The 57,671-nt window shown below is 42.1% G+C and carries 50 protein-coding genes (1 of these 50 running past the window's edge); 17 read left to right on the top strand and 33 right to left on the bottom strand.

Going from position 1 to position 57,671, the window contains the following annotated elements; all coding sequences use genetic code 11:
* The 3 genes from IEW05_RS22680 to IEW05_RS22670 all read right to left on the bottom strand — a co-directional run.
* Positions 1 to 1,501 carry the 5' portion of a beta-propeller domain-containing protein gene (locus IEW05_RS22680; RefSeq protein WP_188542150.1) on the bottom strand. 428 nt of this gene lie to the left of the window's left edge, so the window shows 1,501 of its 1,929 coding nt (coding positions 1–1,501); its start codon is at positions 1,499 to 1,501; the stop codon falls past the left edge of the window.
* Positions 1,498 to 2,007, bottom strand: coding sequence for an RNA polymerase sigma factor (locus tag IEW05_RS22675; RefSeq protein ID WP_188542149.1), 510 nt, complete (start codon positions 2,005 to 2,007; stop codon positions 1,498 to 1,500). Before IEW05_RS22675 ends, IEW05_RS22680 begins: the two co-directional genes overlap by 4 nt.
* A gap of 159 nt (positions 2,008 to 2,166) precedes the next feature.
* A complete protein-coding gene (locus tag IEW05_RS22670) occupies positions 2,167 to 3,144 on the bottom strand; it encodes a diaminopimelate dehydrogenase (protein ID WP_188542148.1) in 978 nt (325 codons plus the stop codon).
* A gap of 280 nt (positions 3,145 to 3,424) precedes the next feature.
* Between IEW05_RS22670 and IEW05_RS22665 the strand changes: the two genes are divergently transcribed.
* Positions 3,425 to 5,098, top strand: coding sequence for a copper resistance CopC/CopD family protein (locus IEW05_RS22665; RefSeq protein WP_194434157.1), 1,674 nt, complete (start codon positions 3,425 to 3,427; stop codon positions 5,096 to 5,098).
* 29 nt (positions 5,099 to 5,127) lie between these two features.
* Positions 5,128 to 5,811: a YcnI family copper-binding membrane protein gene (locus IEW05_RS22660; RefSeq protein WP_188542146.1), complete on the top strand. Its 684-nt coding sequence runs from the start codon at positions 5,128 to 5,130 to the stop codon at positions 5,809 to 5,811.
* An 89-nt stretch (positions 5,812 to 5,900) separates the two neighbouring features.
* Here the strand turns inward: IEW05_RS22660 and IEW05_RS22655 are convergent, their stop codons facing one another.
* The 3 genes from IEW05_RS22655 to IEW05_RS22645 form a co-directional block, all read right to left on the bottom strand.
* Positions 5,901 to 7,121, bottom strand: coding sequence for an SLC45 family MFS transporter (locus IEW05_RS22655; protein ID WP_188542145.1), 1,221 nt, complete (start codon positions 7,119 to 7,121; stop codon positions 5,901 to 5,903).
* A gap of 4 nt (positions 7,122 to 7,125) precedes the next feature.
* The gene (locus IEW05_RS22650) at positions 7,126 to 7,863 is read right to left on the bottom strand and encodes a glycerophosphodiester phosphodiesterase (protein WP_188542144.1); all 738 of its coding nucleotides are present in this window, start codon (positions 7,861 to 7,863) and stop codon (positions 7,126 to 7,128) included.
* 125 nt (positions 7,864 to 7,988) lie between these two features.
* Entirely contained in the window at positions 7,989 to 8,534 is a 546-nt protein-coding gene (locus IEW05_RS22645; RefSeq protein WP_188542143.1) for a flavodoxin family protein, read from the bottom strand.
* 260 nt (positions 8,535 to 8,794) lie between these two features.
* Between IEW05_RS22645 and IEW05_RS22640 the strand changes: the two genes are divergently transcribed.
* Both IEW05_RS22640 and IEW05_RS22635 read left to right on the top strand, forming a co-directional pair.
* On the top strand, positions 8,795 to 9,019 hold the full coding sequence (locus IEW05_RS22640; RefSeq protein ID WP_188542142.1) for a PspC domain-containing protein: 225 nt from the start codon (positions 8,795 to 8,797) through the stop codon (positions 9,017 to 9,019).
* A 44-nt stretch (positions 9,020 to 9,063) separates the two neighbouring features.
* Positions 9,064 to 9,732, top strand: a complete 669-nt coding sequence (locus IEW05_RS22635) for a PspA/IM30 family protein (RefSeq protein ID WP_188542141.1) — start codon at positions 9,064 to 9,066, stop codon at positions 9,730 to 9,732.
* A gap of 75 nt (positions 9,733 to 9,807) precedes the next feature.
* Here the strand turns inward: IEW05_RS22635 and IEW05_RS22630 are convergent, their stop codons facing one another.
* The 3 genes from IEW05_RS22630 to IEW05_RS22620 all read right to left on the bottom strand — a co-directional run bounded on the left by IEW05_RS22630 (position 9,808) and on the right by IEW05_RS22620 (position 12,742).
* Complete coding sequence (locus IEW05_RS22630) at positions 9,808 to 10,746, bottom strand: SPFH domain-containing protein (protein WP_188542140.1); 939 nt, start codon at positions 10,744 to 10,746, stop codon at positions 9,808 to 9,810.
* Positions 10,746 to 11,180: an NfeD family protein gene (locus IEW05_RS22625; protein ID WP_188542139.1), complete on the bottom strand. Its 435-nt coding sequence runs from the start codon at positions 11,178 to 11,180 to the stop codon at positions 10,746 to 10,748. The genes IEW05_RS22630 and IEW05_RS22625 overlap by 1 nt, the downstream gene beginning before the upstream one ends.
* A gap of 191 nt (positions 11,181 to 11,371) precedes the next feature.
* Entirely contained in the window at positions 11,372 to 12,742 is a 1,371-nt protein-coding gene (locus IEW05_RS22620; protein ID WP_188542138.1) for an MATE family efflux transporter, read from the bottom strand.
* Between the two features lie 208 nt (positions 12,743 to 12,950).
* Here IEW05_RS22620 and IEW05_RS22615 point away from each other — a divergent pair, with 208 nt between their 5' ends.
* Together IEW05_RS22615 and IEW05_RS22610 are read left to right on the top strand one after the other, a co-directional pair.
* Positions 12,951 to 13,922, top strand: coding sequence for a LacI family DNA-binding transcriptional regulator (locus IEW05_RS22615; RefSeq protein WP_188542137.1), 972 nt, complete (start codon positions 12,951 to 12,953; stop codon positions 13,920 to 13,922).
* 201 nt (positions 13,923 to 14,123) lie between these two features.
* Positions 14,124 to 15,851, top strand: a complete 1,728-nt coding sequence (locus IEW05_RS22610) for an alpha-amylase family glycosyl hydrolase (RefSeq protein WP_229753684.1) — start codon at positions 14,124 to 14,126, stop codon at positions 15,849 to 15,851.
* Between the two features lie 116 nt (positions 15,852 to 15,967).
* On the opposite strand, the gene IEW05_RS22605 is transcribed toward IEW05_RS22610, so the two are convergent.
* From IEW05_RS22605 to IEW05_RS22590, 4 genes are all read right to left on the bottom strand, one after another.
* The gene (locus tag IEW05_RS22605) at positions 15,968 to 18,082 is read right to left on the bottom strand and encodes a methyl-accepting chemotaxis protein (protein ID WP_229753682.1); all 2,115 of its coding nucleotides are present in this window, start codon (positions 18,080 to 18,082) and stop codon (positions 15,968 to 15,970) included.
* Between the two features lie 142 nt (positions 18,083 to 18,224).
* Positions 18,225 to 19,070 carry a sugar ABC transporter permease gene (locus tag IEW05_RS22600; RefSeq protein ID WP_188542136.1) on the bottom strand — a complete coding sequence of 282 codons (846 nt, stop codon included), beginning with the start codon at positions 19,068 to 19,070 and terminating at the stop codon, positions 18,225 to 18,227.
* Positions 19,067 to 20,368 carry a carbohydrate ABC transporter permease gene (locus IEW05_RS22595; protein WP_188542135.1) on the bottom strand — a complete coding sequence of 434 codons (1,302 nt, stop codon included), beginning with the start codon at positions 20,366 to 20,368 and terminating at the stop codon, positions 19,067 to 19,069. Before IEW05_RS22595 ends, IEW05_RS22600 begins: the two co-directional genes overlap by 4 nt.
* A 94-nt stretch (positions 20,369 to 20,462) precedes the next feature.
* Complete coding sequence (locus tag IEW05_RS22590) at positions 20,463 to 21,788, bottom strand: sugar ABC transporter substrate-binding protein (RefSeq protein WP_188542134.1); 1,326 nt, start codon at positions 21,786 to 21,788, stop codon at positions 20,463 to 20,465.
* A gap of 567 nt (positions 21,789 to 22,355) precedes the next feature.
* Here IEW05_RS22590 and IEW05_RS22585 point away from each other — a divergent pair.
* The gene (locus tag IEW05_RS22585; protein WP_188542133.1) at positions 22,356 to 24,107 is read left to right on the top strand and encodes an alpha-glycosidase; all 1,752 of its coding nucleotides are present in this window, start codon (positions 22,356 to 22,358) and stop codon (positions 24,105 to 24,107) included.
* Between the two features lie 92 nt (positions 24,108 to 24,199).
* Here the strand turns inward: IEW05_RS22585 and IEW05_RS22580 are convergent, their stop codons facing one another.
* Positions 24,200 to 24,436, bottom strand: a complete 237-nt coding sequence (locus IEW05_RS22580; protein WP_188542132.1) for a DUF6953 family protein — start codon at positions 24,434 to 24,436, stop codon at positions 24,200 to 24,202.
* 131 nt (positions 24,437 to 24,567) lie between these two features.
* The gene (locus IEW05_RS22575; protein ID WP_188542131.1) at positions 24,568 to 24,795 is read right to left on the bottom strand and encodes a DNA-binding protein; all 228 of its coding nucleotides are present in this window, start codon (positions 24,793 to 24,795) and stop codon (positions 24,568 to 24,570) included.
* A 379-nt stretch (positions 24,796 to 25,174) separates the two neighbouring features.
* Between IEW05_RS22575 and IEW05_RS22570 the strand changes: the two genes are divergently transcribed.
* The 3 genes from IEW05_RS22570 to IEW05_RS22560 all read left to right on the top strand — a co-directional run bounded on the left by IEW05_RS22570 (position 25,175) and on the right by IEW05_RS22560 (position 29,356).
* Positions 25,175 to 26,209, top strand: a complete 1,035-nt coding sequence (locus IEW05_RS22570; RefSeq protein WP_188542130.1) for a LacI family DNA-binding transcriptional regulator — start codon at positions 25,175 to 25,177, stop codon at positions 26,207 to 26,209.
* A gap of 87 nt (positions 26,210 to 26,296) precedes the next feature.
* A complete protein-coding gene (gene pgmB, locus IEW05_RS22565) occupies positions 26,297 to 26,962 on the top strand; it encodes a beta-phosphoglucomutase (RefSeq protein WP_188542129.1) in 666 nt (221 codons plus the stop codon).
* 75 nt (positions 26,963 to 27,037) lie between these two features.
* Positions 27,038 to 29,356: a glycoside hydrolase family 65 protein gene (locus IEW05_RS22560; RefSeq protein ID WP_188542128.1), complete on the top strand. Its 2,319-nt coding sequence runs from the start codon at positions 27,038 to 27,040 to the stop codon at positions 29,354 to 29,356.
* Between the two features lie 63 nt (positions 29,357 to 29,419).
* On the opposite strand, the gene IEW05_RS22555 is transcribed toward IEW05_RS22560, so the two are convergent.
* Complete coding sequence (locus IEW05_RS22555) at positions 29,420 to 29,998, bottom strand: LOG family protein (RefSeq protein WP_188542127.1); 579 nt, start codon at positions 29,996 to 29,998, stop codon at positions 29,420 to 29,422.
* Between the two features lie 160 nt (positions 29,999 to 30,158).
* On the bottom strand, positions 30,159 to 31,550 hold the full coding sequence (locus IEW05_RS22550) for an L-cystine transporter (protein WP_188542126.1): 1,392 nt from the start codon (positions 31,548 to 31,550) through the stop codon (positions 30,159 to 30,161).
* 302 nt (positions 31,551 to 31,852) lie between these two features.
* Between IEW05_RS22550 and IEW05_RS25970 the strand changes: the two genes are divergently transcribed.
* Positions 31,853 to 31,978, top strand: a complete 126-nt coding sequence (locus tag IEW05_RS25970) for a hypothetical protein (protein WP_268238764.1) — start codon at positions 31,853 to 31,855, stop codon at positions 31,976 to 31,978.
* Positions 31,979 to 32,061: 83 nt separating this feature from the next.
* Here the strand turns inward: IEW05_RS25970 and pulA are convergent, their stop codons facing one another.
* Together pulA and IEW05_RS22540 are read right to left on the bottom strand one after the other, a co-directional pair.
* A complete protein-coding gene (pulA, locus tag IEW05_RS22545) occupies positions 32,062 to 34,035 on the bottom strand; it encodes a type I pullulanase (protein WP_188542125.1) in 1,974 nt (657 codons plus the stop codon).
* A gap of 53 nt (positions 34,036 to 34,088) precedes the next feature.
* Complete coding sequence (locus IEW05_RS22540; protein WP_188542124.1) at positions 34,089 to 36,125, bottom strand: amylo-alpha-1,6-glucosidase; 2,037 nt, start codon at positions 36,123 to 36,125, stop codon at positions 34,089 to 34,091.
* 245 nt (positions 36,126 to 36,370) lie between these two features.
* On the opposite strand from IEW05_RS22540, the gene IEW05_RS22535 reads away from it, so the two are divergent.
* Positions 36,371 to 37,057 (top strand): DUF2628 domain-containing protein, encoded by a 687-nt coding sequence (locus IEW05_RS22535; RefSeq protein WP_188542123.1) that lies wholly within the window; start codon positions 36,371 to 36,373, stop codon positions 37,055 to 37,057.
* Positions 37,058 to 37,186: 129 nt separating this feature from the next.
* Positions 37,187 to 38,497 carry a hemolysin family protein gene (locus tag IEW05_RS22530; RefSeq protein WP_188542122.1) on the top strand — a complete coding sequence of 437 codons (1,311 nt, stop codon included), beginning with the start codon at positions 37,187 to 37,189 and terminating at the stop codon, positions 38,495 to 38,497.
* A gap of 57 nt (positions 38,498 to 38,554) precedes the next feature.
* Here IEW05_RS22530 and IEW05_RS22525 read toward each other — a convergent pair whose 3' ends face one another.
* On the bottom strand, positions 38,555 to 39,913 hold the full coding sequence (locus tag IEW05_RS22525; protein ID WP_188542121.1) for an FUSC family protein: 1,359 nt from the start codon (positions 39,911 to 39,913) through the stop codon (positions 38,555 to 38,557).
* A gap of 188 nt (positions 39,914 to 40,101) precedes the next feature.
* Positions 40,102 to 41,082: an NAD-dependent epimerase/dehydratase family protein gene (locus tag IEW05_RS22520; RefSeq protein ID WP_188542120.1), complete on the bottom strand. Its 981-nt coding sequence runs from the start codon at positions 41,080 to 41,082 to the stop codon at positions 40,102 to 40,104.
* 267 nt (positions 41,083 to 41,349) lie between these two features.
* Here IEW05_RS22520 and IEW05_RS22515 point away from each other — a divergent pair, with 267 nt between their 5' ends.
* Positions 41,350 to 42,585, top strand: coding sequence for a glycosyl hydrolase family 28-related protein (locus IEW05_RS22515; protein ID WP_194434156.1), 1,236 nt, complete (start codon positions 41,350 to 41,352; stop codon positions 42,583 to 42,585).
* Here the strand turns inward: IEW05_RS22515 and IEW05_RS22510 are convergent.
* The 8 genes from IEW05_RS22510 to IEW05_RS22475 form a co-directional block, all read right to left on the bottom strand.
* Complete coding sequence (locus IEW05_RS22510; RefSeq protein ID WP_188542118.1) at positions 42,521 to 43,963, bottom strand: sugar transferase; 1,443 nt, start codon at positions 43,961 to 43,963, stop codon at positions 42,521 to 42,523. The two genes, IEW05_RS22515 and IEW05_RS22510, sit on opposite strands and share 65 nt — an antisense overlap.
* 10 nt (positions 43,964 to 43,973) lie before the next feature.
* Positions 43,974 to 44,552 (bottom strand): acyltransferase, encoded by a 579-nt coding sequence (locus IEW05_RS22505; protein WP_188542117.1) that lies wholly within the window; start codon positions 44,550 to 44,552, stop codon positions 43,974 to 43,976.
* 198 nt (positions 44,553 to 44,750) lie between these two features.
* Entirely contained in the window at positions 44,751 to 46,025 is a 1,275-nt protein-coding gene (locus IEW05_RS22500; RefSeq protein ID WP_188542116.1) for a glycosyl hydrolase family 28-related protein, read from the bottom strand.
* A 205-nt stretch (positions 46,026 to 46,230) separates the two neighbouring features.
* A complete protein-coding gene (locus IEW05_RS22495; protein WP_188542115.1) occupies positions 46,231 to 47,322 on the bottom strand; it encodes a DUF58 domain-containing protein in 1,092 nt (363 codons plus the stop codon).
* 12 nt (positions 47,323 to 47,334) lie between these two features.
* Positions 47,335 to 48,303 (bottom strand): AAA family ATPase, encoded by a 969-nt coding sequence (locus tag IEW05_RS22490; RefSeq protein WP_188542114.1) that lies wholly within the window; start codon positions 48,301 to 48,303, stop codon positions 47,335 to 47,337.
* 153 nt (positions 48,304 to 48,456) lie between these two features.
* Positions 48,457 to 49,563, bottom strand: a complete 1,107-nt coding sequence (locus IEW05_RS22485) for a hypothetical protein (protein ID WP_188542113.1) — start codon at positions 49,561 to 49,563, stop codon at positions 48,457 to 48,459.
* A 157-nt stretch (positions 49,564 to 49,720) separates the two neighbouring features.
* Positions 49,721 to 50,050 carry a thioredoxin family protein gene (locus IEW05_RS22480; protein ID WP_229753680.1) on the bottom strand — a complete coding sequence of 110 codons (330 nt, stop codon included), beginning with the start codon at positions 50,048 to 50,050 and terminating at the stop codon, positions 49,721 to 49,723.
* Between the two features lie 7 nt (positions 50,051 to 50,057).
* Positions 50,058 to 50,918 (bottom strand): AraC family transcriptional regulator, encoded by an 861-nt coding sequence (locus IEW05_RS22475; RefSeq protein WP_188542112.1) that lies wholly within the window; start codon positions 50,916 to 50,918, stop codon positions 50,058 to 50,060.
* A gap of 129 nt (positions 50,919 to 51,047) precedes the next feature.
* Here IEW05_RS22475 and IEW05_RS22470 point away from each other — a divergent pair, with 129 nt between their 5' ends.
* From IEW05_RS22470 to IEW05_RS22460, 3 genes are read left to right on the top strand one after another with little or no spacing between them, the layout of a single operon-like run.
* Positions 51,048 to 52,106, top strand: a complete 1,059-nt coding sequence (locus IEW05_RS22470) for a Gfo/Idh/MocA family protein (protein ID WP_188542111.1) — start codon at positions 51,048 to 51,050, stop codon at positions 52,104 to 52,106.
* A gap of 32 nt (positions 52,107 to 52,138) precedes the next feature.
* A complete protein-coding gene (locus IEW05_RS22465) occupies positions 52,139 to 53,017 on the top strand; it encodes a sugar phosphate isomerase/epimerase family protein (RefSeq protein WP_188542110.1) in 879 nt (292 codons plus the stop codon).
* 26 nt (positions 53,018 to 53,043) lie between these two features.
* Entirely contained in the window at positions 53,044 to 53,904 is an 861-nt protein-coding gene (locus IEW05_RS22460; protein WP_188542109.1) for a sugar phosphate isomerase/epimerase family protein, read from the top strand.
* A 115-nt stretch (positions 53,905 to 54,019) separates the two neighbouring features.
* On the opposite strand, the gene IEW05_RS22455 is transcribed toward IEW05_RS22460, so the two are convergent.
* The 4 genes from IEW05_RS22455 to IEW05_RS22440 all read right to left on the bottom strand — a co-directional run.
* Positions 54,020 to 54,346 (bottom strand): DMT family transporter, encoded by a 327-nt coding sequence (locus IEW05_RS22455; RefSeq protein ID WP_188542108.1) that lies wholly within the window; start codon positions 54,344 to 54,346, stop codon positions 54,020 to 54,022.
* Between the two features lie 22 nt (positions 54,347 to 54,368).
* Positions 54,369 to 54,938, bottom strand: a complete 570-nt coding sequence (locus IEW05_RS22450; RefSeq protein ID WP_188542107.1) for a TetR/AcrR family transcriptional regulator — start codon at positions 54,936 to 54,938, stop codon at positions 54,369 to 54,371.
* Between the two features lie 256 nt (positions 54,939 to 55,194).
* Positions 55,195 to 57,099, bottom strand: coding sequence for a beta-N-acetylhexosaminidase (locus IEW05_RS22445; RefSeq protein ID WP_188542106.1), 1,905 nt, complete (start codon positions 57,097 to 57,099; stop codon positions 55,195 to 55,197).
* 101 nt (positions 57,100 to 57,200) lie between these two features.
* On the bottom strand, positions 57,201 to 57,671 hold a 471-nt coding region (locus IEW05_RS22440; protein WP_229753678.1), incomplete at its 5' end, for a glycosyl hydrolase-related protein.

The raw sequence follows: 57,671 nt of genomic DNA, 5'->3' as shown, positions 1-57,671 counted from the left end.
CTTTATGAGGTATATCCTTTAGTTCCATCAGAGGATCACCTTGTTTTTCTCCCTCCACTACTCTATATGCAGCATCTCCCCACACAGCGACTGTAATGTTATCTAACTGCAGCATATCACTGATTTTATATCCAGTAGGGGTATCCGTAACGACATAGCGAACTTTATCAATTTCATAATATGGATCAAGATAGGACAAATAAGTTTCGGCATCCACATAGGTTTTCCCATCCACTTCACCATTACCAAGAATTCGATAACCAATCTGCCTTGGACTCGTTCCTTTTAGATAACCAGGATCATAATTAAAAAACGTATGCGCAAACTCCTCGTCCCTATATATCAAAGCCTTGATGGAACCTGCAACGATATCTTCAGGCCCTGGTTTTGATGCAGCAATCTGAAACCTCACTAATTTCTTGAACACCGTATTTGTATGAAAAACCTTGTAAACAAATAACCGCTGATCATCATGGCTCCATGTTGGTTGTTCAAAGGTATATCGTGCCTGTTGTTTCCCTTCTACTAACTCGCCATTCTCCCATGCATCTGCAAGTTCGTTCTGGGTCATCTGCTTTTTGGTGTTAAAATTCGTATCCGCGATCCATACATCTTCTAACACCGGATCACCTTGCGATTTAATGTATGCCACATACGAGCCATCATTAGAGACAGCAGGATACCTTCCACTATCAAGCACCTTTTCTTCTCCACGCTTCAAATCCCTGTATATAATCTGATGATCTCTTTCGAAGAACAGTCCATTTTGTCCTGCCACATAAGAAGGATACTGTCCCTTCACGATTGAACGAACCGTTCCATTATCCAAACTTAGCTCATAAATTTGCCCTTGCGAGGACTCCGTTTCTCTATCTATCTCATTCTTAAGCTGTGTCCGACTCACAAACATAATATTTCGACCGTCCGGCGACCAAGCGGGTGTCTCCAACAGTCCATAATCACTTCCCCCCAGCAATAGCAGTCGACTGGATTCATCAGCGATATTATACAAATACAAACTTCCTTCCTGAACATATACCAGCTGCGTACCATCCGGTGACACTCGAACAAAATTAATATTTCCGTCGATTAATTTGTTGTACTCCGAACTACTTAAAACGTATAAACCGTCCTCATTTAATGGCAAGTAGATCGTACCTTCATACTCCGCCATCCCCGCACTATTCTCCCGCCCTAACTGTTGATCAAAGGAAAATTGATCAAACAAATGTAGCGATGCCGCCTCGACTTTATCCGTATCTCTTTGAGATAACCACAATGTTGAAAACAAACATAATCCTGCTATCGCAATTGCCAGTGCACCAAATTTCCAGCGTGAACGATGGCGCTTTACAGTATCAATTGATGACGAACCCCGTTTTCCCTTCATATTGTGTTCCTGTAGCAAAGATTCTCGAAGTTCCTGCTTCAACTCTTCATTCACAGGAAGACCCCTACGCAACCTCTCCACGGTCTCGTTCCACTGTTTCTCATCATTCATCGTTCTCCACCTCCAATACATCTATTAATAAATGTCGCCATCTTTCCCTTAATGCGGTGTGCCTTAACTTTTAACCACGACTCTTCCTTTCCAAGCATTTCACCGATTTCTACATATTTCAGTCCAACAACATACTTAAGGTTCATAATCTCTCTTTCCTCCGGAGTAAGTGCACGAAGCGATTGTTCCAAGCAATCATTTCGTGGATCACTCACAGTAAAAGACAATTGAACCTGTGAATATCCAAGGACTTCCGGATCGTGACCATATGGGTAGTCCTTTTTTCGACGATAGTAATCGATCACTGTATTACGACTGATTGTCATCAACCACGGTTTCCATTGATCAGGCTCTACTGCTCCAACAGTATCTAATCTTTGAAATACTTTACGAAAAATCTCACTTACTAAATCATCTGTAACCCATCGATCTCCGGTTTTAAATAAAACAAATCGGTATACATCATCAAAGTACTGATCATAGATACTCATAAAATTCTCATGCAACCTGTTGCACCCCCTCACAAGGATCAATCGAATCAACGTATCCAAAGGTATCAACTAAATAAAAATTCAAAAATTGTTATGTATAATGACGCAAAAAACCGCAAGACACTAGAGGCTCTTGCGGCTTTGGTTTATTAATAGCGAATAGCTTAATTAATTCTACAATAATTCTTTACGAAGTTGCTCTGGAGATTTCGGAGAGAGCAGACCATACGGGATGTCGAAAACGGTCTTCGCCCCAGCTTGTCCATCCTTCGAGAGCTTGTAAACTGCACGTGCATAAGCTACAAGAACACTTGCGGTAAATTCTGGATTGCTATCAAGCTTCAATCCAAATTCAATAATCTGTGTACTGTTCTCACCTGTGCGACCGCTTCTTAGCACCGTTCCACCGTGAGGCATCGCAGCGTGATTGCTCTTCAGTTCCTCTTCACTAATAAAGTTAACGGTTGTCACGTAATCCGAGAAATAGTTAGGCATTTCTTTAATCTCACGTTCGATCTTCGCTTTGTCCGCGCCTTCTTCTGCCACAACGTAGCACTCACGAAGATGCTTGTCTTTTGTAGCCAACACAGGGTTCTCACCCTTACGAACACTCTCTACTACGGATTCTACAGGAATCGTGTATTGGACACCGTTCTTAACTCCCTCAACACGACGAATCGCATCAGAATGGCCTTGGCTAACACCTTTGCCCCAGAATGTGTACTCTTTACCTTCTGGAAGAACAGCTTCCGCAAGTAAGCGATTCAATGAGAACAATCCAGGATCCCATCCAGTAGAAATAACACTAACATTTCCACCTTCTAGAGCCGCTACATTTACTTTATCGAAGTATTCAGGAATCTTCGCATGGGTATCAAAACTGTCGACAGTATTAAACAACGCCGCAAGTTCCGGTCCTTGCTCTGGAAGGTCGGTGGCCGAGCCTCCGCAAAGGATCATTACATCTATATCACCTTTGTACTTCTCAACCTCAGAAATATGAACGACACCATTACTTGCCGCCACATCGTCAGGGTTTCTTCTGGAAAAAATTGCGCGTAGTTCGAAATCGGGATTTTGTTTCAGCGCTTTTTCCACGCCACGGCCCAAATTTCCGTACCCTACGATACCTACTTTGATGTTCGATGCCACTAACATTTCCTCCTTCAAATAAAATCTAATATTCATTTTATCTTACTATCATCCATTTTTAAACATCTAACATTATAAGTAAATAACTTTTCCTACGGAGATAGTGGGGATGTACTTTTATTTCACATTATATACACATACAAATGATCTCTTAATGTGTGATATATGTCACACTATAGCTATGTTCTTTTAAAAAAAATAATTGTACAATGAGTTCTATTGTTAGATTTGTCACAGTTATTTTCAAAACTCCATGGAAAGTGAGTTGATATTACGTAAGATGTGGAAAAAATGGTCGGTCATCCTATGCCTATTTGGCTGTCTTTTTCTATCTTTGCCTGAAATGCTATCTGCTCATGCATATATCATATCTTCTTCTCCAACGGACAATGAAATTCTCACACAGTCCCCGGATTCTGTATACGTTATTTTCAATGAACCGATTGAGGCAGCGTTCCAATCTCTTACCGTCATAGGACCTTCTGGTGAACGTGTAGATCAGAATAACTCTTCGATTTCGTCGGACAACCCCGCTAAATTAAGCGTCGATCTACAGTCAGGCTTGCCAGAGGGTGTGTATAGTCTGAAATGGAAGGCTCTCTCAGGTGATGGCCATAACGTCTCTGGCACTATTGCATTCCAGATTGGCAATAAGCAGGTAGGCGAAGTCAATCAAGTTTCAAAGAACGATGGTCATAGTCTGCCTAGCTGGGATCTACTTCTCGTCCGCTGGCTTCAATACAGCGGGATGGCACTATTCATAGGGGGGCTTATATTCCACCTGTTTCTGTTACCTCATACAGAGAAGATCAAACTAAGGGGAGTTCTTCTACCGCGCAGCAAAGTCATGCTTCTTCTTGGCTTTGGATTAACCTCTGCAGGAATCCTACTGAACCTACCACAACAAGCCGCGAGTGACGCAGGTGTATCATGGAGCAAAGGATGGAATAACGAATTGATCAGTGAGACCCTTCGTGGTACTACCTTTGGAGAGATTTGGGGATATGAAGCATTACTGTTGCTAGTACTTTCCGGATTAATTTTTGGGATTATCGCTCGGGCCAAAGCCGATTCTACTCCTAGTATAGGGGACATGATCTTCACAGGATTAGCCTTCCTATGCAGTCTCGGTATTCTACTCTGCAAAGCATTCATCGGTCATGCATCCGTTGCTACATGGAAGAATGCCGCGGTGACAGCAAATTTTCTCCATCTAAGTGCCGCTTCCTTATGGATTGGAGGACTATTGTCACTTGCATTCCTGCTTCCCGGTATTGGTAGACACGGCTCAAAAGACCGAGATCTGAAACCTGTTTACTGGGAGACCATAGGGCGCTTCTCCTTACTGGCCTCGATCTGTGTTGTGATCCTTCTGGCAACAGGAATTTATGGTAGCTTAATATATGTTCCAACACCTTATGCCCTTTTCCATACGGACTACGGACAGATTCTTCTGGCTAAAGGGTTTCTAATGCTAGTCATGTTAGCTCTTGGTTTGTCTGGATTTCTGCGAGGGAGACGGAAACAAAGATCACTTGGTTCCGGCATTTGGATTGAGTTTGGTACCGGGATACTCGTGCTCTTCCTGGCCGCTATACTGGCCAACCTCCCTACTGCTGCATCGAGCCCTGGCCCCCCTATTCTTACAGGAACGGCACCAGGGGGATATAAAGTAACCGTCAATATTTCGCCTAATACCCTGGGAATGAATCATTTTAAATTAGATTTACAGGCACCAGATGGGAAGCCACTCCAGAACATTGAACAGATTACGCTCAAACTTACCTCTAAGGAAATGGATATGGGTGTTACCGAGATCACTTTCCCCGGCGATAAGCTGTATGAGGCAGATGAATTGATTACAATGGCTGGGCGCTGGAATGTCTCTGTTCATGTACTACTCAAGTCATTAGACGTTATTGATCTGAATTTACCACTAACCGTTGGCCACTAATAAAAATATGAAGAAGCAGGAGTGACATTATGAAAACCTTCAAAAACCGCCTTAGCATTCTTAGCTTAATTACACTAACCGGACTGTTATTATTCTCGGGTATAGCAAGTGCCCATGTTACGGTGAAACCTGGGGTTTCTTCTCCAGGCGCATGGGAAACTTACAGCATCAAAATTCCTGTCGAGAAAGATATCCCAACCGTTAAAATTTCGCTTAAAATACCAAGCGGTTTAGAGTTCAAACAGTACCGTCCCGTTCCCGATTGGAAAGTCGAGCTAGTCAAGGATGAGACCGGATTGGTAACAACAGTTACATGGGAAACTGAAGGCGAAGGCATCCAGCCTGAACAATTTCAGGAGTTTGAATTCGTAGCGAAGAATCCCAGCGATGAAATGAACCTTGCTTGGGATGCATACCAATATTATAGCGACGGTAGCATTGTAGAATGGACCGGTGAAGAGAACGCCGACAAACCTCACTCGATTACGAAGGTGACGACACAAGCTGTTGTAGAAGCTACAGACGGACATGACCACGACGGTGAACACACATCCGATAGCGGAATTGTTGCAAGCCCAAATGAAGGTGCTGAAGCAGCTCAAAACGGTTCGTCAACAGCAAACATATTGAGCACCGTTCTATCAGGATTAGCATTGCTTGTCTCCATTATTGCACTTTGGATTTCTCTGCGTTCCACTAAGAAGTCATCCTAATTTTATACTCTAACCACAACGAGCCTCCGAATCCCGCCAGTATAACTGGCAGATTCCGGAGGTTCGCTATTTTATCACTATACAATTGTTTATTTTGCCCCTAACGGTAGAGAATTTCCAGGGCCACTTGTATTCTTTGCCTTCTCAGGTGCGATCCCGAGCAAACACAAGAAGGCTAGTAACATACCAGCTGAGGCGCTAATAAAGAGCGCTGAATATCCAAAGGAATCAATCAACCAACCGAGCAGCGGCGGAGATGTGATCGCTGCAAGAGAGGATACGAAATAATAGATTCCCGTCCGCGTACCGATACTCTCCTCTTTGCCTGTCGATACAATCCACGGGTACGAATTAATATTGATACATGCCCAGAAGATCCCGCCAATAATAAGAAACACCCGTAGCAATAGGACCGATTCGATGAATATTAGCGAGCCGAAGATCACGACTAGGCCAACAACACCGATCGAGATAATTTTTTTCTTCCCAAACTTAGCCCCCAGCCAACCACTAGGTAATGCAAAGATAAGGAAAGCAAGAGAGAAAAAGGTCAACGAGAAGGAAGCCGCGCTATCCGACATTCCTAATTGATTTTTACCATATAAGGTAAAGAGAGCTTCAACCCCCTGATAGGCAACAAACCAGAAGAAGATGGCTGCTAGTATTAATACTGTGGTCTTGTCCAGTTGGTCTTTTATTCGTACTGGATTTTTGGGTTTTGCTTCTGAGGAGACACCGATTCCACCACCCAGAGTTATCGGTTCCTTGATCGTCGCTTTTAGCACAATCATGGAGATCAACATCACAATTCCTGCACTTAGAAACGGAAGATACGACCCCACACCATACAATTTAGAACCGATACCAAAAGCAAGCACGGAGCCAAGTCCGCCCATAAAATTAATGACTCCATTAGCCTTCGTTCGTAAGTGGTCCGGTGTAATGTCAGGCATCAGAGCAACCGTCGGAGAGCGGAATAAGCTCATGGACAAGTTCATCAGAACCATAAATATGACTAACGTAAGAAAACCCGTATGTAAGGGAATCATGGTGGCAAAGACTGCGCCAAGTGGCATACCAATCAACAAATAAGGCATACGCCGTCCGTATTTGGTATTCGTCTTGTCACTACGATGCCCAATCCATGGCTGCAAGAACATGGCAAAGTAATTATCAATCGTCATCATAAACCCGATCATTGCAGTACTCTTCAAATAGTTGTCCAGAAATAATGGAACAAACGCATTGTATAATGCCCAAGTTATACTGATGCTAAAAAAACCAAGACCAAGCAGCCAAGTCTTCTTCACCCCATCACACTCCCTGTGCTAATAATATTTCTGCCAACCGATCCGGATAATCGGTAATAATACCTGCAACACCTAATTGAATGAGTGCTTTCATCTCACTTTGTTCATTAACTGTAAACGGATGATACACGACACCCTGCTCCTTAGCTGCTGCAACAAGTTCTGGAATCACTGCATACTTGTATGCATGCAATGCATCTGCGCCAATCCGTTTTGCATAATCCCATGGCTCATACAGCCCTTCCATGTACAAAATGCCTGTACGAATTTCCGGTGCTATTTTCTTGCACTCCACCAAGGAATAATGATTGAAGCTAGAGATAATTACGCGTTCCGATAATTCATATCGCTGCACCATCTCAATGACTTTTCGCTCGATTTCCGGATACATGACGACACCATTTTTCAGTTCCAGGTTGATGATAGCCTCACCCGGCTTCACAAGCGTAAGAAGCTCCTCTAGTGTAGGAATTTGCTCTCCCCTGTAGTCCTCATGAAACCAAGAACCAACCTCATGAGACTTGATTTCCTCTAATGTCAGATCCTTCACCCAAGCTGCTACACCAGCCGTACGGTGCAGATTTTCATCATGAATCAATATAAGATGACCATCCTTCGTCATTTGTACATCGGTTTCAATCCCCGTTGCCCCAAGCTCCAAAGCGCGGGTAAAAGAAATAATCGTGTTCTCCGGATAAAGTCCTGCAGCGCCGCGATGCGCAAAGTTAATGATTTGAGTCAAAATATTGTCCTCCTCAGGTAACATGATCTTTTCTTACTATACTTGTATATTGTAAAGCCCGTATAAAGCAGAGGTGTTCTGCACCTCTACTTTACCCGTCACGCCAGCTATTTCTCCTTCAGATCTTATACCTGAGCTTTCAGCTCGTCATTTAGCCAAGCAGCTTCCACTGCAGCTCTAGAGTCATTTACAATATCCCCTGGCTTACTGGCCTTACCAATAATGTAGCCCTCAAAACCAAGACCAACAAAATCAAATGTATGTTTGAGTTGTAGAATTAATGGTAATGCTTTGATTCTCGGATTATCTCCCCCAACAACAATGACGTATGCCTTTTTCTGAGCAATCGTCCCTTTAAAATCGTAACTTGAATCACGCAGACTTTGTGACCATCGATCGATAAAATTTTTCAAAGTCCCTGAAATCCCGTACCAATACACTGGAGAAGTAAACACAAGAACATCGTGTTTCAACACTTCCCTAATAATCTCATCGTAATCGTCATCTACCGCATCAAAGCCACCCTCATCATGTCTTTGATCGTGGATCGGTAATATCTTTTTATCTCTAAGTTTAATCTCGGTATGAGGAATTCCATCCAGAACTAATTGTGCTAACCCTTCGGTGTTCCCACCGTCTCTTGTGCTGCCGTGTAAAACTGCAATACTCATGTACCGCACTTCCTTTCTCATTATGGATGTGATGTGATCCATCTGATGGAACAGCTTCCCTATTGTTATACTACGTTTTATGCAATTTATGCCAGCCCAGACTTCATGACTGGGAACCTACCCGACCAAAGTCTAGTCAACAAAACAGTCTGCAGGCCGTTATCAGACGTCTGCAATCCCGTTAGAATTAAGACATGAACAACGGACACATACTTTAAATAAATCCAATTAATCAATATATAGAAAGCGAGTGGTTAGAGATGAAAAAATTATATCGTTCTGTAACAAACAAGCAAATTAGTGGTTTATGCGGTGGAATTGCTGAGTGGTTAGGGATCGACCCGACGGTTGTACGTTTAGTCGCTGTAGTTGCGGTGATGTTCAGCTTCGGAACGGTAGTGGCCTTGTACCTGATCGCAAGTCTCATCGTGCCGAAAGAACCAACTTATGGCTTCGGACCCGATGATCAATTCTCAAGCTATTAAGATCTTAAAATCCAATACAACTAATTCTAAAGGAGCGAAATCAAATGAACCTATTCGACAGACTATCTAACTTAACGAAAGCTACACTCCACGAGGTATTGAACAAAGTCGAGGATCCAATCATGATGACAGGACAGTACTTACGTAATCTGGAAGAAGATATATCAACAGCGGAAGGCATGCTCAAACAGCAAAAAATGACGGTTAGCACACTAGAACGAAAAGCTAAAGACGCTGAGGAAGATGCGAAGAAAAGTGAACTTAATGCCCTAACTGCTCTACAAGCAGGAAATGAAAGTCTGGCTCACCAATCTGCTGCCGGTAAAATCCACTTCGAAGAGCAAGCAGCTAAATATGCAGCTGAAGCAGAGGAAGTTCGTAGCAACATTGTTGAACTAGAAATTCGCCTGCAAGAAGGCAAAGAGGAATATACTCGTCTGAAAGAAAAGCAAAGCGAATTGGCTGCTAGAGCTCGCAAAGCGAAGGAACGGGCACAAGCTGTACGCCCAAACTTCAGCCGCGGCATTGAAAGTGGAGATGCAGCTAGAGGATTCCAACGAATGGAAGAAAAGATTCTGGAGTGGGAAGCTGGCGCTGAGGTTTCCAGTCAACCATTTACGACTAGCAATAACGTTAGCTCCGCACCTGTAGAAGATGACTCGGCAGTTCGTGAAGAAATCCAGCGGTTAAAAAACAAATTGTCCTCGAAGTAATCTCAAATCATTTACCCCGTTTACTTTATATAAAGAAGAGCCCTGGACAACATCCAGGGCTCTTCCATTTAAGTATTATTTCTTCAAGTCTTTACCTGACTTGAACACTTCAGCAATCGCTCCCAAGCTACCAAGAGTCTCAATCGCATTCGAAGGAATAAAGACTTTATTAGCAGGACCTTTTGCTACTTCAGTTAGAGCTTCGAAGGAACGGTAAGCTAAGATTTCCTCAGTCAAACCGGAAGTTGCCAAGAACTCAATCCGTGCTTTCTCAGCTTCGGCAACCGACTTAATAGCTGCTGCTTCCCCGAGTGCTTCCAATTCCTGCGCTTGACGTAAACCTTCTGCTTCACGAATACGAGCTTCTTTATCACCTTCCGCCTTGAGGATCTTACTTTGCTTATCCCCTTCTGCACGCAGAATCATATCCTGTTTAGCAGCTTCAGCTTCTAGAACGATAGCCCGTTTATTCCGTTCAGCTTTCATTTGTTTATCCATCGATTCTTGGATATCAAGCGGTGGCTTAATGTCGATAACCTCAACCCGCTCAATTCTTACGCCCCACTTCTCAGTTGCTTCATCCAGGGCAACCCGGATCTCAGTGGAGATCTTTTCCCGACCGGACAATGTTTCATCCAGTTCCAGCTTACCGATAATTTGACGCATTGTAGCCGTTGAAATGTTTCTTACACCGTATACATAATCGGAAATACCATAAGTAGCTTGTTCTGGACCTACTACTTGATAGAAAATAATCGTATCAATTTGTACTTGAACGTTATCTTTCGTGATTACGGTTTGTGGAGGTACATTTGCTTGTTGGATCCGCAAATCATGATTAATACGCACCTGATCGATCACTGGAATCAAAATGTTAAGACCTGGTGTCAGCAAACGGTGGAACTTACCAAGCCGTTCTACAACCCCTACCCGCTGTTGTGGTACGACTTTAACAGTAAGCGAGATAAATACAACAACTACTAAAAGAACGATAACAATAATTGCCCATTGCATTAAATAATTTCCTCCCATCTTTGCACTTCGATAATGGTACTGCCTCGTTTCATTACACGGACTAATTCATCCTTACGCAGAGCCTCAAATGACGTAGCGCTCCACGTATCTCCCCCAATCTTCACAATACCAAATTGGCCTGGTTCGATTGGTTCGACAACTACTCCCTGCTTCCCTACTAATTCGGTACCGATATCCTGAAATCCTTTTGATGCGCGCAATCGTTTGACGAGCGGCTTGGAAAAAAAGGTCAGGACCAATGCAACCAAACAACCGACAGACACTTGCAACAGGATTCCCTCTGGAGCAATTAGTGCGATAATTGCTGCAACCGCTGCTCCCAGACTCAACCAGAGTAGGTAGAATGTTAGCGTCATCATTTCAAACACTAACAAGATTCCTGCGGCAATCAACCAAATTACCCATGCATGCATCTAATAGATGCACCACCTTTCCGCATTATAATATTAGTATACGGGTATCTAAGTAAAAAGTATCAATAAATAAAGTTTTTATGTCCTAAAACTTATCCAGAATATTAAAAATCAGGACTTTTTTACGTTTCCCCTCCCAAAATAATACATAATTTGATATTTTATGATATTAATTCAAATTGATTTGTTTTTCAAAAGGGAATTTGTCCTCTTACTGCTTCACGTCCAATTAAATCGATTTGCTCCCAGCGCCGTGATCTCCATCGATTTCTTAATAGCAAAGTTTTAATCCATTCATCACATATAAAAGCAACATATACTCCCACCATACCTAATCCGAAATACACTCCGAGTACATATGATAATGAAACACTGATGATCCAAACCGATGACACACTTATATAGACAGGGACCTTTACATCGCCTGCTGCGCGAAGTGCATTGATAAGAATTAGATTTCCCGATCTTCCCGATTCCAATAAGACTGCCAGCCATAATAAATGCACCGCTTGATTTATAATCACCTCATTATCCGTAAATAATCCAATTAAAAACCTCGAACAAAGAGCAATAAGTAGCGCGGAACCAGCTGACAATATTACGGCAGATCTAAGATACCTTTTGCCCTTTTTGTAAGCATCATCGAACAATTTGGCGCCAATGAATCGTCCAATTAATATTTCTGTGGCCAGAGCAAGAGAGATTGTGAATAGATTGTTGAACATTCCGATGTTCTGAGCATAAATTTTAGCGGATAGCGCTTGAGTACCTAAGAGAGCAATAAATGAAGTAATACATATCTGAGCCAAGGTAGAGAAGAAACTCTCCCCTGCCGTAGGAATCCCAATTTTAAGTAATGCTGAAGCATGAGTTTTAATTGTGGCGAATCTTAGCTTATTCAGCTTCCAATTAAAATCAGTTTTGACCCTAAGCAAGATGAGGAGTAGGACCAAACCAATCAATCGTGAGAACACTGTGGAGATGGCTACACCCGAAATCCCCGTAAATGGATAATCAAAGGTGCCATATAAAACGACATAATTCCCGCCCAAATGAATCACATTAATACCTAGGGCAACATACATTGTCAATCTTGTTAATCCATAGCTTCGGATAATGGTCGACATTGTTAACCTCACAGCTTCTAGGAACACAAATCCACCGGTAATCAATAAATAGGTAGATGCTTGAGGAGCTAGTTCTTCCGGGATATTCATCAGTTGAAATATGAACTTACCACCGAAAAGCAGTAGTCCACTGACCATTACTCCGAACACCATATTAAGAACAATGGCTACTGAAGCTACCTCCGTTGCTGTCTTCTCCCTTCCTGCCCCTAAATTCTGAGCGATAATTATACTCGTACCTGCTGACACGACATTAAACATTAAATTTATAAAAAATAATATTTGATTTGCTACTCCTACTGAAGCCACAGCCTGATCAGAATAATGACTTAACATAAACGTATCGATATTGCCCATAAGCATTCCTAAGAGCATTTCAACAAAGATCGGCCAAGTCAACGCAAACAATGACAGCTTATTCTCCTTATGCTTCATCTGAATTCGCCCCTTACATGATAAATAATTGAGGTCTTCATGTAATTTATTCCATTTTAACTTATACGTATAAGTATATTCACTTAATCGAATAAGTAAAGAGAGAAGATGAAGTAATATTGTTCGAATATGACCATAGTTTTAGAATCGAAATTTGTATATGATTAAAGAATGCAGCTAGTTCTGTTATTGGGGGTAGGGTAACCATATGAGAAAAGTGACCATGAAAGATATCGCACGTGAAGCTAATGTGTCTTCTGCGACGGTCAGCTATATTATCAATCAGGTCGATAATCAAACCATTTCCGAGGACACCCGTTCTCGTGTATTAGACATAGCAAAAAAATTAAATTATGTTCCTAATCTCACAGCTAGAGCCCTCGTCAAGGGGAAAACAGGACTGTTGGGACTTTTATTGATGAGGAACTCAAACGATGGATTTTGGAGAAAATTATATTGGGGGATGCTAACTGAAAGGTTAGAGTCACTCTGCAAAGAAAATGGCTATCACCTACTTGTATCATATATTGACACAACCAATCCGAGCCTCAACATTGTGTTAGAGCGTGAGTTGGATGGCGTATTTCTTGTAGATGTGAATAGCGATGTATTCAATGATATATCCCTTCATTTCCAAATGGGTGTCCCGTTGATAGTTATGGACAGCTATATTCAAGACCCACTATTTTTTAAGGTGCTTCCTGATTATGAAGATACTTTTGTTAAACTTAGAGATTTGTCCCAAATTGACATTAAACCAAGCTTTTTAGTTACTGAGTCCTTTAATAATAAAGAGCTAACTGACCATATCATTTCTTCTTCGCAAGTGCCCGCCGATTCTATTTATGTTCTGGATAACAAAAATTTACAGGGTTTGTCTTCATTCTTAGAGTCCCAACGCGGGAAAACTGGAATCGTCACCAACGAATTTATTGGAACATTAGTAGCTAACGAAACTGCTCGTCTGCAACTCGAAGTATATATTCTCTGTACTGGTGGATGTCCACATATTCTCCCACCAACCGTGAAGCCGATTCTTATTAACCCCGAAGCGGATACAGCAATACTTTCTTTTGAGTTGATGCAGCATCTTTTGCAAACTCCTATCCCTTCGATGGTTACTAATAGCAAGGAAGATCCCGCCTCACACTTCATCTTTAGTAAGTTTATGAGGCCGTAGAACAAAGACGATTTCGTGTAAAGGTGAACACTGGAGAAACTCCAGTCCTATCACCTTAATCCAGGCATTCAAGCCATTTGGTGCTGTCCTTTAGGTTCAGCGCACTTTTTTTATTCCCCGCTGTGCAAACGTTTGAATTTTTCTAAATCCTGGGTTATTATAAATATAAAAAAGCGTTTCCACTACCAAAGGAGATCGTTTATGAAAAATCGGAATCATATTATCTTTCTTAAACAGACATTCAGATCGATTTTGAGCGTAGCTTTATTTTCAACCCTAGTTATGGCCTTATTGGCAAGCTGCTCTGGCGGAACTTCTAACTCCTCTTCAAACGAATCGAACCCATCAAATTCTCCTCAAACGAACCTCACAGAAAATCAGAATGCAGCTTTGACGACGACAACTACATCAGCACCTGTAAATCAACCATCGACTGTTTATTATGAGATTTTCGTTCGCTCTTTCTATGACTCCGATGGTGACGGAATTGGGGATTTCAAAGGACTGACGGAGAAACTTGATTACCTGAATGATGGTAATCCAGACACGAACGACGATCTCGGCGTCGGCGGAATTTGGTTAATGCCTATTAATCCTTCACCTAGCTATCATGGTTATGACGTCACCGATTATCGTGAAATCAATCCTGATTATGGAACGATGGAAGATTTCGAGGTGTTTATTAAAGAGGCACATAAACGAGGCATCAAAGTCATTATGGATTTAGTTGTTAATCATACAAGCAATCAAAATCCTTGGTTTATTGAATCGGCCAAGGACAAGAACAGTAAATATCGTAACTGGTATGTGTGGGCCGAAGACAATAAGCGAAGTCTTGCTGGAACCAGTGCTGCTGGCAGCGGCAATCCTTGGCATACTCCAGAGGGTCAGGATGAGCATTATCTTGGCACCTTCTGGGCAGGCATGCCAGATCTGAACTTTGATAATCAAGAGGTTCGTGACGAAATGAAGGATATCGGCAAATTCTGGCTAGATAAAGGATTGGACGGCTTCCGGGTAGATGCTGCCAAGCATATCTATGAAGATTTGCTGACTGACAAGAGCCAGGCAACAACAGACAAGAATGTGGCTTGGTGGCAGGAGTTCCGCAGTAGCCTGTTGTTGACCAAGCCAGACACTTATCTTGTAAGTGAAGTATGGGATAAGGGCATTGTGACGCTAGCCTCCTACCTCAACAATGCATTTGATTCCAGTTTCAACTTTATTTTGGCTGAGACGATGATCCAGTCGGTTAAATCCGAACGAGACAGTAATATCGGCTTTACGCTTGAGCGTACCTATAACCTGTATGCCGAGAAATCGGGAGGGAAGTTCGTCGATGCAACCTTCCTGACGAATCATGATATAAATCGAGCGATGAGCCAATTGGATGGAAATATCGATCATGCAAAAATGGCCGCTAGCCTCTTGCTGACCCTCCCTGGAAATCCATTTATCTATTATGGAGAAGAAGTCGGGATGCTTGGGGTAAAACCAGATGAAGCGATTCGAGAACCGATGGTTTGGTCCAAAGACGCCAATGCACCAGGGCAAGCTACTTGGGAGCTATCGGTGAACAATCAAGGGAAGGCAAGAACTAGTGTGGAAGAACAGCTGACGGATCCTAACTCCTTACTATCTCACTATCGACAATTAATTTCCTGGAAGAGTTCTATCCCTGCTCTAAGAGACGGAGGAATCAGGGAATACACTGTAGATAACTCCAGTATTACGGCTTATATCCGGCAAAGTGACCAAGATACCGTACTCGTTGTTCATAACCTGTCCGGTGCTGAACAAACTGTAGAACTTTCTCAGGGTACCGAATTTGGCGAATTTAAAAGTGTCTTGAAAACAACAAAGCAAGAGGCTAAGCTAGATGGAAAGAAACTAACACTTCCGGCTTATACAACAGTTATTCTCCAATAAAATGTAAATAACTGTAGTGTTACTCAAGAACAACAAGGGGCTGTTCCCTGGTCTATAAAGACCTATGGGAGCAGCCCCTTACTTATGCGAGCGAAGTTCCGAATCCATGGCCCTTTTTACGCAGGTACATCTTCTTCACCATGATCTGATAACACAAGTGACATATTTACAGCTTGGTCTATATGGAATGAATTCAACGATTGATTAAGCGACTCCGCTAATTCCTCTAATCGGTTGGATAACGTAACAAGCTCTTCACTAACTTTATACTGATCCGATGACATCGAGGCTACTTCTTGCGTTGATGCATTGCTCTGCTCTACTACTGAGCTTACGTTCATGATGAATTCACTAAGCGACACTTGAGAGGCCATCAGTTCATGAACAGAGGTGGATGAGCTTTGAATATCCTCTACGAAGTTTTCCATTTCACCAGTCACATTCTGAAAGATGGAACTAACCTCTTTAACGGAGCTTAATTGTTCAGCAAACATCGGTGTTATACTTTGTAACACATTCACCGTATGCTGAATCGCGTCTTGAATTTCCTCGGTTATCGTGGATACAGTCTGAATTGAATTATTGGATTGAACTGCAAGATTACGTATTTCTTCTGCAATGACCATAAACCCTTTACCGGCTGTTCCCGCTCTCGATGCTTCTATGGATGCATTAAGAGATAAGATGTTGGTCTGCTTCGTCATTTCTACCATTGGTGCCAATATACTTCGGATCGAGTATGTACTCTTATTCAGCTTATCGGAGTTTTCCTCAATTAATCCAGTCATACGTGTTACCGCCTCGGTCTTGCCAACTAATTGCTCCATGTACTCTTTACCTTGGCGGCTAACTTCAATAACGCGTTCAACGGATTGATTCATCGTATCATTCATTTTTACAACTTTATTCATTTGACATCCGATGTTCTGGGCAAGCTCAGATCCTCTTTCCGCTTCGTTGGCCAAGCTGGTTGCACCATTAGCAATTTCTCCAGTAGCTACAGAGATTTCACCTGCTGTCTGCGATGTGTTCTTAGATGCCTTAGCTAAATTCTCTGCAGTCGTTAGCAACTCCTGAGTTGAGTGGTTCGTCTTGTCCACCAAGAGCGAAATTTGTTCCAGCATTTTATTGAAGCTGTGTCCTAATCTTCCTATTTCATCTCGCCCTTTAAAATTCGCCCGAACCTTCAGGTTCCCACGTTCTCCTTCTTCCATTAAACGGCACAGCTTTTCCATCGGCTTACCAATGATTCGAATCAAATAGTATCCGATAAGTAGAGCTACAACAATGGCGAGCAGTAACACAGATAACATCACATAGATTAGTTTATCCGCCGCACTTAAGAAATCGCTTTCAGGTGCATATCCAATGATTCGCCAATTAGCTACATTTAGAGGCTGAAACACCACCAGTTGCTTAACACCTTGCTCGTCTTCCTTGCTAAATGAACTTTGCTCACTCTTTAACAAGTTATCATCTAGGCCAATAAATGATTTTGACTCTAAGAGTTCATTGTTTGGAGCATGAACAATCTTATTATCTGCTGTAAGAATACGTACTTCACCTGAATTACCAATCTTGAGGTTGGACAATAAGGTTCCAAGTGATTTCTCTTTAATTTCTATTAAAAGAATGTACTCTGCATCCGGATCCTTCATATTCCTCAGTAATCTTCCCATCGTTATCGTCGGTTCGCTATAAGCATCGAAAAAGCCCTGCTTAAGCGCTGGAAGCCATATGGGGTCACCTGCAGCATCAAGTACCTGCTTCACTCTACCTTCGACAACTTCATCTGAACGAATACCACTGATGCCAGTAGACTTGTAAGACCTCGTCTCCTCTAGGCTCTTACTGACAAGTCTCACTCCCAGGAGTCGGTCATCAGCCGCTCTCAGAGAATCCAACTTCTTATTGATCCGTCCCTCTGCTTGGGTCTTTGTCACGGTGTCGATCTCTTTCCGATTGACGATCTCCAGGTCACTCTTTAACGTTTGATCTACAGCTAACTGTCTTGAAATTGATTCATACTGAGTAAATAAGAAATCAAGCTTGTCCGCAGCTTGTTCAATCGCTTGACTCGATGCCATCCCGACCTGACCACGAATGATTTGTTTGGATATAAGATAAGAACTTAATCCCAAAACCACCGATAATAATACAATAGCTCCAAATATAATAACGAACATTTTCATCCCGACCGACTTAAATTGAACAGGGCCCCACAGTTTCAATGCTTGTCTCCCCCTTCTTCATGGGTATATTCAGTCAGAAGCATGATAAAAAGCTTATAAAAATGGTATAGCCTCCCGCAAATGCCGAGACTATACCATTAGTGTCTTTACCCTTTATGATAAATCCTCTATGTTGTGATCATTAACCTTTGCTGGCGCCGGATGTTAGACCGTCTACCAATAAACGCTGTAAGAACATAAATAATATTGTAATAGGAACTGCAATCAGAACCGCTCCGGCAGCAAATAAGGTGAAGTTGGAGTTCTGGTTCGCATTTACCATGTCCCACATCCCCACGGCAAGTGTCCATTTTTCCTTGGTCCGTAGAACAAGCTTAGCGAAAATGAAATCTACCCAAGGGCCAACGAACTGCGTTAATGCCATATAAGTTAGTATTGGTTTGGATAAAGGTAAGATGATCTTGGTAAATACAGCAAAGTTAGTAGCACCATCAATTCTAGCCGCTTCGTCAAGAGACCGTGGGATCGTATCAAAGAATCCCTTGGCGATCAAGGTTCCCCCTAAGGGAGCACCTGATGCATACACGATAATCAAAGCGATATGTGTATCTAGCAGATTCAGCTCTTTCAGCAGCAAGAAAATCGCGATCATACTCATAAACCCTGGGAACATCCCCAGAACCAAGACCGTTGACAACGCCGTCTTACGACCGCGGAACCGGAATCTAGATACGGCGTAACTGGTAAGCAGGGTAAGAAGAACCCCCAATAACATTGAGAAAATAGCAACCTTCAATGTATTCATATACCATTGGCCAAATAGGACACTCTGAGACGTGAATAACTCAGAATAATGTTTGAGTGTATAACTTTCTGGCAATAGCGTCTTACTATACAACGACTTCCCCGGTCGTACTGAGCCTAATATAATCCACAAGGCTGGGTAGATTGCACCAATCGCCAAGATAACTAGGACAATGTAGCTTGCAGTTAAACGTAGAAAGTTTCTCATCTTTAGTCCACTCATTGGATCATATCCTCCTCTTTAAACGACGCAGTTCGGCGATAATTGTATATCGAGAACGAGGCGATGATTAAGAAAATAATGATACCAACAGCGGAAGCCATGTTGTATTTGTTCTGAGTCAATGTTAACTTATACAGCCAAGTTACCAGCAAGTCGGTAGCCCCTGCATACTGATAATCACCCTTGACCGGATCTCCCCCTGTTAATAGGAAGATCATATTAAAGTTATTGATATTACCAGCAAACTGCATGATCAGAGTTGGAGCTGTTGTGAATAGAATCATCGGCAGGGTAACGATCTTAAATTTCTGGAACCCCGATGCACCATCCACCTCAGCCGCTTCGTACATATCTCTTGGTATTGTAGTCAGTACGCCCATAATAAGTATCATGGAGACAGGAATACCAACCCACATATTAACAAGGATTACTGTTACCCTAGCCCAAAATTCATCTGTCAGCCACGGTAACCCTCCAAGTCCAAAATACTGAAGGTACTGATTTACGGGTCCGAATTGACCATTAAACAAATTTCTCATCACAAGCAATGAGATAATCTGTGGGATTGCGTAAGGAAGAATAAGAATGGTTCTCCATACCCCTTTGAAGCGGATCCCCTTTTGATTAATGAGCAATGCGACGAGCATCCCTCCGAAATAGGTGGTGATCGTAGATAAAATCGCCCAAATAATTGTCCAAGTCAATACGCCATAGAAGGTATGACTCCATGTTTTAAGTGCTAATAGATTTCTAAAGGTACCAAATCCGACCCAATCAACGAGCATTGCAGGTGGAATATGCTTCGGCGCAGAGTAGTTCGTAAATGCTAATAACACCATAAAAATGATCGGCATTATCGTGAAAAATAAAATTCCTATAGCTGGAATACTTAAAAATGCAACAGCAAACTTATAGTCCAATACATATCTTATCGATTGTCTGAAATTGTTAGCTCGCTTACCGAGCTCTCTTTCATGTCCTACCTTCCTAGCATCTCTGACATTCATTACATAGACAATAATGAATACGACTAAGAACAATAACGTAATCAAGCTTGAAATTAAGATAAAAATGGAGTGGTCCCCGTCCACCCACTTGCCTTTTACGAGCATTCTCGGGGTATCCCCAAGTGTGACAATTCCCCATAAAGCTCTTGGCAAGTTATTAATTAAGTAGGTAACGCCGAATACTTCAAATATTAAAAAGAGTAGTCCTTTGATGAATTGTCGATTGTATAATTGTCCCAATCCCATACATAGTATCGACAGTACAGTTGCCTTGTTCCGATGTCGGTCCATTGCGATTCCTTCCTCTCCCCTGTGAAATCGAGGAATTACCCGCCGCACTTAAGCGGCGGGTAAAACAATTCCGCTTGGGTATTGTCTCTTCTAATTACTCAGCAGCCCCGTTATTCAAATCTGTAATTTGTTTGATCGCTTTTTCCATAGCTGTTTTTGGATCGGCCTTATTGTTCCAAATCTCTGGAAGAGCCGCATTTACAGGAGCCCATACGTTGGACATCTCTGGAATGGAAGGCATCGGCTGAGAATTTTTAGCTTGCTCAGCAAATCCGGATACGAATGGATCATTCTTGATTTGATCTGATTCAAGTGCTTCAAGGTTGGTAGGAATTGAACCCACTTTTTCGTTCAGAAGAAGTTGTGCATTCTTATCCGAAGCAAAGTTTGCGAACAATTTTGCTGCATTTGGATATTTCGTAAAGGAGTTAACTACATAGATTTTCATACCTGAGAACGTAATTGCTGTTTTGCCAGCAACAGTCGGTACAGGTGCAACTCCAAGATTATCACCTAAAGCTTCTTTGTAACCAGCGAGTTCCCAAGGACCATTGATATCCATAGCTACATCGCCACTGTTGAACAAACCACGTTTGATATCTGGGTTAATATCCCCACTCTTAATTGGAAGAATATCAACTAGACTTTGATACACTTTCAAGCCTTCAATTGCACCGTCATTAGCGAGTCCCATATCATCTTTGTTTGTACCGTTGTTACCGAAGAGGTAACCACCAGAACTAGCAATGAATGGATAGTTAAAGTACATGTTGCCTGTTTCCCACATTAATGCATACTTCTTATTCTTCACATCGTTATATGTTTTTGCGAATGCGATAACATCATCAAAAGATTTCGGTGGTTCTGGTAAAAGTGATTTGTTATAGAACAGCGCTGTTGTTTCTGCTGCTCTCGGATAGCCGTACAATGTGCCGTCATATGTGGAAGCAACAATAGAGGATTCCGTATTGTTCTTTGTTGTTTCTTCGGCGAACACATCGTTAGCGAGTAGCAACCCTGAAGTTGCAGCATTACCCAAGTGGTCATGCGGGATAATGAGAACATCGGCAGCAAGTCCTGAAGGGCCGTCAGTTGTAAGTCTACCCACTTGATCTGGTGGTGCAAGTTCTTCTACTTTTACCTTAACGCCATATTTTTCTTCAAACTGTTTTACGATTTCATTTGTAAAAGCCATTTCGTCTTTACTTTCCCAAATGAATAATTCCGCACCATCTTCAGGCACAATCGCTGTATCATCTGCAGCTGGCTCATCGGTTGCCGGCGTATTACTCTCAGTTGCATTCGTTGCTGCTGGAGCATTCGTGGCACTGTTTGCATTGTTGGTCTTCGAGCCGCAAGCTGTAATAGAAATCATCAGCGATACTGCAGCAACCAGAACCAGTAGCTTTTTAAGTTTCATAAAAAATAACCCCTCCCTTAATGTATACATCCATCTTTTTTTCAAGGAAAATGCGCAAACGATTTCATAATTTCTGAAAGGATTCTGTATTTTCGTGAAATACATCCAGATTTTAGGTTGGAAAGCGCTTTATCCCTGGGAACATCATACAACACAGACTCACCTTTGTAAAAACGTTTGCACATGTCGTTTTTAAACATATTTCCATAATTTTCTCTGGATATCTTTAACATGCTCTCTTAATCGCAATATATCTAATTTTCGTACTCAAAAAATGCTAGTCATTTGCTCGATAAAACTTCTACTTTTTCCTTGTATATCAATACTTCCGAGCGATTCACTAGAACTTTGGACTCCCTGCTCAAAATAAACAATTTTATAACTTGTGCAATGGTTTGAACAATGTTATACTCCGAGCAAAGATTGGGTATTTTAAACAGTTGATTATCTCTTTTCTTCGGATATAAACTGAAAGGCAATGTTATCGAAAGGTACGCTCTCGGCCTCAGTTTCTCGGCCTGGGTGTGCCTTTTTATTTATCACACGAAATATAGGAGGCAATATGTAATGCTGCTAGAAGCAATTTATCATCGACCTAGACTCAATTGGTGTTACGCCTACGATCGTGAAACGATCCACCTTCGTCTACGTTCCAAGAAAAATGATCTTACTGAGGTATTTACTTACGCAGGAGACAAGTATGCGTGGGAGCAAGAAACAGCGTTGATTCCTATGAAAAAATTTGTTTCAGACGAAATGTTTGACTATTGGGAATGCTCGGTGAAACCACGGTTTCGCCGTTTAAAATACGCTTTCTTGTTACAATCGGGACAAGAGCAAATGTGGATGTCCGAAGACGAATTTACACTAACACGCCCAGCAACACCTAATCGTCTATTCGAATATCCCTACATTAACCCTTCCGATATTTTCACAGTACCCGAGTGGGTTAAAAATGCTATCTTTTATCAAATTTTCCCGGAGCGCTTCGCTAATGGAGACCCTGGAAATGATCCAGCAAATGTACTTCCTTGGGGTGGCCAACCTGAACGTAATAACTTCTTTGGCGGTGATCTGCAGGGAGTTATTGATCATTTAGATTATTTAAGTGAGCTTGGTATTTCAGCCATTTATTTCACGCCAGTGTTCACTGCAACAACCAATCATAAGTACGATACCGAAGATTACACAACCATCGACCCTCATTTCGGTGATGTAGATACGATGAAAAGACTCGTTACTGCATGTCATGAACGGGGTATTCGCGTGTTGCTAGATGCCGTGTTCAATCATTCTGGTAAAACATTCGCTCCATTTGTCGATGTATTGGAAAAAGGAGAACACTCCCTCTACAAAGACTGGTTCCATGTACATACATTTCCTTTGGAAGTGATCGATGGCGTACCTACCTACGATACCTTTGCTTTTGAACAAGCAATGCCTAAGTTAAACACAGGTAATCCGGAAGTAAGGGACTACTTGCTTCAAGTAGCACAGTTCTGGATTACTGAAGTAGGTATTGATGGCTGGAGGCTTGATGTTGCAAACGAAGTTGATCATAAGTTCTGGCGGGAGTTCCGTAATGTCGTGAAAAAAGCTAATCCAGAAGCCTATATCCTTGGAGAGGTTTGGAATGAATCATCGAGTTGGTTGCAAGGAGACCAATTTGATGCTGTCATGAACTATCCTTTTACAGAAGCTGTGTTGGATTTTGTCGTACGTAGAACACTAGATGCGCAAGGTTTCTCTCATGCAATTGGTAAACAATTAGCTAGGTACCCCCAACAAGCAACCGAAGTCGCCTTCAACTTATTAGACAGTCATGATACTCCGCGACTGTTAACCTTATGCGAAGGAAATAAGGACAAAATGAAATTGGCATCTGTATTCTTGTTTACTTACACTGGAACGCCTTGCATCTTCTACGGAAGTGAAATCGGGCTCGATGGTGGACAAGATCCGGCATGCCGAAAATGCATGCAGTGGGACCCATTGTTACAAGACCGCGATTTATTCATGTTCTTTCAGAAGATGATCGCTCTTCGCAAGCAGCTTCCTTCGCTACGCACAGGTTCATTAAAATTCCTCATGGCGGATGAGGGTGGAACAAAACTCGCTTATGAACGCAGGTTAGGAGATGAAATCGTGCTCGTGCTGCTTAACAATGACAGTACTGCACAAACTTTTGAAATACCCCTGGAACAAACAGGCTGGATGTGTGCTACTGGGACTGAGGACATGACTCTTACTGAGGATAACAACACATTACAAGTTAAGCTCTCAGCTTACGGATATGCGATATTAAAAGCAAATAAATAAGCGGACTTCACCATAAGAAAAGCAGGCATCTATCAATAAGGATAGACACCTGCTTCTTTATGTTGTTGGGATTGTACTATCCCTCAGATTCATTAGGTCCATGCCCAGAAAAATCCATCCCGATCCCAGGCTATCTTTCCCGCATGCAGCTTGCGAAAAGCCTTCTTAACTTCTTTTGAAAGGGATGCATTCCCGTTCTCATTCACAAATACAAATTCTTCACCAAAATGTTTCTCCACATGTCGGGTCGCATCACTTTGATTTAGAATTCCTCTAAACTTGATTTCATTTACCATCCACTCCGCAACTTGAAGCGCTGTAAATTCCACGAATACCCTCTCTCCTTTATGTTCAGCTTCATACAATCCACGATTTATCACCAGAACAAGCAAAAACAGTTGCTCCAGATATCAATCACCTGTGCCAACTGTTATTGATGTTCACTATTTACTTACTTGGTCTACATATTACTAACGATCTTATCTATTTCACTTTTTAACAATAAGTACCTATGCACATTGCGCATAATAGGAACTTTAGTTAATTTATTCTTATCCACATAAACCTTCATCTGATCTTTAGTCAGACCAAGCGCTTCCCCTGCTTCAGAGACAGTTAACACGACTACATTACTTGTTGCATTAAAAGTCTTCTTAGCTTTTTGGTTCCAATCTTCAAATGCGAGCATATCTAACAAGCCCTTTCTACAATCATTCTTTTTTACCTAGAAACTTTATTATACCATGAATCCCCTCATCTTTAGCTAATCAATGGAAATCCCTTTGAAACAACATGATCCATTTGGTGAAAAATAGGACATCAAACGTTTGCACTAGTTCCATAATTGTTGCAATTTTATTTTTCTAGTAATATCCATATTACGTCCGAAAATTCCCTATACATATAAATATTAATAAGATTTTCCATAAAAGAAAGCGCATGAATAGACATAATTAGATAATTCCACCAATAGGTCACACTTTCACGGGGATTCTCTATTTACTTTCCTGAACCTTTGGATTAGAATTACAATGTAAAAGCAAACGGTTCCACGGAGGAGTTTTGTAATGGCTATAACAATAAAAGATGTTGCCAAAAAGGCCGGAGTATCACCTTCCACCGTGTCCCGAGTATTGTCCAATCATCCTAGAATTAGCACCGAAACTTCGAAAAAAGTAAAGCTTATTATGGAACAAATGGGATACCACCCTAATATCATGGCAAAAAGCCTTGTATCCAAAACAACGAATAGTATTTGTATCATGCTACCCAAATCAGCTGAAGAATTATTCTCTAACTTCTTCTTCATGGAGTTGATTCGCGGTATCGTGACCCAAGCAGGACGCTTGGGATACGACGTGTTGATCAGTTCCGGTGCTAACGAGAAAGAAGAAGTTGAAGGAGTATCCAGACTCCTTAATGGACGTCGGGTCGATGGAGTAATTCTGTTATATTCAAGAAAAGATGATCCTGTTATCGATTTTCTACATGACAACGATCATAATTTTGTCCTAATCGGTCGAAGTGAGCAATATCCCGATATATTATCGGTCGATAACGATAATGTTCAGGCCTCATACGATGCAACGAAACATTTAATTTCCTTAGGTCATGAACGAATCGGATTTGTTAGTGGACCGCCAGAACTAATCGTATCTAAAGATCGACTCAAGGGTTACTTAACTGCCCTTCATGATTCAGGATTAGAGTCCCGGCAGGAATGGATTGTGGAAGGCGAGTTTCTTCAGGAAAGCGGCTATAGAGCCATGTCTTTCTTTATGAATCTCCCAGATCGACCTACTGCCATTGTACTGATTGACGATGTAGTCGCCTTTGGCGTGTTACGCGGACTTCATGAGCTTAAATACAAGGTTCCCGAAGATTTATGTCTGATTAGTTTCAATAACATTCCCTTATCGGAATTATCAACACCACCACTAAGCAGCATAGATATTGGCATATACAATTTAGGATATACGGCTTCCCAAGTTTTAATTCAATCGATTCAGAACAGTAATGATAAGACCTATCAAAAGCGGCAAGTCATTCCTCACCGCTTGATTGTCAGAGAATCATCCATGTATTCAGTTCCTAAGAACTAAGTATTAGAATAAAAATAATAGAAGCATTTGCTTCTTTTATTTTTTATAGTTTGTTCAAACGTTTGCGCTATTGAAAGGAGATCCTTTATGCCCGCAATTAAAGCTTGTTTATTCGACTTAGATGGTGTGTTGGTCGATACCGCTAAATATCATTATTTAGCTTGGAAGCGATTAGCGAATGAGTTAGGGTTTGAATTCACAGAGCACGACAATGAGAAACTAAAAGGTGTCAGTCGTATGGCATCGCTCGATATACTACTGAGTATTGGTGGGCTTGAGCTAGACGAAACCACTAAAAATGAGTTAGCTACGCGTAAAAATGAATGGTATTTCCAATCTATTATGGCGATGGACCAATCAGAAATCCTACCTGGCGCCCTTGAATTCATACAAGAATGCAAGGATAACGGTCTCAAGATTGCACTCGGATCGGCCAGTAAGAATGCCATGACGATCCTGAACAATACCGGTCTCACTCCTTATTTTGACGTTATTATTGATGGAAATCGAACGACTAGTGCCAAACCAGATCCGGAAGTATTTACCCTGGGATCTACTGAACTAGGTATCCCCAAAGAGCAATGTGTTGTCTTTGAAGATGCCGAAGCAGGAATCGAGGCAGCACGTCGAGCAGGTATGGCTTGCGTGGGTATTGGTTCACCTGAGACGCTTCGTGCTGCTGATTTCGTGATCCCTTCTCTTCAGGACATGTCAGTAAATCGTCTTCCTGAACTTAATGCCTCCAATTTATAGTTGTCACCAGTCAGATAGTTTTACACTATTTCACCATATAATATCACCAGAATGATTTAAAGGAGCCGATTAATCGTGAAACAATATTTGAAATTAGATGAGTGGTCCATCATTGAAGATTCTTTTGATCCCCTAACACATGAAATATCCGAGAGTATCTTTAGTATCGGTAATGGATTTATGGGGCAACGCGCCAATTTTGAAGAGCAGTATAGTGGCGCTTCTCTACAAGGCAGTTACATGGCTGGAGTGTATTACCCAGATAAGACCCGTGTTGGCTGGTGGAAAAACGGGTATCCTGAATATTTTGCCAAAGTATTGAACAGTACCAACTGGATTGGTATCCAAGTATTTATTAACGGCACAGCCTTGGATTTGGCCAAATGCCAAGTAAGAGACTTTGTTCGCGAGCTGAACATGAAAGAAGGTTACTTGTCCCGTAGCTTTGTTGCTACTTTTGAGGATGGCAAAGAAATTCAAGTCTCTTCTACTCGCTTTGTAAGCATCACGCGTCATGAGATTGGTGCAATCCGCTACCAAGTAACTCCACTTAATTTCTCGGGCGACATCACTTTTGTGCCTTACTTAGACGGTGACGTTCAGAATAAAGACTCCAACTATGAGGAGAAATTCTGGCTTGAAGTGGAAAAATGTGCTGATGCTGATTTGTCGCACCTTACATTGAAGACGAAGAAGTTAGACTTTCATGTAACATCTGTCATGTCCTTCGACGTTTTTAGTCATGAGAACAAGCTCAATATTGAGCCTGTATTATCAGAAAGCGATAAATATGTAGCTAGTGAATTTACTGTACATGCAGAACAAGGAGTTCAAATAACTCTGTACAAATATGTTGCTAACGTCACCTCACGCAATTACGGATTGGGAGAGCTCGTCAATGCCGGGAAGAAGTCACTTCTTGATGCAAAGGCAGCCGGATTTGATACTTTACTCGCAGAACAGAAGAACGCTTGGGCAGAGAAATGGAAAGGCAGCGACATTATCATCGAAGGTGATGTGGCAGCACAGCAAGCCATACGCTTTAATATTTTCCAATTGAATCAAACTTACAGCGGTGAAGATGACCGTTTAAATATTGGACCTAAAGGCTTCACAGGTGAAAAATATGGTGGAAGCACCTACTGGGATACCGAAGCCTATTGCGTACCTTTCTATCTCAGTACAGCAGAATCGGACATTGCTCGTAACCTACTTATTTACCGTTATAAACATTTGGAAAAAGCCAAGGAGAACGCTAAGAAGCTCGGCTTTACTAAGGGTGCTCTTTATCCAATGGTAACGATGAACGGCGAAGAATGTCATAACGAATGGGAAATCACCTTTGAAGAAATTCATCGGAATGGTGCAATCGCTTACGCCATCTATAATTACGTGAACTATACCGGTGACAAATCTTATTTAGGACAATACGGTCTAGAAGTACTCGTAGAGATTTCTCGTTTCTGGGAACAACGTGTCAACTACTCAGACGCTAAAGGAAAATATGTCATTCTTGGGGTTACCGGTCCAAATGAATACGAGAACAACGTGAACAATAACTGGTACACGAACCGAATTGCGGTTTGGACGATGGAATACACCTTGGAAGTGATTAGTTATCTCAAAAATAACGAAAACGCACACTATCTCGAGTTGGTTGATAAGCTGAAGCTACAAAATGAGGAAATGAAACAGTGGAAGCATATCATCGACAATATGTACTATCCATATGATGAGGAGCGGCAAATTTTCCTACAGCAAGACGGTTTCTTGGATAAAGAACTTGTACCTGTAAAGGATCTGGCACCTGAAAATCTTCCGATCAACCAGAACTGGTCATGGGATCGCATCCTGCGCTCGTGCTACATCAAACAAGCCGACGTGCTGCAAGGTTTGTATTTCCTAGGGGATCGTTACGACTTGGATACGAAGAAACGTAACTTCGACTTCTACGAACCATTAACGGTCCATGAATCATCCCTATCTCCTTGCTTGCATGTGATTCTCGCTTGCGAGCTTGGCTATCAGGACAAAGCTTATGAAATGTATTTGCGCACGGCCAGACTTGACCTTGATAACTATAATAACGATACAGAAGACGGTTGCCACACTACAAGTATGGCAGGAACTTGGATGTCTATCGTCCAAGGTTTTGGTGGACTACGCGTGAGGGATAACGAACTAGTACTGAAACCATTTATCCCATCTCACTGGAAGTCATTCTCCTTCAAAGTCATGTTCCGTGGATCACGTCTGAAGGTTAGTGCTACAGACAACAACATCACTGTAACTAATGAAACAGACACTACGGTATCCATCAAGGTCTACGATCAGAGCTATACACTTAGCGGCCTTGGAGAAATTCAAGTAGATCGCTCATCAATTACAATCTAGACCCTATAAAAAGGAGCAGTTTCCCGGTCATTACATGTGACGAGAAGCTGCTCTTTTTACATTTTAAACCGGCTGAGTCCACTTGTTCTCCAATTGGGTAGGGGTGTAAGACTCCATCTGTTGAATCAGTTCCTTCGCATGTTCCGCAACATTGAGCAAACTCAAGTGAGAGGATTTCACGAACCCTTCGGTCACGCTGGATTGAATCATATTTAGCAGTGGATCATAGTACCCTTTGACATTAAGTACACCAATCGGCTTCTGATGGATCCCTATTTGTAACCAGCATAATACCTCGAACAGTTCCTCATACGTTCCAAACCCGCCAGGCAAGGCAATAAATCCATCTGCAAGCTCAGCCATCTTAGCCTTACGTGAATGCATGCCATCAACTTCAATTAATTCTGTCACTTCACGATGTACCATCTCACCAGCAAACAATCCGGTTGGCATGACGCCAATTACCTCTCCACCAGCAGCCATCGCAGCATTAGCAGTTGCCCCCATAAGGCCCATCCTTGAACCGCCGTAAACTAGACGATAATTCTGCTGTCCCATATACTCTCCGAGCTCAATCGCTGCAAGTCTGTACGCTTCATCATTGCCCATATTAGACCCAGAAAAAATACAAATCGTTCTCATATTATCGCCTCCAACTCATGTATCTCTATATATAGCAAAAGACTATTATAATTATACAGCAAATTTGTTAACTGAAATTTTTTATTCTTCATTATTTGGCTCAATACTTTACCTAACAAAAAAAAGCAGCCAAGGGTAACCCTCGGCTGCTTATACTTTTCTATGCTTGTATAACATCTAAATCTACATTTTGCTTAAACACTTCTTTATCATTCTCTCCAAGGATCTTGCCTGTAATAACACCTGCAGTGATCGAATCATTCACGTTCAACGCCGTGCGTCCCATATCAATCAATGGTTCAACAGAAATGAGCAGTCCCGCCAAAGCTACCGGCAAGTTCATCGTCGACAGAACGATCAAGGAAGCAAATGTGGCACCTCCACCAACTCCCGCAACACCGAACGAACTGATTGTAACAACAAGAATCAAGGTAAGAATGAAATCCCAACTCAACGGATTAATTCCGACCGTAGGGGCGATCATGACGGCCAGCATTGCTGGATAGATCCCGGCACAACCATTTTGCCCGATCATCGAACCAAAGGAAGCCGACAAATTGGCAATGCCATCCGGTACACCCAAGCGCTTCGTTTGCGTCTCTACATTTAGCGGAATTGTAGCGACACTAGAACGTGAAGTAAAGGCGAAAACCAACGTAGGTAGCACCTTTCTAACATACTGCACCGGATTATACCCGAATATAGCTAACAAAATAAGATGGATAATAAACATCACAATCAGAGCTACATAAGATGCTCCAACAAACTTAATCAACTTTAAAATTTCCTCTGGATTAGTCGTAGCTACCACATTGGTAATCAACGCTAAAATCCCATAAGGAGTTATCCTTAACACCAAGGTCACAATTCGCATGACGACTGCATAGACAGCGTCCACGATCTTGCGGAATGTCTCGGCTTGCTCCGGTTTTTTTCTGTCTAAACCAAGCACAGCGACACCGATGAATGCTGAGAAAATAACGACAGCCATAGTTGAGGTACTGCGTGATCCAGCCATATCAGCGAATGGATTTGTTGGAATGAAGTCTAAAACCTGCTGTGGAAGCGTCTTGTTGGCCACATCACCCACACGTTCCTCAAGCTTTGCCCCCCGTTCCTGTTCCTTCTGACCTGCTTCGATCTGGATTGCTTTCAGATCAAAGCTAAGACTGGTTACGATACTGACTGTTGCAGCAATAGCTGTCGTGATCAACAGAACACCTATAATAAGGGCGCTCATTTTACCCAAATTTTGCTTGCCCTTTAGTTTCATAATAGCTGAAATGATAGAAACCATAATGAGCGGAATGACGATCATTTGTAGCAAACCTACATAACCCCGTCCAACAAGGTTGAACCAATCCGCTGATTTAGTTAATACATCAGAACTGGATGTATAAATTGCCTGCAATACAACCCCGAACACAAGTCCCAAGCCAAGACCCGTAAATACTCGCTTCGTAAATGAGACATGCTTCTTTTGCATCCATAGAAGCAACCCTATTAATGCAAGCATAACCACAACGTTAATAATAACTTGAAATGTTTCCATTGCCATCTCCCCTTAACTAAATTATGTGTAAAAATAACTGGCAATTCATTACTGACGATATTATAACATAATCCAACTAAATTGATAGGATAAATTATTGTTTTAATTTGAGCCTATTTTTTCACAATTATCTACAATTACCCCCTTATCCTAAATATATTCATACTCAATGTGGGTATGAATGCCAATATCATGTCCCATTCTTCGACTCCAATTGTATTACCACCAATGTAAATGAGCTGTTCATTCATCTTTTTAAGAGCGGATTTGAGAATATGAAGCTTGTGAATATGAGGTGGAAAATGAAAGGAAAATGGGGCATCATTACCGGAGGTACTAGTAGCAGCGGGTTAGCAGCTGAGAAGGAGCTTGCGGTCCGGGGCAAATATGCCAATCGCTCCTGGTTATTAGCTGCAAGAGGTGGATAGCTTATAGCTTATTGAAAATAATATCAAAATAATAGAGGGTGATTAATTCATTACTGAGCTAATCACCCTCTGCTGCTATTTCATTATGAAGTGTAGGATTTCACTACGAGCACAACCATACCGACTCCGTGAACCTCCAACTTATTATAATCTAAATTCTTCACATACTCACCACCATACCGTACCTTCCATGCTCCAAGCTCGGGCAATTGAAGAACCGTATAAACAGGACTAGCGTTATACAGTACATATAAATGGAGAGCCTCATCCCCTCCTGCATGGTTCCGTAATGTATAAGCCACACAATGGCTGGGGGAATTCTCAAATATTAAGTTCTGACGAATCTCCTGGGCCTCTCGTAATGAGAATGCTGGATGAGCTTTACGCAGCTGAATTAGATTCTGCATATACTCAACATCACTTTGATGGGCGGCACAACGCTCCCAATCCAAAGCATTAATCTCATCTGGTGACTTATAACTGTTCTCTACCCCATTCTTACTCCGCATAAACTCCTGCCCCGCATGGACAAATGGAATCCCCTGACTCGTTAAGACAATCGCTGAAGCAAGGCGATGCATACTTCGCCGTTCATCATCAGATTGTCCTTCAGTTGAAAGCACAATTTTGTCCCAAAGGGTATGGTTGTCGTGACACTCCACATAATTCACGGTTTGCTGAGGCTCGAAGGCAAACTGTCTTAGATTGCCACCATAATTAATACCTCCGACAATCCCCCGCCTCACGCTATCCTCTAGTCCATCACCGCCACTGACAAATCCTTTGCTGCTTGATATGAAAATATTGCCTTTGATCGCATCGCGATAGTCATCATTAAACTGGCCTATTCTCTCGAGTAGAACAGCATTTCTCTGATTGGCTCGCTGTCCTTCAGGTAATACCGTATCGTTCATCATCCAACCTTCCGCAATCATGATGAGCGAAGGATCCAATTCGTCCAAGTTACGTCTAATCTCATTCATCGTTCTAATATCGAGCAGGCCCATTAAATCAAAACGGAAGCCATCGATATGATATTCACGAGCCCAGTACATAATAGAATCAACAATGAATTTGGAGACCATAGCACGTTCCGATGCACATTCATTACCACAGTAGGCGCCATTCGAGAATGTACCATCTGGTCTATATCGTAAATAGTAGCCAGGAACCAGCTTCGTAAAATTGACCAAGTAACCATCATAGACGTGGTTGTATACCACATCCATTACGACACGCAAGCCACGGTCATGAAGTGCCTGAATCGTCTGTTTCAGTTCGTTAATACGAACGGAAGGAGCATAAGGATCGGTAGCATAGGACCCCTCAGGAACATTGTAGTTTTTCGGATCATATCCCCAGTTGTATTGCGGTTGATCTAGCTTCGTCTCGTCAACACTTTGTGTTGAATAATCATAGATCGGTAGTAGTTGAACATGAGTTACTCCTAGTTTAGAAATATGATCCAATCCTGTGGGGATACCGTCCGGTCCACGAGTTCCACTCTCCGTTAATCCCAAGTACTTGCCCTTATGCTTAATACCACTTCGAGGATGAATCGATAAATCTCGAACATGTAACTCATAAATAATGGCGTCTACAGCTGCTCCAGAGAACGGCGGTTTGTCTTCAGTCCAATGCTCAGGATTTGTGCTACGGAAGTCGAGCACAACTCCTCGATCACCATTAACACCTACAGCTTTAGCATAGGGATCAACCGCCTCATTATACTGATCTCCCACCTTTACGCGATAAGTATAATAGCTATCCTTAATATCGCCTGAAACAGATACAATCCATGTTCCTCGTACATCCTGGGCCATTGGCAGTACATTTGTAGGCTGCCCATCCCATGAATCATACAATATGACATAGGCCTCCGAAGAAGTTGGCGCCCATAACCTGAACTTCGTCTCTTCGGGACTATAGGTTGACCCTAGATCATCACCGTCATAATAGAACAGATCATCAAATTTAGGATCAAACACCGAAATACCGTTTGTTACCTCAAGATCTCCATAATGAATCGGGATATCGCTTTCCCTCTGTACCGACATATGATTCACTCCAATCGTATAAATGTAGATAAAGTTACGATACGGTTAGTTCATTACTTCATGTTCGGCAAAACATCCTCGGTATATGCCCTTAGAATTTCACCAACACTCCATGCCTGAGTGAAACAACCTCTTCCTGTGCAAGGAAAGTCTCCGTCAAATATCTCAGCAATTCCACCAATACAACCATCTTGCATATGATCTTCAAACAATTCACACATCTCTTTGGCTACCTGCACAGCCTCCACCGTATAGTTATTCACCTTACAGTAAGCTGTAATGAAAGCGCCCAATGGGAAAGCCCAGACCGTCCCCATATGATACGCAGCATCGCGATCAATGAGCTTGCCTATATACTGAGCTTTATAATCCTTGTCTTCATGTGATAACGAGCGCAGCCCGTAAGGAGTATACAAATGTTTGTGCGTCGTTCCGACGACCGCCTTCGCCTTTTCCTCTGATAGCATAGTGAAAGGCAATGATACCGCCCAAATTTGATTCGGACGAATCGCGTTATCGTTTGTTAGATTCCCATTACCGAGATCTACATCCACTACGTCGAACAAACATCTCTTCTCTTCATTCCAGAAACGCTTATTGAAGGAATTGTAGACGATGTGAGATAGTTCATCATATGGTGATGATTCCCCAAAACGTTCCGACAGATTACCCATAATGCGCAACGCATTATACCAAAGTGCATTGATTTCAACAGGTTTGCCATGCCTCGGAGTTACAACCCAATCTCCCACACGAACGTCCATCCATGTAACTTGATCTAAGCCACCACCCGCGCAAATAAGCCCATCCTCGTCCATCCTGATCGAGAAATCGGTACCTGTTTGATACGCAGAAATGATCTCTTTTAGTTTGGGATAAATGACCTGTTGAATAAACTTGTAGTCATCGTCTCCTCCGGTATACTTCAAATATTCATAGACCGAGTGAAAGTACCAAAGTGATGCATCAACTGTATTATAGAGTGGAGCATGTCCATCATCAGGGAACATATTAGGGATTAGTCCATTCCGTACATACCGTGCAAACGATTCAAGAATTTCCCGGGCCTCTGCAAACCGTTTGGTGCAGAGCGCTAGACCTTGAAAGGCAATCATCGTATCGCGACCCCAATCGGTGAACCACGGATAACCAGCCAGTATCGTCTTTAGCCCCGTTGATTTCCGGTCCACAATGAAGTGGTCTCCCGCTTCTACTAGCCGATTCGCTAGCCGATCATCGTATCCCGCCTGGTGAACAAGTTCATTCATTCTTTGTTTGTATTCCTGGACAATGGTCAACCCGTCCTTATCTTCCAATGATTCTATGGAACACTTTACATAGAATGATTTCTTTTCATAGGGTTTCAGGCTGATGTTAATTTCATAAGGAGTATAATGATGATCCACGCCAAGGAAGCCATTGCGGTTCTCAAAGGCGTAGTAATGGTTTTCTTCATATGTATAATTCGGCGTGGCCATCGTTACTGGCAATGTCGAGCGATCTAAATATTGACCTGTCGATGACATAAAGAATATCGTTAAGTCGGGATTATCGCATGGAATCAGCTTCAGAACGTTTCCAGTCAACTCCTTGTGAAACTTCAAACTCCCTTTTTCAGAGACGTCACCTGGAGAGCGATGGTTAAAAAGTGGAACTATATTCAATTGCATGGGCTCACTGCCACCAGTTACTTCGTAACATACAACAACTGTATTATGTCCGTATTCAAGTGATACTGTTTTGCGAATGCTAACATCCTCAACTTGATAGTGATATTCAGGTACAATATCCAGCTTAAATTGTTTCAAATGTTGCTGGCCGTTTTTCTCCCAATTGACGTATTGTTGAGAGGTTAGATCATAGACTTTGCCGCTAATCTGTACCTGTTCCTGCGTTCTAGTGAATACCAAGACGCGATTCACAGGGGCTTTCGTTGAAGACACCAAATAACCATGCGACATCCGGTACCCTCCACCTGGAACTGAATGGTTGGCGTAACCTCCGATTCCATTGCCGATCAGCCACTCTCGCTCATTTCCCTCTTGAATGCTTCGCCATGCACTACGTCCTAAAATGTAAGCTCTATCCATATAAATTCCCCCTTCAGGCCATCGACACTATTCCTAATAATCAGACAAAAAAACGCTTACTTCCCTATATGTGCTGCATTATATCATCGTTATTTCGTTTAAGCAATCGTTTGCACAAAGTTGAAACATCTATGTTCATTTTGAAAATATTCTCAATTTTCATTCTATCCTTTATAATGAAATGGATCTTTTGCACTAATTATTGTCCTTATTTCATCCTTAGATCAAATCAAATGGAGGTCATCATGTACTGCTATAACTGTGGCACAAATGTTTATGAAGATGATAAGTTCTGCGTAAAATGTGGTGCAATCGTAAAACCTCGTCAAGAGAGTAACCCGGATGTCCCTGGATTTCTCCGAACTACCACCCATGTAGATCAGGAAACAAATGAACCTGCTACTCAAAACCTTGCCGAAGATTTGAAACTTTTTGTCGGTCCGAGGGCGAGTGTGTATGCTCGGAAATGGGAAGAAAACAGCCATTGGAATTGGGCTGCTTTTCTATTTGGTGGGTATTGGTTGCTGTACCGGGGCATGTATCTCTACTTACTTATTTACATAATAGGTGAGGCACTAATACTGAATATTGCCAGCTCTATGTATCCAAGATTTTATTTCTCATCCGAAATGGTCATTGTTTTACTGTTTACTAATCTCATAACTAAGATCGCATTTACTGCTATTGCTAATAAATTATATCTACATCATGCTAAGCGAAAAATAAATGCAATCAAGCTACGCCATCCTAAGGATAAAGAGACCTGTGATGCAAAGATTGTTCAAGCGGGTGAAACAAGCTTGTATATTCCTATCGCACTTGCCATACTTCCTTTATTAGCTGCATTTGTCGTCATGCTGTTCAGCTTTTTACATACATATAAACAAGTCAATCTGGATATTCAACAACATAGTCAACAGGTAAGTCGATAAACCCAAACAGTAAATGGTACTCATGCATTCATTATCCGGTTGGTTGGCTTTCCCCTTGAGCATCATATATAATAATATTATGTTTTTATTATTCTATATTTTAAAGAAAAAAAGGAGAAGATGTACAGAATGGAAAGTGACAGGCTTTTGGTATTAAATTTGGTTTTGATCGTCATCCTTATCGCACTGACAGCGTTTTTTGTAGCGGTTGAGTTCGCGATAGTCCGTGTTCGTGGTAGTAGAGTGGACCAATTGATTGCTGAGGGGCGCAAAAATGCGCTTGCCGTTAAGCAAATAACCTCTAATTTAGACGGATATTTGTCAGCTTGCCAATTAGGAATTACGATTACAGCTCTCGGACTAGGTTGGCTTGGGGAGCCTACAGTTGAGAAAATCATGCACCCCGTATTCGAAAGTCTAAATGTACCTGAAGCATTAAACGGTATTCTATCTTTTATTATTGCTTTTGTTATTATCACTTATCTTCATGTTGTTGTGGGTGAATTGGCACCAAAAACAATCGCGATTCGCAAGGCAGAAAGTGTTGCGATGATTACAGCAAAACCACTGATCCTCTTCAATAAACTTATGCGTCCCTTCATCTGGACCTTAAATGGATCAGCTAATCAGCTTGTTCGGCTCATGGGTATCAAGCCCGCCTCTGAACAGGAAGAAGCCCATTCCGAGGAAGAGCTTCAAATCATTATTAATGAGAGCTTCGAAAGTGGAAATATTAATCAGAGCGAATACGGATATGTGAATCGTATCTTTGCTTTTGATAATATGCTCGCCAAAGAAATTATGGTCCCTCGCACCGACATGGTGTGCTTATATACAGATAAAACAAGAGAAGAAAATTTAGAAATTATTAAAGAACAGCAATATACAAGGTTTCCAGTTGTCTCAGGCAGTAAAGACAATGTGATTGGTACGATCAACACAAAGAAATTCTTTCTCGCTTATGAGGATAACCCAGAATTAGAGGTCTCTTCTATCCTACAGCCCGTTATGGGTGTGTCAGAAGTTACCCCAGTAGATCAGCTATTAAAACGGATGCAACGAGAAGGAACCCATATGGCTATCCTGATCGATGAGTATGGCGGAACTGCTGGACTTGTGACCATTGAAGATATTCTCGAAGAAATCGTCGGAGAAATTCGTGACGAATTTGACCAGGAAGAAGAACAGCCCATCGAGCATATTAGTGAATATCATCTAATCGTTGACGGTAAAGTTACGATTAACCAGATCAATGACCTGCTACACAGCGATCTGGACACTGAGGATATCGACACCATTGGTGGTTGGTTATATGGAAATCACCCTGAAATGAACGAGGGTGAAACAATAGATCATCAAGATTTGACCTTCAAGCTCTTGGAGAAAGAGCCTCATCGTTTCCGAAAACTTGAAATATTCAAGAATGTTACGGAAGAATAAACACTAGCTAAAAACCTCAATCCCTAAAGGATTGAGGTTTTTATATGTTCATGAACATTATAAGTTCATCTTCTCTTTAATATTAGCTACTTCCTTATCATTAGGTCGTTCGGCTCCGTATCGAACTCTATAATAGAGGCTGACTAGCGGTTCTGAAGATGATCCCCGTTTTCCTCGTATGGATTTGGCTTGAGATGATATTTTCTTAGGTTCATCCTGTTCCAACCAGTTATTAAATTCTCTTTCCTGCTCTATGGGAGTTAGATGTGGCTTGAGTTCATATCCCGCACCTAATTCGGAATGCAACAAACGGCGATATAAATAACGTACGCGTTCCCTATTGTCAGTCATATCCTCCCAGCGTTCGGTGCGCCTCCCAATCCAACTGAGGGGACTACGGAAATCTTGCAGCTTCTTAGAGACACGATCCCATGAAAAAATGTTCTTCTCTTCATCTCGATAGGAAGTATTCTGCTCTTCTTGTCCGCGGCGCCGAAGCAACCCTAGCAGAGAATCTATGCTCTTTCTCCAGATTCCACCAACATTTTTATATAACCAGTATATAAGCAATACTAGCAACCCAGCGACAATCGCCGCACCAACAACATACGCCAATATATTTAAAATCTGTGATAGCATCCCCGGAGGCTTCACATCCTGTGGGAGAAATGGCTCCATCTGAGGGATATCTGTAACTTCTTCCTGAATTTGTTCTGGCTCCTGTGGAGACGTTCTTGTTAACCAACCAACGACCATCTTTACGAATCCCCATAACACACTGCTAAGCCACTTACCAGCTCCCGCTGCAAGCAACATGGCCGCAATAACAATGGCTGTCATATAAATACGGTTATGACGACGCAATCTCCTGGGAAGCATCGGTTCTGATTCACCCGACAGCGTACTGTAGCGTAAATGTCCCTCATTCATAATAAATAAAGTCAGTACGAGCGTAGCTACGCCCGTCCAGGTTAATAGAGGCATCCAAGACGCCAATCCTTGAAAACGAGGAAAAAGCAAACCCGACACTAAATATAAAATGACTCCCCATCCGTATAGTTTGTACTCGTGTAGACGCGTCCCTACAGTCATCCCCTGCAAAGCACAAAAAGCTCCAGAGAAACAAACCCATAGAAGCATTACCCATGTTCCATTGGCAATAGCTAAGCCAAACAGTGTACCTAACAAGATAGCAGTACCCAACCTCTTCCACATCACTCGGAGATACAATCGTAGCATCACACCCCCAAATGAGAGCAACAACAAACCACAGCCCCAAATGATTGTGATCGACCCGCCAGGCATCAAGTATTCAGCACCCACTATCCAAAGCGGTAAACACATTCCTATTTCCATCAGGCATGATAACCAGAGTCTAAATGATCTTTGGATATAAACGGAGGCATCACTTTTCACGATAAACTCCCTTTCATAATGAGCTACAGATGTTCCAATTCTGCGTTCATCCCTAGCTCGATCATAGCACACTCTCGCTAAATAACGAATAATTTGAAGAATAAAATGAAGTAAAAACTAAATAACAAAGAGACTGAATTAGGTTCATCCTAGTCCAGTCTCTCTCCATAAAACTCTTGTTTCTCAACTTACATAGCCGGAATTTTATTATAGACTAAGTGGCTCACACTAGCAGGATTCCTTCTAATTTCATTCTCAAAGTTAACAATCTCACGCAATCCATCACTTAATGAATAAGTGGGGTTCCACCACAATAGACTTCGGGCCTTGCTATTGTCCAGGACACTGTGTTCAATGTCTCCTTTCTGATGCGGCAGAAATTGTATCGTCACACTTGCATCACATAATTGCTTCAGTGTCTCGATAACTTCCAATAATGAAACTGCCTTACCACTGCTTATATTCATAATCTGCTGCGAACCTCCTCGTAGTGCAGCAATATTGGCTTCTGCAATATCCTTAACATATATAAAATCACGTGTCTGTTGACCGTCTCCATAAACTTCGAGTGGTATTCCTCCCAAGATTCGTTCCACAAATGCCGTTACAACCCCATCTTCTCCTGTACGAGTGTCACGGATTCCATAAACATTCGCATACCGAAGAATGGTATAATCTAATCCAAAATGATGTGAATAAGATTGAATATACATCTCCGACACTCGCTTCGATAACCCGTAGAAGGATAGTGGCTCTGTCTCATGGTTCTCTTCAATAGGGATTTGTTTTGGATTACCATAGGTCGCCGCTGAAGAAGAGAACACGAACTTCTTCACACCATAACGTACGCACTGCTTCAGTACATTGATCGTCCCCATAACATTACAATCTGCGTCTTCCACTGGATCTACCAAGGAATACCGAACGCTAACCTGAGCTGCTAGATGAATGACATAATCTGGTCGCTCTTCAGCAAAAATAGATTCAAGTTTCTCGATATCACAAGTGATATCCACCTTGTAGTAGGTAACCAACTTTTCTACTTCTAGGCTCTGTGATCTGTTCCTCTCAGTGCAGTCGACAACGACCACCCGATCGCCTTGACCTATAAGCTGATTAACCGTGCAGCGGCCAATAAATCCCGCTCCCCCCGTAACAAGCACTTTCATATCGCACTTCTCTCCCATTCTAACTAAGTCATTTTCCATTTAATACTGTATGACCTCGGGAGGTGAATTATTCTTATTCTGTTATTACAATCAATACATTGACAATAATCTGTAATTTTTCTTGTATAGTTCTAGTATCAATAGAAGTAACTCATCCTATTGTTCAAGGAGATTAACAAACTAATGATCAATACAAGTACAAGGAAAAGCCGCGTACGATCCGGGTTACTACTATTACTGACATGCATTGTCCTCTGCCTCATCATAGTGGATTGTCGAACTATCATCACGCGAATCTGGAACCCTTCACCCCTAACACTGAACATAAAAGATGCTGGCGCCAAAGGTGATGGTGTAACTGATGATACCGCTATCTTCTTAGAAGCCCTGCAAGAAGCAGCCAGTCATCGGAATGGAGGTCTTGTGATCATTCCTCCTGGGATATATCGCATAGACCCTAAAGAGGCATTGCCACTAAGCAACAATGTTCATATTCAGGGGATGGGACAACCTATTCTACGTTTCGATGCTCAAACCTCAGAGCATTATGGATATGAAGCGTTCATGGTATCTGGCAGCAATATTACCATAGATAGTATTACTATCGATGGTAATAAGCGCCTGATTCGAGGAGTCGGCATTCATACTGGTTCCACTGACGTAAAAATTGTAAATACCTATATCCAAAATATGAGCCAACCCGACGATCCACAGAACCCCCTCTATTCCGCCGTTGTCTCAGGTATTATGATATATGGTCACACCGAACGAATTACCATTGAACGATCCCATATTACAAACATATCTGCTGTAAATAGAGAGCCTGTGGCCCGTGGTATTATGGTCTGGAGCGAACCTGGACAACCTATTGCTAGACAAATTCAGATTATTGGAAATACTATTTCACATATAACACCACGAGAAGATGCTGATGGGATATTTTTTGATAAATCACCTTCGAACTCAGGTCTCTCTGATTCCCTAATTGACCATAACTTATTTCAATATACAGCCAAAAGAGGTATTAAAATCGCAATGCCAGGAGTCACTGTTAGCAATAATCATATAATCAACTCATATTCCGGAAATAATCATTACTTATTCCCGGTGACTGATCCCCTTCCACAGGACATGTATTCAGCTATCTCCATCTATGCAGACCATGTTACTGTATCGGGGAATACCATTAATGGGATCGGTAGTTATTACAGTGCAATTGAAGCCGACCTAGGGCCTTTAAAACATATTGTCATTACTGACAATTCTATCTCGGGAGATCCAAATGCAATGGTGCCTGATACAAGTGGAATCCGGCTTGGTAAAGTGACTGATTTCCTCATCACAGGAAACCGGATCAAATATGTAGATACGGGAATTCTTTTTCAGGATGAAAATGATATATCGTCTATTCCCGAAAGCTCCGTTGCAAATAATATACTTAGTGATGTGGGAGTTGGTATCCGCCTTCCGAGGGAATCCGAATCCCACCCAAAGATTCGTTAAACTGAAGAGCAACAACTGAACCCGAATCTCTGTTGATCCCCTTGGATTGCTCGCGTTGCAGGACAACGCGGATTGTTTGAAACAATATCTTCAGGTCCAGTAGAAATGAATACCGCTTAATATACATGAGATCGTAACGAAGTTTATCGCAAGGGATTGTTGAGTAGTTGGCCATCACTTGGGCATAACCCGTTAAGCCTGGTTTGACCATCAGGCGATAGGTGTAATGAGGGAGCTCTTCTTTAAACTGTTCTACGAAATATCCCCGCTCAGGTCTTGGACCTACCATACTCATATCTCCTAATAAGACATTGAACAATTGTGGTAGTTCATCAATCCGGGTCGCTCGGATAAATTGTCCCAACCTTGTTATCCGGGCATCCTGCTCACCTGCCAATACAGGTCCTGTACCTGCTTCAGCATTATCAACCATACTCCGAAATTTAAATAAATGAAAAGGCTTCTCATGTAGACCTACCCGTTCCTGCACATAAAGCGATTTACCCTTTGAAGTCATTGGAATAACTATAAACATAAAGATCATTATAGGTGAAGTTATCACTAACAGGAGCGAAGCCATCACTAAGTCTGACAACCGTTTAAGACACCGTTCCAGTAAATTAAGCTGTGGCGGCATGATGGAATAGACCAGCAAATCGTCAATTTGTTGCGGCTCGGCGTCTCTTAAATACAATTCGTAGAATTCTGGTATAAGCACAACTTCCATATTTCTAGCACCTGCCAATCGAATCAACTCCGATTTCACCCAAGGCGAAATTCCTTGTCCCAATAAAAGCACCTTCAGATCACGATCTTCCCACATATTTGCCGGTGGCAGGTTGCCTGGTTCATTCCACAGTGTAACTATCTTCCCAATTCGAAACCAAGGAGTCCCTTTATAGAAAATCCGTTGCAAGATATCGGCATCGGCATTGCGATCATTAAGGATAACTAGTGCTTTTTTAGTACTACAAACTTTACTCTGTATATAGAACAAGACAAGGCGTAAGCTAAATGACAAGAAAAGCTGGCTTATGATAGCAATCAAGAGGATTCTTCGTGGTAAGATGAACGACTTCATCCAGTAATTTAGTACAATGAGTCCAGTTGCAACAAACAGTTGTGCAATAATCAAATTAAACAGAAATTGCGAAGGCTTCCTACGACCTGCAAAATCATACAAATTGAAGCAGTAATATGTCAGTATCGTAAAAAGACCAAGCCATGGAGCGTAAACAAAGAAAGAATCCCATTTCATAAAAGGGACACTGAGGGAATATCTCAATTCATATGCCAAAACATAACTTACATAGATTAATAAACAATCCAAAGTTAATAAAATAACCTTCATCCCACTTTTACGAAACAGCTTAATCATGATTTCACCTCTAATGTTTCGTTATTGTCACCCTATCTTGATCCAACTGGTATTCGCGGTCGCACTCCTTACATTTCGCATGCCCCCCACGAAAAGCCAAGTTTACCCCACACTTACAAATCCATCCCACCTGTCTAGCTGGTGCCCCTGCATACAATGAATATGGGGGAATGTCACGTTTAATTACCGTACCTGGCGCTACAAAAGCCCATTCTCCAATCGTCACTCCGCAAACAATCGTAGCATTTGCCCCAATAGAAACTCCACGTCCGACGACTGTTTTCTGATAATTGATGCTCTTATCGCGCTGGAAGGCTGAACGAGGATTAGAATCATTGGTAAAAACCATGCTAGAACCGCAAAAAACGTCGTCATGCAAAATAACTCCTTCATACACGGATACATTATTCTGAATTTTGACTCCATTTCCGATGGATACATGATTGCCAATGTACACATTTTGTCCTAGACTACATTCGTTTCCGATAATCGCTGATGATGAAACATGTGTAAAATGCCATATTTTAGTACCTTCACCAACCTGAGCTCCATGATCAACAATGGCGGATGAATGAATATATACATTCATAGTTACACGGCCTCCTCGCCACTAAAGTTAGTACTGTCTCGATATCCAGAGTCCGATCTTCTATTTGAATATCTGTTATAACTTGTTATATTCGGTTGTCAGTTGTTTTAGTAATCAATCATAAAAAGACTTTACCCCGTAAATTTAGCCGGGATAAAGTCTTGTTGTTAAAAATATATTTCTTCAACCTACTTGTTCTTAATTAAGAATGACATTAATGTTAGTAGTTTTGGAGGTCATAATTTTGTAAGTGGTACCTGTGATATTATTTCCAGAAACGATAATATTCTTCTGATAATATCCCTGAATATATGTGGTCAGATCAATACCCACGCCTCTGTTCAAAGTAATCATATTATCCTTAATTTGCCCTTGATCCGCATTTTGCCAAGTCCAAATTCCTTTATCTCCATACATAATTGTATTAGAGATCACTTTGAAGTTGCTGATACTCCCCATTCGGATTGCTGTCATTCCTATGAGGTTACTCTTAACACCCATAGCAATATTATTGCTCTGTATAACAATATTGTTGACCTGAACTGCGGCACTAATTTCGATAGCCCCATAAAAACTACCTACACCAAAAATTTTATTACTCACCACGGTATTATTGCTACCATAGATACTGATAGCTGAATACATATCGGGGGCTAGACTACCTTTGTTCGTCCCCATATAGTAATTGTTGTTCAAGTAAGGATTTTCAATGGAATTACCTATAATGTCGACCCCTTGTGCATATACTTTGATCGCTCGCTTCGCGCAGTAACTAAATCGATTACCTGTGATGATGCTTCCAACATTCTCGCCCTTATTGTTGTCTAGTCCAGGGTCCTCATAGTGGATGCCGTCACCATCATCAGCAGGACCAATATGATGAATATAACAATTCATGATCGTAACCTTTTTGGCAGCCTTTTCCGTACTCCCCCAGGTTATGGTCAAATAGATCCCTCTGGCTATTAGGCTGCCGGCCGTCAAATTACGGGAGATAACATTCGATACTTCGGTGTTGGAAATAGTGATAGTATTCGAATTTCCGTAGACGATGATACCACATACAACTCCTACGTAATACGGGCTATTGCGATCCGTGCTATGAGTAGCGTTTGCAACAAAAGCTTCTTTAACTGTAACCTGTGAACTGCCACCGCCAATGGCCAATACACGATTCACCCGATTGTTTCCGTCTAATGAAACACCACTAATACTAATATTTTTACCGGATACTCTTACCATTTCCCAGCCGAATCCAGTGTTTGCCGCTCTAATAATGGAACTTGCACCATCGCCAGTAATAGTTGTATTACTACTAACTATTAACGTCTTTGTCGGATTGACCATATACACACCTTTTGGAAAATACAGAGTCTCACCACTCTGCGCTACCTGATTCAACGCCTTTTGGATAGCTGCCGTATCATCTGATACTCCATTCCCCTTCGCTCCAAGCTTCGTAACATTGATCATGGTCCTTCCCTCCAGTGACAAGAATAGTAAGTTATTCTATAACCATCCTATTTTAGTTAAAATTCTATCGTTAGTTTAATTTAATATGAAAATAGGATTTGAGAGAAGGGGTATATTCCTCATTTAGCTTGCCTCATCTTTTGCGGATAAAAAAAGGTAGAAGGAGAATCATCTCCTTCTACCTATCTTTGTCTTGTAGACAACACTATATAATATTCATCAGTTCGGGAATAATCATCCATTCAATCCCGTTTCCTCTATCTTGCAATTGCTCTACGGTTGCCCGAAGCTTATCGCCTTGATGACAAGTGATAATCAAATAATCCGTATTGGTGATTCCCGCTTCAATCTCTTGCTCCAGCAAGCGAATCATAGAAACAGATCGATCCAATACGATTCTTGCCATGACATCCAGTAAATGATCTAACTGGTCTATGACGGCTTGTGGTTCCTTGCGAATAGGAATTTTTGGTCCATCAATCAGTCGTGCATTACACAGAAAACCTGTCTCCATCCCATGCCGCAAAGCATAGGCAGCAATGGCAGCCGCATAAGAAATTCCGAGCTCAATGCGCTCAGGGTCTGTCACGGTTCTCCACATCGAATCACTAACCTCTAAATTTACACAGATCATCAGTCTGTGGTCTGCACTATAATCTCTCTTATGTACCTGCATAGTCCCCGTACGAGCCGTTGCTTGCCAATTAATTGATCCTAAGCGATCACCGGGACGATATTCTGTAACACCTGATGTAAGAAAAGGATCCTCTACGATCCATCTGCGCACTGGGATTTGTCCAATCCAACTGTGGTTCGGGAGTGGCAACTCATCCAAATGAATGACTTTGGGATACACTAATAGCTCTAATCCTAGGGGAAATTGCTTAACGTTATTTCCCAAACCTAGAGGGTCACCGGTAGTCATCGTAACCGATTCCAAACGATATAACCCCCTACGAGCACATGTAATTACATGTCGTCTGGTGACTTGACGATAAGGTCGTAGATAGAACAAACTGATATGATTTTGATAGATATCTCCTGTATGAATATCCAGATTGCTCTGAGAACCAAATATCAGTCCACTTGCCATACTTGATTCCAATCGCAACCAGGGCAGCGGCAACAGCTTTTCATTCGTGATCACTTCGATCATCTCGATGCTCTCACCCTCGAACACTGCCTCCTTCGAGAAATATCGTGAGTATTTAACACCCTTCAGCGCCCATGAGCTATAAACTACGGATAGAATTAATAAAATACCGCCGACGCTGATTATAAACCAAGTCAATTGCATATCTTAATCCACCTACTTGCCCTTTATAATCGAAAGAGGCTCTGCCGGTACTTCAATTTCATTCAGAACTTGCCGAACAATATCTTTGCTTTGTTTGTCCTCAGTTCTTATGCTATGACGGAGCAGTAACCGATGGGCAAGCACGGGTTCAGCTATCGTCTTGATATCGTCTGGAATCACATAATCCCGCCCTTGCACCAGTGCATACCCTTGAGATGCACACATCAGCGCAACGGCCGCGCGTGGACTTGCCCCCAGTCTAACCTCCGGATGTCGTCTGGTGGCTTCGACAATCCGTATAATATAGGACAGCAGCTCTTCTCCGATGTTAATCCCTGCAGTAAACTTCTGGGCTGCAGCAACCTCTTCTCCAGATGTCATCGGGCTCAGACTGGCGAGGGGATTACTCTCGCGGAAACGAAGCAAAATGTTCATTCCTTCTTCATAAGTGGGATAACCCATTGAAATTCGGATCAAGAATCGATCCAATTGCGCCTCCGGTAGCGGGAATGTCCCCTGACTATCAATAGGATTCTGGGTTGCCATAACAAAGAACGGAGAAGCCAGAACATGAGTAACACCATCGATGGTCACCTGGCGTTCCTCCATACATTCGAGCAGACTTGATTGCGTCCTTGGCGTCGCTCGATTGATCTCATCGGCGAGCAATACTTGAGTAAACACGGGACCCGGTCGAAATTGAAACTCGCCTGTCTTCTGATTGAAGTAATGAATTCCGCTTAGATCCGAAGGAAGTAAATCAGGTGTAAATTGAATCCGCTTGAATTCGCCATCAATCGAGCGAGCAAGCGATTTCGCTAGCATCGTCTTCCCTGTACCAGGCACGTCCTCAAGTAGAACATGTCCATTACCGAATAAAGCAGCCAATAATAAATCGATAACCTCTTGTTTACCGACGATCACTTTACCAATATTCTCACGGATTCGTAAAACCACATCCGCTGCTTCCCTCAGTTCCATTCAGGCACCGCCTTCTATAAAAGTATGCTAAGCCAAAATATCAGTCTCTCATCTATTCATCATAGCAAAAAGATCGGGATGTTTATAGCAAATCAAGCACAACCTATAGAAATCAAAGGCGCCCTTCCTATAAAGAAGGACGCCTTAAATGAATTAATGAGCCGTAGTTGCTATTCCTGAAACCAAGCCATCTATCTCGTTAAGTAATGACTCCGTACACTTGAACAATGCTTCAGCATCTACAGCTCCTAAGTAAATATCCCGAAGCTGATCGCGAGTCTGCTTAGCCTGAGTCAAATAAGCAGTCGATTCCTTCATGGACGATGTGTATCGTGCCTTTACATCCGCAACCTCGAGCGCATATTTCTCATCAGTGCCTTCCGTTATGGCAAGTTCATATACATCAAGAATACTATCGCCTTCCCGCACCGGATAGTGCTCATGCGGAGCTGTGCTGTCGAAGATGGCTAAGCTTAGCTCAGGGAAAATCAACATATCTAGACTGTGTGGATCGAATCCGCAGTGGTAAATCTCCGTATCGATGCCTCTATCCAAGGCAGAATTAGCGATCTTTTTAAATAATGTTGATTTGCCCGAGCCAGGCCGACCTTTAACAAAAATACGTGTCTGTAATTTATCCGTCAGGTTGGGTACAAAATCAACTGCACCACGAGAGGTTGCCGCTCCTAGGAAACGGTGGGTTGCTACACTCACTTTCCCTTCCAATTGGGGGATTAAATACTCATCTCCCCACTCCTGTGCGAGCTGATCCATAACTCCGCGGTCCAAATTATCGATGTAGAATTTCTCCCACTCATCATGAATGCGCAGTGTTCTCAGAAATGTCTCATAGGCTTTGACATGGAGGTTACTTATCTCACTTTCTAGTATCGCGATAGTCTCGGAGTTCTCTGCAATTTTTTGCGCATCAAACGTTCCGCGAATATCGAAATAACGGATTTCCGTTCCCTCAAGAATAAAATCGTCTGACCAGGCATCGCTGTCTACCAGTCCGATCCTTGCATCCTCTAGAATGATTCCCTCCAGTAGATCACTTTCCAAGGGCTGGTGAATAAGCTCTAGATTCCAACCACGCGCAGTCCACGCCGAAGCGATTCCTCCAATCAGCGCTGCCGTTCCTCCAGGATATCCCTGCACAACATATATCGTGTTCAGACCCTGATATACTGACTTCACCAAACTATGCAACCCATCCGCAGTATTTCCCCGTGCAAAATAATGTTTGACCTGTTCCGTCATTTCCGTCAAACTCCCTTCCTTGTTCCGAAAGTAATGAATACCTTACACCCTATGCAAGAGATTGCCACTGTGTGTTAGCCTATATGGTGGAAAAGAAAGTATATGTTATCGAGCATGATTTAAATATGAAGATGACTGAAACTGGTATAACCTTGAATTACCCCTGCAGGAACCGATGTAAATCAACTACCGAAGACATCGCGTATTGTATTTCAATGGGATTTCCGTCCTGAAGTATGACCAAACAAGGTACACTGGATATTTTCCATGAATCGCGTAAGAATGGAGCGTAATTGATATTTATTTTGGATACCGGAATGATTGTTCCTGTCTCCAATACGATATTCAGCATCTTTTCCGTGAGCTTACAGGTGCCACAAAAGGGAGTAAAGAAGAATAATGCCTCTTTGTCACCACTAGGTTTCTCCTGTTGAGGACGATTAATCCATTCACTTTCTGTTATCTCAGGAATTGTAATGTCATTCACCCTCCTTCTATTGTCCCCCTCTATCCCGATAACTTTTGGGTGATACTCCAGTAATTTTCTTGAAGACTCGGGAGAAATAAAATGTATCCTTGTAACCTAGTAGTTCCCCAATCTCCTTTACGGTCATTTCCGTGTTGAGCAAAATATTTCGTGCTTCTGCGGCCTTAAGACGGTGAATAAATTCATTTAGTGGATACCCACTGTATTCATGAATAATTCTTCGTAATGTAGATAGGGATATATGATGCTTATTAGCCATCTCTTCAGGTTCAAGAGGTAAGTAAAGCGATTTCGATATATCCTCGATCACCTTAAGCACAAACGTTTTTGGCGCCCCCTCCTCCTTACCGTCAGATCCGGCAACCAGTTCATACAAGAATGATTCCAACATCATAGAAGCACGATCCAAATTGCTTGGTACCCCACTTTCTATGAACATGAACATCATTTCCATCTTGTGAAATAGGGCGCCGTCAACCGTTGCCTTATGGGTCAGAGCCGGGGAAGATAGCCAGTTCTCCAGCCATTCGTTTACTCTCTCTCCTTGAACTGTGAAATAATATTCATCCCAATATCCATTGTCGTCCGGACCATAATTGAACACAGCTCCAGGGAATAGACAGAACCAGGTACCTGCCTCAACTCTTTGTCGCATCCCATCATTTACCTGATAATATCCCGTACCTTCCGTAATCACCACAAAAGCCCAGTCATTAAAAATAGCGTCCACCCGTTGCAGTGTTCTTCCAGGCAAATGACCGCCATTAATTACAATAAGAGACTTAACCTTCAGCTTGCTTGAATCTACAATGGAATTAAAAGTGCGAAGTGGACGGGAACTAATCATATAGTCCATATACTTTGTCATCCTACACATTCTCCCTTTAATGTAACTGTGCTAAATTAATGTTACTTGAATAAATAAAACATATCCATGAAAAATGATTGTTCTATTGTAGCAAATCTACATGGATAACGAAAGGATGTAAACGTAAACATGAGCCAACTAAGAATAGGTCTTATCGGTAACGGATCCATTTCTGAATCACACTTGTCAGCGTATCAATCCAATCCAAAGGTAGAATTAATTGCAATTTGTGATCTAAACGAAGAAAGAGCAACGGCAGGTGCTAAAAAATACAACATTCCTCATGTATATACTGACTATCGTGATCTGTTGGCAAATCCGGAAGTGGACGCGATCAGCATCTGTACTTGGAATAACTCACATGCCGAGATCAGTATCGCAGCTCTTGAAGCCGGTAAAAATGTGCTGTGTGAGAAGCCGCTCTGTAAGACAGTAGATGAAGCATTACAAGTTGAGGCTGCAGTTCGCCGCACTGGAAAGTTGCTCCAAGTGGGTTATGTCCGTCGTCATGCATCTAATATTTCCGTATTGAAAAAATTTATAGACTCCGGTGATCTAGGTGAAATCTATTTTGCCAAAGCAAGTCTAGTACGTAGACTCGGAAACCCTGGTGGATGGTTTGCTGACAAGGAACGTTCCGGAGGGGGACCACTCATTGATATCGGCGTTCATGTCATTGACCTTTGCTGGTATTTGATGGGCAAACCAAAAGTGAAGTCCGTAAGCGGTAATACTTACAATAAACTTGGTAATCGTTCAAATGTTGAGAACTACGATTTCTATAAAGCGTCCGATTTTGATGCATCATTCAACACCGTCGAAGATATGGCCAATGCCTTGATTCGTTTTGAGAACGGAGCCTCACTAATGGTTGATGTCAGCTTCTCACTTCACGCTAAACAGGACTCGGCATCCATCAATATTTTTGGTGATAAAGGTGGAGCTGAAATCGAACCAACGCTATCCATTGCTACTGAACAACATAATACGATCATCAATATTGAGCCGCAAATTACGACTCCAGGTTTCGACTTCCAAGGAGCTTTTCAAAATGAGATCAATCGTTTTGTTGACAGCAGCCTAGGACTCATCGATAACAATTGTCCTGTCGAAGACGGTGTTGAGATGATCAAAATACTAAATGCCATTTATGAATCTGCCGCTACAGGCCGTGAAATTCAATTTTAAAGATACAATTTGGATCAAAGGAGGCTAATTAAATGAAACTGCAAAATAAAATCGGTGTTATTGTCGACAGCTTTGGCATAGGTGTAATGGAAGGTCTAAAGAAAGCCAAAGAAGTAGGAGCCGAAGGGGTGCAAATCTACGCCGTATCTGGCGAGATGGATCCAGCGGTGTTGACCAAGGACAAACGCAAGGAACTTCGGAGCTATATTGATGGACTTGGATTAGAAATATCCGCCCTATGCGGCGATTTGGCTGGCCACGGTTTCCAAGATAGTGAAGCAAATCCTGACAAAGTCGAGAAATCCAAGCGCATTCTTGATTTAGCACTTGATCTCGGCACTTCCATCGTGACAACCCATATCGGTATTGTTCCTGAAGATTCAAATAGCCGAATTTATGACTCCATGCAACGGGCAGTCGAAGAATTAGGCGTATATGCCAACAGTATGAATGCTTATTTCGCCATAGAGACTGGTCCGGAACCTGCCGCTCATCTTAAAGCATTCCTCGACACGATGACTACTAAAGGCGTCTCCGTTAACTTCGACCCTGCCAACATGGTTATGGTAACTGGCGATGACCCTGTTCAAGGAGTCAAGACACTACGGGATTACATCGTCCACACGCATGTTAAAGATGGCAAACGTATGCGTCTTGTCGATCCTAGAGATGTATATGGTTATCTTGGTTACGGCGGAATGTCTCATGAGAAGATTGCTGAAATGGCTGCAACCGGTGCAGCATTTGAAGAAGTGCCACTAGGTGAAGGTACAGTAGATTTTCCTGCTTATTTCGCCGCTCTTCAAGAAATCGGATATAACGGATACTTAACAATTGAACGCGAAGTCGGTTCTTCTCCAGAAGAAGATATCCGTAAAGCCGTACAATTCATCCAAGGTTATCGGAAATAGACATAAGAACGGAGGAATAAGACATCATGAAATTAGGAGTAAGCTCTTATAGTTTGTATCAGGCTATGGAAGCCGGTAGCATGAGCATTCTTGATGCGATACAGTGGGTGGCAGATAATGGCGGAGAACATATTGAGATCGTTCCACTACTCGGATTCGATTTCGAAGGTAATCCTGAGTTAGAAGATCAAATCCGCGAGAAAGCTGCGGCTGTGGGAATCGATATTTCCAATTATGCGATTGGAGCCAACTTCATTACGGACACAGAAGAAGCATATGAAGCAGAAATTGCTCGCGTTATTAGCGAAGTGGATCGTGCTAACCGCCTTGGCGTAAAATTGATGCGTCATGACGTCGCTTCTCGCCAAGATACATCTATCGTGAATTTCAATGCGGACTTGGACCGTATCGCCCTGGCTTGTCAGCGAATCGCTGACCATGCCAAGCAATATGGAATTATCACAAGCGTAGAGAATCATGGTTATTATGTTCAAGCCAGCGATCGCGTACAGGCTCTAATTCACGCTGTAAATCGTCCAAACTTCAAGACGACGCTTGATGTCGGCAACTTCGTATGTGTGGATGAAGATCCTGTATCTGCTGTGAAGAAGAACATTCAGTTCGCTTCGATGGTGCATATCAAAGATTTCTATATTCGTCCTGCACACCGAAATCCAGGAGATGGCTGGTTCCCAAGTGCTAGTGGAAACTTCCTCCGTGGTGCGATCAGCGGACAAGGAGATCTTGATCTATGGGAAATCCTCCGCATTGTGAAGCAATCCGGCTATGATGGATATATTTCCATTGAGTATGAAGGTATGGAAGAATGTACAAAAGGAACAAAAATTGCGCTTGATAACGTGAATCGCATTTGGAATGAGGTTTAATCTCGAATTAAAGGGGCTAACTAAGATCATAACCGATCTTAAGTTAACCCCTTTTTTCTAGTCATGATCCACAAGGCCGTGCCGTTACCGTTTCTCACTCAAAAACATTCTTCTCTCAAGCATGAGAACCGCCCGACAAATTTAGGCCAATGACCCCGGCGATGATAAGCATTAAGCAGACGGCCTTCATCCATGTGAGCTGTTCTTTAAAGAGTAATATGCCGATTAATACGATCAATACGGTACCCATCCCCGACCATATCGCATAAGCGGTGCCTACATTTAATCTTTTTAGTGAAATGCCTAGTGAACTGAAACTTAGGATATAGAAAATAGCCATACCAATAGAAGGCCATAGTTTCGTATAACCCTCCGATAACTTCATACATGTTGTGCCTACTACTTCAAATACGATAGCTAACGCTAGCCACAAATATGCCATTCCCACCACTACCTTCTTTATTCTATTTATAATCACTCTTATCCTTACAGATGCCTTCAAGCAGAATATTCACGACTTGTGTGATACCTTCTTTAAAAGTCATTTCTCCATTCTGGGATACCTGATATTCAATCAGCCGATACATGGAACCAATATACATTTGCACAAACAGGTCAAAGCTGAATTCCTTCAAGACCCCCTGCTCTACACCTTCATCCACCATTGATCGAATACCGCTCCAGCCTTCCCTCATATATTCATCAGCACATTTCCACGCCTCTGGATACCCACTACGGAGCTCATCTAGCAAACGTACATCTTTCATCGCAATGCCACCAGGCAAAATGATCAGCGCTTGCTTCAATTTTTCGAGGGTAGTTAAGGAAATGTCCTCCCTAATAGCAGCTTCAGCAGCCCGCATCTCCTCAATAGATTGCTTGACTAGCGCCAAGACTAGCGATTCCTTGGAATCAAATTGCTGATATAGCGTCTTCGAACTGATTCCCAACTTTGAAGTGATATCTCGAATCGAAAACTTCAACCCGCGATAACCAACCTCGGTGGCAACAGCCTGAAGTATACGTTCTCTCATAATTAAAATTCGACCCCTTCATTCTATCCGTAATTGTACCTATCCTTCTGGTAGTGTAACCACTCAATTCAAACTAATAAACCTCGAAATAAAGAAGAATGGATTCTTCAGCAGAAATAAAATATGGAAAACAAAACAATTTATTTGTTTTCCATCGTATCAGATTCATCATGAAGTGTCAAAATTCAAGTCTTCTTCCAATCAGATAAAAAGAAGGCTGCCCCTTCCTACAGGACAACCTTCTTGAGATAAATTTTTAAGTCAGTGCGTTCGCAGTTACAATAGACTGATAAGTTGCATTGACATTAAGCGGTGCCGTTGGCACACCGTTCTGGTCAAAAATCAAACGTTCTGCATCCAATTCTTCTAACGTAGAAACGCGACCTTCCACGTAATCCAAAATTCGATCTCCAGCGGATTGGATCCGGGCCTTTAATCCACCATAGCGGATATCAAGCACTTCCCAGCCAAAGGCTTTATAGGTGAGCATCCATATTTTGCGATGAGCCAATCTAAGCTCTTCCACTAAAGAGATCAATTGGGGTAACTCATTGCTGACGATCGAATTCAATTGCATGGTTTGTTTAGCGTCATAATATCGTTTGATCCTTACGCCCAGCGTTGATTTCATCGATAATACCGCAGCCAATTTCTCATAGCTTGCGAATAACTCATGGAATGGAGCTGGCATGGTCTCTTTGCATGCACGCCATTTCTTCTCCATGTCAGCATAATATCCCGGTAACATAGCCTCGGTATCTGGCTCAATGTGCCCATCAAGCAAGCCTATCATCAAATCCTGCCATAGTAAGAATTTAGAAGTGTTAGCCATCCAGTGGTTACCTTCATCCACACCTGGAACTTCATCCATATATTTGAGCGAGACCAGCGGTTCAAATAAATCCAAGCCAGTACAAGCCTTCAGACGTTTGGCTAGATGCTCGTCATCTACTTCATCTCCATACCCGTGTTCTGCAAACAACTGCAGTCCAGCTAAAATAACAAGATGATTCGTTTCATTTCCATTGTCACCCCAAGCAGTCGAAAAGACTTCTTTCAGTCCTTTGTTCTTAGCGGCTCTAAGCGCCGGATGACTTATAGTCCATGTCTTACCGTAATTTGGAACGATAGAATTCCACATATGAATTCCACCTGCAAAGATCGGCAGTGAGCCGAATTTTAGGTGCATATCATATATTTTCTCGTAACTTGCTTCATCACCTTTGCCATAGTCCCAATATACGAACTGAACACCTTCAGGAATTTTGTCCATGTTCTCGTCCGAAAAATCAGCATTAGGGTTATATAAATGTCCCTGATAATCGTTGGCGAGCAGATTGAAATACATGTCGCTCCAGATCATCGGATGCAACTCATATTTATTGGTGATTTCTAGCACCTTGCTTACGTGTTCATTCATAATTTCGAAGCGGTCTCGGAAACCGTGCTCGCGTAAATATCGTCCCAATCCAACCTGGAAAGCCTCATCCATACCTATATGAATCCGTTTCGAACGAAATGTCTTTGCCGCTGTACCTATCATTTGCTCAATAAATTCATAAGTTTTTGGCTCCCCGGGGAGCAGGATATCGTTATGATCCTTAATCTGACTGGCATAATCCCACTTCAGTGCATGAGGTAAGTGGCCCAGCGTTTGTATGCAAGGAATCATCTCAATACCGAACATATCAGCATAATCATCACAATCACGTAATTCCTCTACGGTGTAGCGACCACGCATGTAACCAAAGTAGGGCAATTCTTCAATTTCATAAGTATCTTCGGTATATATCATCAGACCGTTTAGGCCCATGACCGCCATATAGCGGATAAATTGCTTAATTGTATCCACTTTCATAACACCATTGCGGGATACATCCAACATCGTACCATTAAAATCAAATCTTGGAGTTTCTGTTACCTCAAATGAATCGCCTTCTTTGGCGTGCTCCACAAATAATCCGAGCGCACGGTAGAAATGAATCTTATTCTGATATTGGATACGTCCCTGACCTTCGTGTAGTGACACCTGAAGAGGACCTTCTTCTTGAATAACTTCAACGCTGATTCCTTCAGGATGAAGCTGAAAACCTAGCATATCAGCTAACTGAGCTACGCCTTGCGATATCTCTTGGGTCACGCCGTTCAAATGTATCTTCACTTTCTCTACCTCCTCTAGTCTAATTGTCCTTTTTACTATGAATAAAAGGAGGCCCCCTTTGTCATCGCAAAATAATGACTTAAAAGCCCCCTTTTAGTTACTTAATATAGACGAAGACCTGTCGTCACAATCTCACATGGACCAACCATCATAGACAAACCACTTACGGCATTCTTAGTTAGAGGCGGCATCGTCTCTTCCAAGATCGTTGTTTTGTAGAAGTGTTCACAAGGAATATCTGTACTTAAAGTAAGCTCTGTTTGTTCTTTGCTCATGTTGTACCAACGTAGCATGAGATCTCCACTCTCTCCGTTCATCTTCATGGAAGAGAAGGCAAGCTCAGCACTTTCCCATTTAAATGGCGTATATGCTGGAGAAATTGGTCCCTCATGAACGTCACTTTGGCATACAGTCCAAGGGACCTGGAACTGATATGCTTCAGCATAAGCGCCAGAAGTCATACCGTCTCCAGTGTGTGGAATGAGCTCCATATGGACAGTGTGTTCACCAAGGCATTGTGCTTCTGGTGTAGGGAACAATCCCCAATCGCCTAGTTCTCCCACACTGCGTAG

The organism is Paenibacillus segetis (genome assembly GCF_014639155.1).
GTDB lineage: Bacteria > Bacillota > Bacilli > Paenibacillales > Paenibacillaceae > Fontibacillus > Fontibacillus segetis.
This window is presented reverse-complemented; position numbering and strand designations above follow the sequence as displayed.

Coding starts and splice junctions, on each gene's coding strand:
- IEW05_RS22665 (WP_194434157.1), top strand. CDS start 3,425: ATGTGGAAAAAATGGTCGGTCATCCTATGCCTATTTGGCTGTCTTTTT.
- IEW05_RS22660 (WP_188542146.1), top strand. CDS start 5,128: ATGAAAACCTTCAAAAACCGCCTTAGCATTCTTAGCTTAATTACACTA.
- IEW05_RS22645 (WP_188542143.1), bottom strand. CDS start 8,534: ATGAGTATTGCAGTTTTACACGGCAGCACAAGAGACGGTGGGAACACC.
- IEW05_RS22640 (WP_188542142.1), top strand. CDS start 8,795: ATGAAAAAATTATATCGTTCTGTAACAAACAAGCAAATTAGTGGTTTA.
- IEW05_RS22635 (WP_188542141.1), top strand. CDS start 9,064: ATGAACCTATTCGACAGACTATCTAACTTAACGAAAGCTACACTCCAC.
- IEW05_RS22630 (WP_188542140.1), bottom strand. CDS start 10,746: ATGCAATGGGCAATTATTGTTATCGTTCTTTTAGTAGTTGTTGTATTT.
- IEW05_RS22625 (WP_188542139.1), bottom strand. CDS start 11,180: ATGCATGCATGGGTAATTTGGTTGATTGCCGCAGGAATCTTGTTAGTG.
- IEW05_RS22620 (WP_188542138.1), bottom strand. CDS start 12,742: ATGAAGCATAAGGAGAATAAGCTGTCATTGTTTGCGTTGACTTGGCCG.
- IEW05_RS22615 (WP_188542137.1), top strand. CDS start 12,951: ATGAGAAAAGTGACCATGAAAGATATCGCACGTGAAGCTAATGTGTCT.
- IEW05_RS22610 (WP_229753684.1), top strand. CDS start 14,124: ATGAAAAATCGGAATCATATTATCTTTCTTAAACAGACATTCAGATCG.
- IEW05_RS22600 (WP_188542136.1), bottom strand. CDS start 19,070: ATGAGTGGACTAAAGATGAGAAACTTTCTACGTTTAACTGCAAGCTAC.
- IEW05_RS22595 (WP_188542135.1), bottom strand. CDS start 20,368: ATGGACCGACATCGGAACAAGGCAACTGTACTGTCGATACTATGTATG.
- IEW05_RS22590 (WP_188542134.1), bottom strand. CDS start 21,788: ATGAAACTTAAAAAGCTACTGGTTCTGGTTGCTGCAGTATCGCTGATG.
- IEW05_RS22585 (WP_188542133.1), top strand. CDS start 22,356: ATGCTGCTAGAAGCAATTTATCATCGACCTAGACTCAATTGGTGTTAC.
- IEW05_RS22575 (WP_188542131.1), bottom strand. CDS start 24,795: ATGCTCGCATTTGAAGATTGGAACCAAAAAGCTAAGAAGACTTTTAAT.
- IEW05_RS22570 (WP_188542130.1), top strand. CDS start 25,175: ATGGCTATAACAATAAAAGATGTTGCCAAAAAGGCCGGAGTATCACCT.
- pgmB (WP_188542129.1), top strand. CDS start 26,297: ATGCCCGCAATTAAAGCTTGTTTATTCGACTTAGATGGTGTGTTGGTC.
- IEW05_RS22555 (WP_188542127.1), bottom strand. CDS start 29,998: ATGAGAACGATTTGTATTTTTTCTGGGTCTAATATGGGCAATGATGAA.
- IEW05_RS22550 (WP_188542126.1), bottom strand. CDS start 31,550: ATGGAAACATTTCAAGTTATTATTAACGTTGTGGTTATGCTTGCATTA.
- IEW05_RS25970 (WP_268238764.1), top strand. CDS start 31,853: ATGAAAGGAAAATGGGGCATCATTACCGGAGGTACTAGTAGCAGCGGG.
- pulA (WP_188542125.1), bottom strand. CDS start 34,035: ATGTCGGTACAGAGGGAAAGCGATATCCCGATTCATTATGGAGATCTT.
- IEW05_RS22540 (WP_188542124.1), bottom strand. CDS start 36,125: ATGGATAGAGCTTACATTTTAGGACGTAGTGCATGGCGAAGCATTCAA.
- IEW05_RS22535 (WP_188542123.1), top strand. CDS start 36,371: ATGTACTGCTATAACTGTGGCACAAATGTTTATGAAGATGATAAGTTC.
- IEW05_RS22530 (WP_188542122.1), top strand. CDS start 37,187: ATGGAAAGTGACAGGCTTTTGGTATTAAATTTGGTTTTGATCGTCATC.
- IEW05_RS22520 (WP_188542120.1), bottom strand. CDS start 41,082: ATGAAAGTGCTTGTTACGGGGGGAGCGGGATTTATTGGCCGCTGCACG.
- IEW05_RS22510 (WP_188542118.1), bottom strand. CDS start 43,963: ATGATTAAGCTGTTTCGTAAAAGTGGGATGAAGGTTATTTTATTAACT.
- IEW05_RS22505 (WP_188542117.1), bottom strand. CDS start 44,552: ATGAATGTATATATTCATTCATCCGCCATTGTTGATCATGGAGCTCAG.
- IEW05_RS22500 (WP_188542116.1), bottom strand. CDS start 46,025: ATGATCAATGTTACGAAGCTTGGAGCGAAGGGGAATGGAGTATCAGAT.
- IEW05_RS22495 (WP_188542115.1), bottom strand. CDS start 47,322: ATGCAATTGACTTGGTTTATAATCAGCGTCGGCGGTATTTTATTAATT.
- IEW05_RS22490 (WP_188542114.1), bottom strand. CDS start 48,303: ATGGAACTGAGGGAAGCAGCGGATGTGGTTTTACGAATCCGTGAGAAT.
- IEW05_RS22485 (WP_188542113.1), bottom strand. CDS start 49,563: ATGACGGAACAGGTCAAACATTATTTTGCACGGGGAAATACTGCGGAT.
- IEW05_RS22475 (WP_188542112.1), bottom strand. CDS start 50,918: ATGACAAAGTATATGGACTATATGATTAGTTCCCGTCCACTTCGCACT.
- IEW05_RS22470 (WP_188542111.1), top strand. CDS start 51,048: ATGAGCCAACTAAGAATAGGTCTTATCGGTAACGGATCCATTTCTGAA.
- IEW05_RS22465 (WP_188542110.1), top strand. CDS start 52,139: ATGAAACTGCAAAATAAAATCGGTGTTATTGTCGACAGCTTTGGCATA.
- IEW05_RS22460 (WP_188542109.1), top strand. CDS start 53,044: ATGAAATTAGGAGTAAGCTCTTATAGTTTGTATCAGGCTATGGAAGCC.
- IEW05_RS22455 (WP_188542108.1), bottom strand. CDS start 54,346: ATGGCATATTTGTGGCTAGCGTTAGCTATCGTATTTGAAGTAGTAGGC.
- IEW05_RS22450 (WP_188542107.1), bottom strand. CDS start 54,938: ATGAGAGAACGTATACTTCAGGCTGTTGCCACCGAGGTTGGTTATCGC.